General features: G+C 47.9%; 37 protein-coding genes, 1 tRNA gene and 3 rRNA genes (2 of these 41 only partly in view). 6 read left to right on the plus strand and 35 right to left on the minus strand.

The features are described from left to right. The 8 genes from MKZ12_RS26615 to MKZ12_RS26650 all read right to left on the minus strand — a co-directional run. On the minus strand, nucleotides 1-941 hold the 5' portion of the coding sequence (locus MKZ12_RS26615) for a protein arginine kinase (RefSeq protein WP_339238034.1). It extends 130 nt beyond the left edge of the window; only the first 941 of its 1,071 coding nucleotides appear in the window; the start codon lies at nucleotides 939-941; its stop codon lies beyond the left edge, outside the window. 28 nt (nucleotides 942-969) lie between these two features. Next, nucleotides 970-1,494: a UvrB/UvrC motif-containing protein gene (locus MKZ12_RS26620; protein ID WP_339238036.1), complete on the minus strand. Its 525-nt coding sequence runs from the start codon at nucleotides 1,492-1,494 to the stop codon at nucleotides 970-972. A gap of 31 nt (nucleotides 1,495-1,525) precedes the next feature. Then, a complete protein-coding gene (locus tag MKZ12_RS26625) occupies nucleotides 1,526-1,987 on the minus strand; it encodes a CtsR family transcriptional regulator (RefSeq protein WP_062836165.1) in 462 nt (153 codons plus the stop codon). A 460-nt stretch (nucleotides 1,988-2,447) separates the two neighbouring features. Further along, on the minus strand, nucleotides 2,448-3,623 hold the full coding sequence (locus tag MKZ12_RS26630) for a GNAT family N-acetyltransferase (RefSeq protein ID WP_339257581.1): 1,176 nt from the start codon (nucleotides 3,621-3,623) through the stop codon (nucleotides 2,448-2,450). Between the two features lie 177 nt (nucleotides 3,624-3,800). Then, nucleotides 3,801-3,917, minus strand: a 5S ribosomal RNA gene (gene rrf, locus MKZ12_RS26635). A gap of 143 nt (nucleotides 3,918-4,060) precedes the next feature. Further along, a 23S ribosomal RNA gene (locus tag MKZ12_RS26640) occupies nucleotides 4,061-6,986 on the minus strand. Between the two features lie 214 nt (nucleotides 6,987-7,200). After that, nucleotides 7,201-7,276 (minus strand) — tRNA-Ala (locus tag MKZ12_RS26645). Between the two features lie 107 nt (nucleotides 7,277-7,383). Next, nucleotides 7,384-8,935, minus strand: a 16S ribosomal RNA gene (locus MKZ12_RS26650). Together the 16S, 23S and 5S rRNA genes with 1 tRNA gene alongside form the textbook arrangement of a ribosomal RNA operon. Before the next feature lie 722 nt (nucleotides 8,936-9,657). Here MKZ12_RS26650 and MKZ12_RS26655 point away from each other — a divergent pair. Further along, the gene (locus tag MKZ12_RS26655) at nucleotides 9,658-11,031 is read left to right on the plus strand and encodes a molybdopterin-dependent oxidoreductase (RefSeq protein WP_339257583.1); all 1,374 of its coding nucleotides are present in this window, start codon (nucleotides 9,658-9,660) and stop codon (nucleotides 11,029-11,031) included. A gap of 128 nt (nucleotides 11,032-11,159) precedes the next feature. Here the strand turns inward: MKZ12_RS26655 and ligA are convergent, their stop codons facing one another. From ligA to uvrB, 15 genes are all read right to left on the minus strand, one after another. Then, nucleotides 11,160-13,181: an NAD-dependent DNA ligase LigA gene (gene ligA, locus MKZ12_RS26660; protein WP_339257584.1), complete on the minus strand. Its 2,022-nt coding sequence runs from the start codon at nucleotides 13,179-13,181 to the stop codon at nucleotides 11,160-11,162. A gap of 426 nt (nucleotides 13,182-13,607) precedes the next feature. Then, complete coding sequence (gene pcrA, locus MKZ12_RS26665) at nucleotides 13,608-15,962, minus strand: DNA helicase PcrA (protein WP_339257585.1); 2,355 nt, start codon at nucleotides 15,960-15,962, stop codon at nucleotides 13,608-13,610. A 392-nt stretch (nucleotides 15,963-16,354) separates the two neighbouring features. Further along, nucleotides 16,355-17,050: a heptaprenylglyceryl phosphate synthase gene (locus MKZ12_RS26670; RefSeq protein WP_339257587.1), complete on the minus strand. Its 696-nt coding sequence runs from the start codon at nucleotides 17,048-17,050 to the stop codon at nucleotides 16,355-16,357. A 178-nt stretch (nucleotides 17,051-17,228) separates the two neighbouring features. Further along, entirely contained in the window at nucleotides 17,229-18,104 is an 876-nt protein-coding gene (locus MKZ12_RS26675; protein ID WP_091013171.1) for a phosphatidylinositol-specific phospholipase C/glycerophosphodiester phosphodiesterase family protein, read from the minus strand. A gap of 133 nt (nucleotides 18,105-18,237) precedes the next feature. After that, entirely contained in the window at nucleotides 18,238-19,119 is an 882-nt protein-coding gene (gene rfbD / locus MKZ12_RS26680) for a dTDP-4-dehydrorhamnose reductase (RefSeq protein WP_339257589.1), read from the minus strand. Next, nucleotides 19,116-20,141: a dTDP-glucose 4,6-dehydratase gene (gene rfbB, locus MKZ12_RS26685; protein ID WP_339238052.1), complete on the minus strand. Its 1,026-nt coding sequence runs from the start codon at nucleotides 20,139-20,141 to the stop codon at nucleotides 19,116-19,118. The genes rfbD and rfbB overlap by 4 nt, the downstream gene beginning before the upstream one ends. A 54-nt stretch (nucleotides 20,142-20,195) precedes the next feature. Then, entirely contained in the window at nucleotides 20,196-20,744 is a 549-nt protein-coding gene (gene rfbC / locus MKZ12_RS26690; RefSeq protein WP_339257591.1) for a dTDP-4-dehydrorhamnose 3,5-epimerase, read from the minus strand. A gap of 180 nt (nucleotides 20,745-20,924) precedes the next feature. Then, a complete protein-coding gene (galU, locus tag MKZ12_RS26695) occupies nucleotides 20,925-21,803 on the minus strand; it encodes a UTP--glucose-1-phosphate uridylyltransferase GalU (RefSeq protein WP_339257593.1) in 879 nt (292 codons plus the stop codon). Nucleotides 21,804-22,066: 263 nt separating this feature from the next. Then, nucleotides 22,067-25,717, minus strand: a complete 3,651-nt coding sequence (locus MKZ12_RS26700; RefSeq protein ID WP_339257595.1) for a DEAD/DEAH box helicase — start codon at nucleotides 25,715-25,717, stop codon at nucleotides 22,067-22,069. A 105-nt stretch (nucleotides 25,718-25,822) separates the two neighbouring features. Further along, the gene (locus MKZ12_RS26705; protein WP_339257596.1) at nucleotides 25,823-28,336 is read right to left on the minus strand and encodes a DUF3656 domain-containing protein; all 2,514 of its coding nucleotides are present in this window, start codon (nucleotides 28,334-28,336) and stop codon (nucleotides 25,823-25,825) included. 327 nt (nucleotides 28,337-28,663) lie between these two features. After that, nucleotides 28,664-30,559 carry a stalk domain-containing protein gene (locus tag MKZ12_RS26710; RefSeq protein WP_339257598.1) on the minus strand — a complete coding sequence of 632 codons (1,896 nt, stop codon included), beginning with the start codon at nucleotides 30,557-30,559 and terminating at the stop codon, nucleotides 28,664-28,666. A 43-nt stretch (nucleotides 30,560-30,602) separates the two neighbouring features. Continuing rightward, a complete protein-coding gene (locus MKZ12_RS26715) occupies nucleotides 30,603-31,772 on the minus strand; it encodes a trypsin-like peptidase domain-containing protein (RefSeq protein ID WP_339257600.1) in 1,170 nt (389 codons plus the stop codon). Nucleotides 31,773-32,234: 462 nt separating this feature from the next. Next, nucleotides 32,235-32,447, minus strand: coding sequence for a hypothetical protein (locus MKZ12_RS26720; RefSeq protein WP_017692026.1), 213 nt, complete (start codon nucleotides 32,445-32,447; stop codon nucleotides 32,235-32,237). A gap of 335 nt (nucleotides 32,448-32,782) precedes the next feature. Continuing rightward, nucleotides 32,783-35,641, minus strand: coding sequence for an excinuclease ABC subunit UvrA (uvrA, locus tag MKZ12_RS26725; RefSeq protein ID WP_339257602.1), 2,859 nt, complete (start codon nucleotides 35,639-35,641; stop codon nucleotides 32,783-32,785). A gap of 1,165 nt (nucleotides 35,642-36,806) precedes the next feature. After that, nucleotides 36,807-38,798 (minus strand): excinuclease ABC subunit UvrB, encoded by a 1,992-nt coding sequence (gene uvrB, locus MKZ12_RS26730; protein WP_339257604.1) that lies wholly within the window; start codon nucleotides 38,796-38,798, stop codon nucleotides 36,807-36,809. A 169-nt stretch (nucleotides 38,799-38,967) separates the two neighbouring features. Between uvrB and MKZ12_RS26735 the strand changes: the two genes are divergently transcribed. Together MKZ12_RS26735 and MKZ12_RS26740 are read left to right on the plus strand one after the other, a co-directional pair. Then, nucleotides 38,968-39,765, plus strand: coding sequence for a flagellar motor protein (locus MKZ12_RS26735; RefSeq protein ID WP_339238065.1), 798 nt, complete (start codon nucleotides 38,968-38,970; stop codon nucleotides 39,763-39,765). Then, nucleotides 39,749-40,591, plus strand: coding sequence for a flagellar motor protein MotB (locus tag MKZ12_RS26740; RefSeq protein ID WP_339257606.1), 843 nt, complete (start codon nucleotides 39,749-39,751; stop codon nucleotides 40,589-40,591). Before MKZ12_RS26735 ends, MKZ12_RS26740 begins: the two co-directional genes overlap by 17 nt. 181 nt (nucleotides 40,592-40,772) lie before the next feature. Here the strand turns inward: MKZ12_RS26740 and MKZ12_RS26745 are convergent, their stop codons facing one another. Genes MKZ12_RS26745 through MKZ12_RS26755 form a run of 3 tightly spaced genes read right to left on the minus strand, consistent with a single transcriptional unit; the run spans nucleotide 40,773 to nucleotide 44,088 of the window. Beyond that, nucleotides 40,773-41,951, minus strand: coding sequence for an ABC transporter permease (locus MKZ12_RS26745; RefSeq protein WP_339257608.1), 1,179 nt, complete (start codon nucleotides 41,949-41,951; stop codon nucleotides 40,773-40,775). Then, on the minus strand, nucleotides 41,944-43,140 hold the full coding sequence (locus MKZ12_RS26750) for an ABC transporter permease (protein ID WP_339257610.1): 1,197 nt from the start codon (nucleotides 43,138-43,140) through the stop codon (nucleotides 41,944-41,946). The genes MKZ12_RS26745 and MKZ12_RS26750 overlap by 8 nt, the downstream gene beginning before the upstream one ends. Nucleotides 43,141-43,152: 12 nt before the next feature. Continuing rightward, the gene (locus tag MKZ12_RS26755) at nucleotides 43,153-44,088 is read right to left on the minus strand and encodes an ABC transporter ATP-binding protein (protein WP_339257612.1); all 936 of its coding nucleotides are present in this window, start codon (nucleotides 44,086-44,088) and stop codon (nucleotides 43,153-43,155) included. A 211-nt stretch (nucleotides 44,089-44,299) separates the two neighbouring features. Here MKZ12_RS26755 and MKZ12_RS26760 point away from each other — a divergent pair, with 211 nt between their 5' ends. Both MKZ12_RS26760 and MKZ12_RS26765 read left to right on the plus strand, forming a co-directional pair. Further along, the gene (locus MKZ12_RS26760) at nucleotides 44,300-45,511 is read left to right on the plus strand and encodes a sensor histidine kinase (protein WP_339257613.1); all 1,212 of its coding nucleotides are present in this window, start codon (nucleotides 44,300-44,302) and stop codon (nucleotides 45,509-45,511) included. A gap of 21 nt (nucleotides 45,512-45,532) precedes the next feature. Continuing rightward, the gene (locus tag MKZ12_RS26765; protein WP_339257615.1) at nucleotides 45,533-46,222 is read left to right on the plus strand and encodes a response regulator transcription factor; all 690 of its coding nucleotides are present in this window, start codon (nucleotides 45,533-45,535) and stop codon (nucleotides 46,220-46,222) included. Between the two features lie 89 nt (nucleotides 46,223-46,311). On the opposite strand, the gene MKZ12_RS26770 is transcribed toward MKZ12_RS26765, so the two are convergent. The 5 genes from MKZ12_RS26770 to ftsE all read right to left on the minus strand — a co-directional run bounded on the left by MKZ12_RS26770 (nucleotide 46,312) and on the right by ftsE (nucleotide 52,375). After that, nucleotides 46,312-47,640, minus strand: coding sequence for a PDZ domain-containing protein (locus MKZ12_RS26770; protein ID WP_339257616.1), 1,329 nt, complete (start codon nucleotides 47,638-47,640; stop codon nucleotides 46,312-46,314). A 64-nt stretch (nucleotides 47,641-47,704) separates the two neighbouring features. Next, nucleotides 47,705-49,177, minus strand: a complete 1,473-nt coding sequence (locus MKZ12_RS26775; protein ID WP_339238080.1) for a S41 family peptidase — start codon at nucleotides 49,175-49,177, stop codon at nucleotides 47,705-47,707. Nucleotides 49,178-49,312: 135 nt separating this feature from the next. Then, nucleotides 49,313-50,593, minus strand: a complete 1,281-nt coding sequence (locus MKZ12_RS26780; RefSeq protein ID WP_339238082.1) for a peptidoglycan DD-metalloendopeptidase family protein — start codon at nucleotides 50,591-50,593, stop codon at nucleotides 49,313-49,315. Between the two features lie 188 nt (nucleotides 50,594-50,781). Further along, a complete protein-coding gene (gene ftsX / locus MKZ12_RS26785) occupies nucleotides 50,782-51,699 on the minus strand; it encodes a permease-like cell division protein FtsX (RefSeq protein ID WP_339238084.1) in 918 nt (305 codons plus the stop codon). Then, the gene (gene ftsE / locus MKZ12_RS26790; protein ID WP_024631580.1) at nucleotides 51,689-52,375 is read right to left on the minus strand and encodes a cell division ATP-binding protein FtsE; all 687 of its coding nucleotides are present in this window, start codon (nucleotides 52,373-52,375) and stop codon (nucleotides 51,689-51,691) included. The genes ftsX and ftsE overlap by 11 nt, the downstream gene beginning before the upstream one ends. 254 nt (nucleotides 52,376-52,629) lie before the next feature. Here ftsE and MKZ12_RS26795 point away from each other — a divergent pair, with 254 nt between their 5' ends. Continuing rightward, nucleotides 52,630-54,060: a VanW family protein gene (locus MKZ12_RS26795; RefSeq protein WP_339257618.1), complete on the plus strand. Its 1,431-nt coding sequence runs from the start codon at nucleotides 52,630-52,632 to the stop codon at nucleotides 54,058-54,060. A gap of 151 nt (nucleotides 54,061-54,211) precedes the next feature. Here MKZ12_RS26795 and MKZ12_RS26800 read toward each other — a convergent pair whose 3' ends face one another. The 4 genes from MKZ12_RS26800 to MKZ12_RS26815 all read right to left on the minus strand — a co-directional run. Then, nucleotides 54,212-55,765: an MDR family MFS transporter gene (locus MKZ12_RS26800; RefSeq protein WP_339238090.1), complete on the minus strand. Its 1,554-nt coding sequence runs from the start codon at nucleotides 55,763-55,765 to the stop codon at nucleotides 54,212-54,214. 72 nt (nucleotides 55,766-55,837) lie between these two features. Continuing rightward, nucleotides 55,838-56,521 carry a hypothetical protein gene (locus MKZ12_RS26805; protein ID WP_339257620.1) on the minus strand — a complete coding sequence of 228 codons (684 nt, stop codon included), beginning with the start codon at nucleotides 56,519-56,521 and terminating at the stop codon, nucleotides 55,838-55,840. A gap of 34 nt (nucleotides 56,522-56,555) precedes the next feature. Continuing rightward, nucleotides 56,556-57,284 carry a polymer-forming cytoskeletal protein gene (locus MKZ12_RS26810; RefSeq protein ID WP_339257622.1) on the minus strand — a complete coding sequence of 243 codons (729 nt, stop codon included), beginning with the start codon at nucleotides 57,282-57,284 and terminating at the stop codon, nucleotides 56,556-56,558. A 13-nt stretch (nucleotides 57,285-57,297) separates the two neighbouring features. Further along, nucleotides 57,298-57,671: the 3' portion of a YhbD family protein gene (locus tag MKZ12_RS26815; protein WP_339257623.1), read on the minus strand. The gene runs 250 nt beyond the window's last position; the window shows 374 of its 624 coding nt (coding positions 251-624); the start codon falls outside the window, past its right edge; its stop codon occupies nucleotides 57,298-57,300.

A 57,671-nucleotide genomic window follows, 5' to 3' on the forward strand; every position in this document is an offset into this window, starting at 1 on the left:
TTCATGACCGTGATCGACAGTCCATCCAACAAGCCGAGATCCACGCCAAGGCGTACATCCGATAAGCGCTGTGCTGCTTCCTTGGAATCAACAATAGCTGCATGAGACAATATGCCGTAAGAACGCATGACACGATCCGTAATTCGAAGTCTGGAGTCGGTAATTAACCGCTCTCTGGCTGTACGTTCATGACCAATCATCTGTAACACAACACCATGCAGGTTCTCGATGACTTCCTGTTCGGTCTGTCCCAGTGTAATCTGATTCGAGATCTGGAACAGGTTACCCATAGCTTCGCTGCCTTCACCGTATATGCCTCTTACAGTCAATCCCACTTGGGAAACTGCGGTTAAAATACGGCCAATCTGCTGCGTCATCACCAGGGCAGGCAGGTGCATCATGACAGATGCTCTGACACCTGTACCTACATTCGTAGGACAACTGGTTAAGTATCCTCTGCGATCATCAAAAGCATAATCCACGTGCGCTTCAAAAGCATCATCTATTGCGGAAGCTTTCTCCCAGGCTTCTTTCACCTGGAACCCCGGATAGAGGCACTGGATACGAAGATGATCCTCTTCATTAATCATAATACTGACAGACTCATCCTCACTGAGAATAACCGCACCATGTCTGGATTCATTCGCAAGACTTGGACTGATGAGATGTTTCTCCACCAGCACCCGTTTGTCGAGTTCGTCAATATCGATTAGATCCAAAGTATGAAAATCCCCAAAGGCATGAACATCGTCGTATTGAAGTACTTCGCTCAGCTTATTCAGTACCTCTTCCGATTGCTCATTGGAAGCCAGCATCGGAAACGGAACATGCTGAAGGTTGCGCGCAATCCGGACACGGCTGCTTATGACAATTTCGGAATCAGCCGCATCACTGCGCATCCAGTCGCTGAGCGCCTTCTCTGTAAAGCGCAGATTAGGCATTACGCATCCCTCCTACTCATGACAAACTTTACTCCTGAGCTATTCCTTTTTCAAGTTCTCGAATCTGGTCACGGATCTGAGCCGCCTCTTCAAATTCCTCTTGGGCGATGCTCTCTTGGAGCTCACGCTTCAAATCAGCAATTTGACGTTTCACCTTGATGCGACCACCAGCTCGTGCAGGTACTTTACCTACATGGGACGTACTACCATGAACCCGCTTGAACAAAGGGTCCAGACGGCTGTCAAAATATTTATAACATGAACTGCAGCCAAATCGGCCTATCTTACTGAATTGTGCGTACGTCATACCGCACTCTTCACACTGAAGTGCCTTTGCAGGTGGTGTTCCTGCCGATCCACTTTTGCCGGCTGGATCAAAATCAAGTAACCCGGACAACAAGTTGTGAATGGAAAATCCACCTGCTGTTCCAGGAATCATTTCCCCTTTTTCACGGGCACATGACTCACAAATATGGAATTCCGTCTTCTCTCCATTTACGATCTTCGTAAAATGCAGTGTCGCCGGACGTTTATTGCATTCTTGGCACAGCATAATGATGTACCTCCTTTGACCCCGATAGTTTTCATTTACCGAGCAAAGATATTAGCATCGCCTTTAACATTCTGGCACGAATTTGATCCCGGTAAGGAAGTTTGACCAATATAACCTCTCTAGATACAGCAGCTCGCATCAACCCAGCTTCACGCTTGCTCAAGAAACGTGCTTCTTCCAATTGATAAATCAAACCTTCGGCAGCTGTCTGCCCGATCTCATCACCAATACTATGGTGCAAATGGTTATGCAGAGCTGATTGGGCTGGTAATTCAATGCGCTGTATGCGAACATAACCACCACCGCCGCGTTTACTCTCTACCAGGTATCCCTTCTCGAGTGTAAAACGTGTGCTGATGACATAATTGATCTGGGAAGGTACACATGAGAATTGATCTGCCAGATCATTACGCTGAATTTCAACCATTCCTTCGGGACTTTCATGCAAAATACTCTTCAGATATCGTTCGATAATATCAGAGATATTACGCATCCAATCATCCTCCACTGTCTGAAACGTTAAGTCAATAAGGACCCACACGCCCCCACAGAGTACACCTTCTCTACCCATTTAACCAATCAGGGAAACAGCGAATCTTGCTTCCACAGGAGTCAACAGGAGAGCGAAGGAAGCACGAAGGTCCTTTAATATTCCCTTGATCCTCCGATGAGATGAATCACGTATAGTGGCGATCATGCATCAGATTGTAGAAAGAAAGCTACTTAAGTATTAAACCTTTAGTTGACTTTGACTTTCTTTGACTTTATATACATTATAGCATATTTTGTGGTTTTGCCAAGTGGGATCACTATTCATTTTTTACGATTTTACACGAAATATTCCCCAGACACAAAAAAACCTCTCCAAAATTGCTGGAGAAGTCCTTTTGTCTTTCAATCACTCCGTATTTCTATCTAAGCTAATCAAGATAAAGGAACAGTGGGAAGAGTAATCAGAAGAAATCGAGTAAATAAGTTTCCCGTTCAGGAATTGCTTGTTCCAAAGCCTTGATTGCTGTGTTCGGTCCGTGAATTCTTCCCATTCGTGCCATTTCCGTTGGTCTGCGATATCCCATCAGCACCGCAGTAAGGGCTTGAATATCTACCTTAATAGTCTGATCATCAGTAACTGGCTCCGAAGTTTTCCATATGGATGCTGTTCCATTCTTTGCTACGTTCAATTGCCATACTCCTTCATTCCACGGAGCGTGGGAATCCTCTACCTGTAGAACAATCTGAACTGGTGAGTCCTGACTTGCAAATGGATATTGAGATATAAACTGTTCCACACTAACGATACGCGCCATAAAATAAGGTACGATCTCCTGCTGAATCCGTGGATTATCCAACTGGAAAGCAAGCGTATCACTGGCAGGTGCCTGTAACGTAACTTCCTGGATCATGGAATCATGGTTAGCAATAAAGGTCCATAGTCCTTGCCTAGCCTCTTCATTTAGATAGATAATCTCTTTAATGGTAAACTTATTTTCCTTAACCTCATATAAAAGATAACCTTGTGCTGCATTAGCTTCATCGTAATATACAGCCTTTTGGCTGCTTCCATTAACCAGAACTGAATTCTCCCACCTTGCATCGTCCCGTACCAGCGTTCCGTTATAGCGTTCAGCATAAGCACTGTATACTTCCTTTAATACACTGAGGCCCGGATCCCCACGCCGAATTGTTCCAGGTGTCGCTTTTTTCGAAGGCAAATGAGCAGTTGGCACTTTATACCGTTTAAATTCAACATATGTCTCCCATCCATACTTTCGATAGAAACCAAAAGAGAATGGATGCAAGAACGATATACTTTGTTTGTTTCGATTCATTTCTTCCAACGCATGCTTGAGCAGACCCGCTACCCAGCCTTTGCGTCTATACTCTGGCCAGGTGGCTACACCCGCAATACCGCCCATCTCGAACGATCTACCATGAATATAGGTTTGAAAAGGAATAATGTGAAGTTTGGCTCCTAACTGCCCGTCCTCATATACACCCCATATATCCTGTGACGAAAATTGACTCCGCCGTTTTTCTTTTTGTTCTTCACTCATTACTACTTGAAAAGCGTATTCGGAGAGTGCCATCGCCGGTTCAAAATCATCTACCGTCAATTTTTGAATTTCCATGTCTTCCTACACCTCATTCACTAGAGTTGTTATCAATCCATGATGGCCTGATATCTGATATATGTACCCCTTTGAGTGTGTCAGAGGATTCCTATAAAGTCAAATAAGAGATGCTTGCGCATCCCTTAAAATAAACAAATAAAAACCACCACCGAATAACATCGGCAGTGGTTCTTCGCTTGGCGGCGTCCTACTCTCCCAGGACCCTGCGGTCCAAGTACCATCGGCGCTAGAGGGCTTAACGGTCGTGTTCGGGATGGGTACGTGTGGAACCCCTCCGCCATCGCCACCAAACGCGATTTGTCGAAGCAAAGCTTCTTGAAATCAGATATGGAACTGAAAATCATACACACGTTCTGTGATGTACCAATTTTCATTTCAGAGATCATTCTCTGAAAACTAGATTCGAAACGAAACATGCGAATTACAACTTGCTATTGGATAAGCCCTCGACCGATTAGTACTGGTCAGCTCCATGCATTGCTGCACTTCCACCCCCAGCCTATCTACCTCGTCGTCTTCAAGGGGTCTTACATACTGGGAAATCTCATCTTGAGGGGGGCTTCACGCTTAGATGCTTTCAGCGTTTATCCCGTCCGTACATAGCTACCCAGCGGTGCTCCTGGCGGAACAACTGGTACACCAGCGGTACGTCCATCCCGGTCCTCTCGTACTAAGGACAGCTCCTCTCAAATTTCCTACGCCCACGACAGATAGGGACCGAACTGTCTCACGACGTTCTGAACCCAGCTCGCGTACCGCTTTAATGGGCGAACAGCCCAACCCTTGGGACCTACTTCAGCCCCAGGATGCGATGAGCCGACATCGAGGTGCCAAACCTCCCCGTCGATGTGGACTCTTGGGGGAGATAAGCCTGTTATCCCCAGGGTAGCTTTTATCCGTTGAGCGATGGCCCTTCCATGCGGTACCACCGGATCACTAAGCCCGACTTTCGTCCCTGCTCGACTTGTAGGTCTCGCAGTCAAGCTCCCTTATGCCTTTGCACTCTTCGAATGATTTCCAACCATTCTGAGGGAACCTTTGGGCGCCTCCGTTACTCTTTAGGAGGCGACCGCCCCAGTCAAACTGCCCACCTGACACTGTCCCCGCACCGGATTACGGTACCAGGTTAGAACCTAGATACGATCAGGGTGGTATCCCAACGTTGCCTCCACGGAAGCTTGCGCTCCCGTTTCAAAGGCTCCCACCTATCCTGTACAGATCGTACCCAAATTCAATATCAAGCTGCAGTAAAGCTCCATGGGGTCTTTCCGTCTTGTCGCGGGTAACCTGCATCTTCACAGGTATTAAAATTTCACCGGATCTCTCGTTGAGACAGCGCCCAAGTCGTTACGCCATTCGTGCGGGTCAGAATTTACCTGACAAGGAATTTCGCTACCTTAGGACCGTTATAGTTACGGCCGCCGTTTACTGGGGCTTCGGTTCACAGCTTCGGATTGCTCCTAACCACTCCCCTTAACCTTCCAGCACCGGGCAGGCGTCAGCCCGTATACTTCGCCTTACGGCTTCGCACAGACCTGTGTTTTTGCTAAACAGTCGCTTGGGCCTTTTCACTGCGGCCCCCTCGTGCTATTCACACTACCGGGGCACCCCTTCTCCCGAAGTTACGGGGTCATTTTGCCGAGTTCCTTAACGAGAGTTCTTCCGCGCGCCTTAGAATACTCTTCTCGCCTACCTGTGTCGGTTTGCGGTACGGGCACCTTCACCTGGCTAGAGGCTTTTCTTGGCAGTGTGAGATCATGACCTTCGCTACTACAATTTTCGCTCCCCATCACAGCTCAGCCTTAATGATGTGCGGATTTGCCTACACATCAGCCTTACTGCTTAGACGGACATCCATCAGTCCGCGTCACTACCCTACTGCGTCCCCCCATTGCTCATAACGGCTTACGGTGGTACAGGAATTTCGACCTGTTGTCCTTCGACTACGCCTTTCGGCCTCGCCTTAGGTCCCGACTTACCCTGAGCGGACGAGCCTTCCTCAGGAACCCTTAGGCTTTCGGCGGATCAGATTCTCACTGATCTTTTCGTTACTCATACCGGCATTCTCACTTGTATAATGTCCAGCGCTCCTTACGGTACACCTTCAACCCTTATACAACGCTCCCCTACCCCTGATGCAAGCATCAAGCCATAGCTTCGGTGGTGTGTTTAGCCCCGTTACATTTTCGGCGCAGAGTCACTCGACCAGTGAGCTATTACGCACTCTTTCAATGGTGGCTGCTTCTAAGCCAACATCCTGGTTGTCTGTGCAACTCCACATCCTTTCCCACTTAACACACACTTGGGGACCTTAGCTGATGGTCTGGGCTGTTTCCCTTTTGACAATGGATCTTAGCACTCACTGTCTGACTCCCGGAAGTAAGTCTATGGCATTCGGAGTTTGACTGAGCTTGGTAACCCTTGCGGGCCCCGCACCCAATCAGTGCTCTACCTCCACGACTCTGTTTTCCGAGGCTAGCCCTAAAGCTATTTCGGGGAGAACCAGCTATCTCCGAGTTCGATTGGAATTTCTCCGCTACCCCCACCTCATCCCCGCACTTTTCAACGTGCGTGGGTTCGGGCCTCCAGTGCGTGTTACCGCACCTTCACCCTGGACAGGGGTAGATCACCCGGTTTCGGGTCTACGTCCACGTACTACATCGCCCTATTCAGACTCGCTTTCGCTGCGGCTCCGGCTCTTCACCTTAACCTTGCACGGGAACGTAACTCGCCGGTTCATTCTACAAAAGGCACGCCATCACCCCTAAAACGGGCTCTGACTTTTTGTAAGCACACGGTTTCAGGTTCTATTTCACTCCCCTTCCGGGGTGCTTTTCACCTTTCCCTCACGGTACTGCTTCACTATCGGTCGCTAGGAAGTATTTAGCCTTGGCAGATGGTCCTGCCGGATTCATACGGGGTTTCACGTGCCCCGCACTACTCGGGATCCGTCTCGGAGGGAACAGACTTTCAATTACAGGGCTTTTACCTTCTTTGGCGGGCCTTTCCAGACCTCTTCGCTTAACCGGTTCCTTTGTAACTCCATGTGAGACGTCCCACAACCCCAAAGAGCAAGCTCTCTGGTTTGGGCTTCTCCGCGTTCGCTCGCCGCTACTGACGGAATCACTATTGTTTTCTCTTCCTCAGGGTACTTAGATGTTTCAGTTCCCCTGGTATGCCTCTACACAACCTATGTATTCAGTTGTGAGTAACTGGAAATTACCCCAGCTGGGTTTCCCCATTCGGACACCCCCGGATCAAAGCTTGCTTACAGCTCCCCGAGGCAGTTTCGTTGTTCGCCACGTCCTTCATCGGCTCCTAGCGCCTAGGCATCCTCCGTGTGCTCTTAGTAGCTTAACCAAATTGCTCCGGTTTCGATCGCTCGCTTCCCTTGTTTTGGACTGCGTCCAAAGCCAAAAGTCGCTCCCACTCGATACCATCGCAACAGCAATTAACTACCGTTTTTATTGAAACTTGTTTACACAAGTTCAGCTAAAAAGGAATGTTCTAATTCGCATTTACTTTCGTTTCGATATCTAGTTTTCAAAGAACAATCCAAATAGATGAAATTGTTTGGTGGAGCCAAGCGGGATCGAACCGCTGACCTCCTGCTTGCAAGGCAGGCGCTCTCCCAGCTGAGCTATGGCCCCTCAAATTCCATCAAAACTGAACAAATGGATAAGTAACTGTGTTGCTGTTGCAGGTTCTAAGAACCTGCATATTTGAATGTTTCCGCTCGGGAAACGATTCTCCATAGAAAGGAGGTGATCCAGCCGCACCTTCCGATACGGCTACCTTGTTACGACTTCACCCCAATCATCTATCCCACCTTCGGCGGCTGGCTCCTTGCGGTTACCCCACCGACTTCGGGTGTTATAAACTCTCGTGGTGTGACGGGCGGTGTGTACAAGACCCGGGAACGTATTCACCGCGGCATGCTGATCCGCGATTACTAGCAATTCCGACTTCATGCAGGCGAGTTGCAGCCTGCAATCCGAACTGAGACCGGCTTTTTAGGATTCGTTCCACCTCGCGGCTTCACAGCCCGTTGTACCGGCCATTGTAGTACGTGTGTAGCCCAGGTCATAAGGGGCATGATGATTTGACGTCATCCCCACCTTCCTCCGGTTTGTCACCGGCAGTCACCTTAGAGTGCCCATCCGAAATGCTGGCAACTAAGATCAAGGGTTGCGCTCGTTGCGGGACTTAACCCAACATCTCACGACACGAGCTGACGACAACCATGCACCACCTGTCTCCTCTGTCCCGAAGGAAAGATACATCTCTGTACCGATCAGAGGGATGTCAAGACCTGGTAAGGTTCTTCGCGTTGCTTCGAATTAAACCACATACTCCACTGCTTGTGCGGGTCCCCGTCAATTCCTTTGAGTTTCAGTCTTGCGACCGTACTCCCCAGGCGGAGTGCTTAATGTGTTAACTTCGGCACCAAGGGTATCGAAACCCCTAACACCTAGCACTCATCGTTTACGGCGTGGACTACCAGGGTATCTAATCCTGTTTGCTCCCCACGCTTTCGCGCCTCAGCGTCAGTTACAGCCCAGAGAGTCGCCTTCGCCACTGGTGTTCCTCCACATATCTACGCATTTCACCGCTACACGTGGAATTCCACTCTCCTCTTCTGCACTCAAGTCACCCAGTTTCCAGTGCGATCCGGGGTTGAGCCCCGGGATTAAACACCAGACTTAAATGACCGCCTGCGCGCGCTTTACGCCCAATAATTCCGGACAACGCTTGCCCCCTACGTATTACCGCGGCTGCTGGCACGTAGTTAGCCGGGGCTTTCTTCTCAGGTACCGTCACCTTGAGAGCAGTTACTCTCCCAAGCGTTCTTCCCTGGCAACAGAGCTTTACGATCCGAAAACCTTCATCACTCACGCGGCATTGCTCCGTCAGGCTTTCGCCCATTGCGGAAGATTCCCTACTGCTGCCTCCCGTAGGAGTCTGGGCCGTGTCTCAGTCCCAGTGTGGCCGATCACCCTCTCAGGTCGGCTACGCATCGTCGCCTTGGTGAGCCGTTACCCCACCAACTAGCTAATGCGCCGCAGGCCCATCCCCAAGTGACAGATTGCTCCGTCTTTCCAGTTTCCTTCAGGCGAAGGAAACAACTATTCGGTATTAGCTACCGTTTCCGGTAGTTGTCCCAAACTTGAGGGCAGGTTGCCTACGTGTTACTCACCCGTCCGCCGCTAAGCATCAAAGAAGCAAGCTTCTTATCAACTCCGCTCGACTTGCATGTATTAGGCATGCCGCCAGCGTTCGTCCTGAGCCAGGATCAAACTCTCCAATAAAGTATTGAAAAGAGCGATAAGCTCATTTTGAATCTGACGATTCATTGTGAATCAAAAGTTACTATCCATTTGTTCAGTTTTCAAGGAACTTGTATGTCCGTTTTTGTTGATGTTTGTCAACCGGACAGGAATCTTATCATATCATGTTAACTAACTTACTGTCAACACTTTGTTTTTGTCACCTTTCAAGTGATTATGACAATCATTCGTTTGAAGCGACAAGAAATAATATATCATGTCATGATTTATTTAGCAAGCATTTTTTATCAACCATCTATTATCATAAAATCTTCTTAAACGGCACCGTGCTTCCAACCTATATGCGACACATTAACACAATATCTGAAACAAAGATGGAATTTTAGAAAGGCTGCTCTATATCTAATGAAACGATCATTTCTATATACATTGTATACATCTATAACCATGAATAATAAGGATCTAAATAAAGATTAGCTAGAGCCCCGATCGGTATAACACCCTTGCCCTCCTGTTGGTTTGAAGAAAGTGATCCAAAAACTCTATAATAAGGTATATAGATATAGGGATAGGATAGGTAAGCAATTAAATGTAACTCTTCATGTGGTGTGGTTAATTCATGAACATACGTTAACTGTCTCATACGAACTTTTAACTCAGATATCGCACTCCATTCACAACCGGCTACTACATAACCAATTTCTGAATAAACTCATTACTAAATCTATATGGGGTGATCACACTTGAAACAATGGCTGAAGAATAGACGCAAAGGTTACGGCAAAAAGTTGGTTTCCATTCATGCTTGGAATGCCTGGATTGTTGTAATCCTTGCTATATCAGGTCTTATATTAGTTGGAGGCTTTTGGCGTGAGATCCTTGGAATCGGGCGTGTATGGTTAAAATGGCTGCATATCATCGTTGGGCTGGCTATGCTAGCACCCGTCGTATATTACTTGATTTTGGCCGGAAAGCACTGGAAACAGCTTCGTAATAGACCTTGGCAAAGGGTGAACACCGTCTTTGTTCTTGCGCTGCTGGTAGGATGGCTACTCTCAGGTATAGTATTATGGCAGTTCAAGCTGGCTGGACCCCGATGGTCGAATGCTGCACTCTTGATCCATGACCTGCTGACTTGGGTGGGCTTACCTTATATTATCTATCACTCAATAACTCGGACCAAATGGTTAAAGGACCCTGCACGTCGTGCGGTTAAAACCACTACAACTTCAACACGAGCTCAAAATGCAGCTGATCCAGCTGATTCAATATTAGATGAAAAAGAAACTCCGGCTGCTATATATTCTTCCCAGTTTGATCGTAATCCCGAGAGAGATTCTCTCAAACCAGAGCAGCGACCTCAACCTGTGTATACACGCCGAGCTTTCATCCGTTCTGCCGTGGGGATTGGTCTTGCTGTCACACTCGGACCTACTTTTATATCCTGGGTAGGACGCAATCTCAAAATTGATAACAGTATCGACAGTATGCTGGAGAACGATCCTAACCGTATGGTTCCTTTGCCACAACCGTTGTCTGCATCTTCACCTCCCATTGGAGGCGGAGCTGAAGGTCATTTCCGCGTATATACGGTTACGCCCATCCCGTCCTTCTCCAATGCTAACTGGTCTTTCCGTATTGATGGATTGGTTGAACGGGCACAGGTCTGGAACTGGGAACAGTTCGTGAAGCTCGCGCGTACCGTACAGGTTAGTGATTTCCACTGTGTAACAGGATGGTCTGTGTATAAAAATACCTGGGAAGGGATTTCACTTGCACAGCTTTTGAAGCAAGCCGGGGTCAAACCCGAGGCTCATAGTGTGAAGTTTTATTCCGGTGATGGTGTGTATACAGATGCGATTACAATGGATCAAGCACAAATGGAGGATATTATGGTGGCTGTTATGCATGATGGCAAACCCATCCCAGCTGATCTTGGCGGTCCGGTACGGCTCGTCATCCCTCAAATGTATGCATACAAATCAGTAAAATGGTTGAATCGCATTGAACTCATCGACAGTGAACATATTGGTTACTGGGAAGAGCGAGGATATGACAAGGATGCATGGCTTACAGGCGCATCTCAGCGCATCCCTAATAATATAACTGGATCATGATCGGTTCAGTTAAAATTGATTGATTGTTCATTCGTTGTATTAATAATTTCAATAACAGCAAAAGCCCCCGACCACGTATCCGTGTCTTCGGGGGCTTTCTTATAGAAACTCTTTTGTTCGTTTATCCTCTAACCCTGTGGGTTCAAAAGGCGTACAAGTTCGTCCTCATCCTCTATCGTTGGAATACCGAGATCATGGGCTTTGGTTAGTTTACTACCTGCCTTCCCTCCGGCAATAACCAGATCTGTCTTTTTCGATACACTGCCAGTCACCTTCGCTCCGAGCGCTTCCAGTCTCTGCGTCGCCTCTTCCCGCGTCAATTGGTGCAGCGTTCCGGTCAGGACGACCGTTTTACCACTGAAGAAGGAATCTTCCACAACAACAACTTCTGACACCTCAGGTGCCTGGACTTTCACACCCAAGTTGAGCATCTTCTCAATCGCAGCCTGTGTAAACGGATCTGCAAAGAAAGTTACGATACTCTCCGCCACAATACCACCAACGTCAGGTAGTTCAACCAATTCTTCTACAGTTGCATTCATAATGGCGTGCAGATCTCGGTAATGATCCGCAAGCATACGTGTGGTAGATTTACCTGTGTTCGGAATACCCAGTGAGTATAGGAACGAAGCCAGATCACGATCCTTACTGAGCTCTAGCGCAGCGAGAAGGTTGTTCGCTTTCTTTTCGCCAAACCGTTCCAGCTTCACCAGATCATCAAACTGTAATGTATACAGGTCAGCAGGCTCACGCACGTTCAATTCATCGTACAGCTGAATCGCTGTTTTCTCACTGAATGTCTCAATATCCATGGCATCACGGGAAGCAAAATGGGAAATACGCGCCACCGTCTGTGGTTTACATGCCAGTCTGTTGTTACAGAACAGGTGCGCTCCACGTTGCTCGAGCGGGAATCCACATGCTGGGCACTGCTCAGGGAAGACGATCTCCTCGCCATCACTTTCCTCAGTCACTTTACCCAAAATTTCTGGAATGACATCATTGGAGCGGCGAATAAAGACCCGAGTGCCCAGAGCGAACTTCAGATTTTTGCGCTCAATATCGCCAACATTGTTCAGGGTACAGTTCTGTACCGTTACCCCGGCAAGTTCAACCGGTTCTACGCGTGCCAGCGGAGTTACTTTGCCAGTACGTCCCACATTCCATACCACAGCATTAAGAACTGTCGTGGTCTCTTCTGCCTCGAATTTATATGCCACTGCCCAGCGAGGGAATTTATCGGTATAACCCAATACCTCGCGGGTACGCATGTCTGTAATTTTGATAACAGCTCCATCGATCAGATAGTCTAACTGACCCCGGTTCTCCTGAATCGCAGCCAATTGTTCCATCACATCATCAAACTCATGGAAATAAGTAATCGATGGATTCACCTTGAAACGGTTCTCACGCAAAAAGTCCATCATCTGCTGATGATTGGCGAACTGAATGTCATCCGAATAACCTACGTTATAGAAATAAGCATTCAGTCTACGCTCAGCCGTCGCCTTTGGATTCAGGTTACGCAGTGCTCCCGCTGCTGCATTCCGCGCATTCTTGAGCGGTTCTGCCGCTGTCTCGTTGTATCGCTCCAGGACAGAAAGGTTCATGATACCTTCACCCTGTACTTCAATTGTGCCGCTTGTGTAAGGGATTTTGAGCGGTACCGATCTGATTGTTCTCACCTGGGCCAAAATACCTTCGCCTACAGTACCGTTCCCTCGTGTAGAGGCTTGCACCAACTCACCGTTGGTGTACGTCAGGTTCAGCGTCAATCCGTCAAACTTCAACTCAATGACATAACCTGGTTCCGGTAAAGGCGTATCGGGATTTTTACTGTTATAATCATTAATCAGTTTCAGTACACGGGTATTCCAGCTGCGCAGCTGCTCAATATTTTGCGCTTTGTCCAGACTCCATAATGGGGATAAATGGCGATGTGGGGTAAATCCCTTGAGCAGTTCACCACCCACACGCTGGGTTGGAGAATCAGGCAGAACCATGCCGCTTTCCTGTTCCAGCGTAACCAGTTCGTCGTACAGAAGATCATACTCCTTATCGCTGATCTGTGGCTGATCCATCGTGTAGTACTGATAATTATGCTGGTTCAGCTCGGTAACGAGTTGCTCCATCCGGTGCATCGGGTCCATACAGGGCCATCCCTCCGTTAATTTGATCTATATATGTAGAACGAACACTCCTATTGCACTTGAACAACGATAACAGAATAACTTTTCAATCACTGGTGTCACTATATAATTTCAATTAATGATTATCCACACTGACACTCCGATAACAGAACAACTTTCCGATCGCTGTTATCCCCAGATTTCTTTTAATTCATGTTAAAAGGTAGAAATCAGGGGATAAAGGCGAACGCGTAGCTTCTACAAGTTATTTCTGTTCTCTCCGTTACCGTGCCGATGTTACATTGAATTTATACAGATTTCTAATCATATCAGTCAAGTCAAGCTTAGAAATGACATGACAAAAACGATGAAGATGCTTAAGAAGCAGTTTTCCTTAGAAAAGTTATTTCTGTTCTCTCCGTTTTAGTGCAAAAGGAGGTTTCGTTCTTATTCTACTTTGGTAATCGGGGCAAAACCGGCAAGCAAACGTTTCACGCCAACCGGAGCCGGGAATGCAATCTGCAGTTCGGTGTCATTCCCTGTCCCTTTGACTGCAACGATTGTGCCTGTCCCCCATTTGCCATGCTGCACTTTGTCTCCTGCCTTAAACCCTGCTTCACCATTCGAAGCTGCCGGCTTGGAAGCCGATGATGGCGTAGAGTATGTCGGGCGGGAAGTACTTGTAGTCACACGCGAAGTTGGCGTGGATGAGGTAGCAGATGAACCGCTCTTGCTTTGATGATCAAAGAGCTTGGTGCCACCACCGAAGTTACTTCCTCCACTGGAACCTAGTCCCCGTCCACCATATGAGCCGCCTCCGCTACTGCCACGGCGGTAACGATCACGAGCCATGGAAGTGTCTTCCTTCAGCTCATCCGGAATTTCGTCCAGGAAGCGGGAAGGTGGATTCGCTGTGGTGCGTCCAAACAAGGTACGCATCTGGGCACACGACAGGAAGAGTTGCTCTTCTGCACGAGTAATCCCCACATAAGCAAGTCGGCGCTCTTCTTCCAGCTCTTCATTATCCATAAAAGCACGGCTGTGCGGGAAGACTCCTTCCTCCATACCCACGATAAAGACAACCGGAAACTCCAGACCTTTGGCACTGTGCATGGTCATCAGGGTAACCGCATCACTCTGATCCTCTTCATCATCGTTCATGCTGTCGATGTCCGCAATCAATGCAAGATCGGTGAGGAACGATACAAGTGTTTTGTCTTCATTATTTTTCTCAAATTCCATGGTTACAGACAGGAACTCATCAATGTTCTCCAGTCGTGCACGAGATTCGAGTGTATTTTCATTTTGCAACTCAAGACGATATTGACTCATCTCCAGGATCTTCTCGGTTAATTCAGTTACAGACAGATATTCTACCATCTGATGCAACGCAGCAATCATGTCATAGAACTCCACCAGCGCATTACGCGTACGACCAGCAAAACCAAGATCATCCACAACCTGAAGTACTCGGAAAATGGAAATTCCACGCTCTCCTGCCGCAGCCGCCAGCTTCGCTACTGTTGTATCCCCGATGCTACGCTTCGGTACATTAATAATCCGGGTAAGACTGATATCATCGTCGGGGTTGGATAACAGGCGCAGATACGCCAGAATGTCCTTGATCTCTTTGCGATCATAGAACTTGATGCCGCCGACAATCTGATATGGAATATCAGACTTGATCAGAATTTCCTCTATAACCCGGGACTGGGCATTGGTACGGTATAAAATCGCATGGTTCTGATAGGATTTGCCGTTCTTCACATTTTTACTAATCTCGGAGGTTACAAAGTACCCCTCATCATGTTCGGAATCCGCACGGTACACCTTGATCTTCGAACCGCCCTCTTTGTCCGTCCACAGTTTCTTCGGTTTACGCCCTGTATTCAGGCCGATCACTTCATTCGCTGCATTCAGGATATTGGACGTAGAACGATAGTTCTGTTCCAGCAAAATCGTATTTGCTTCTGGATAGTCTTTCTCAAAGTTCAGGATATTGCTGATATCGGCCCCGCGCCAGCGATAGATCGACTGGTCACTATCCCCTACAACACAGATGCGGTGGTGACTGTCAGCAAGCATGCGGCACAGCATGTACTGTGCACGGTTCGTATCCTGATACTCGTCCACGTGAATATACTGGAATTTCTTTTGATAAAAGTCGAGGACTTCCGGTACTTCCTTGAACAGTTGAATCGTCTGCATAATAAGATCATCGAAATCGAGTGAGTTGTTGGCTCTTAACCGTTTCTGATACATCTTATATATTTTGGCTACAATACCCTCGAAATAGTCTCCTGCCTGCTTCTCATATTGCTCCGGACTGATCAGTTCATTCTTGGCCGTACTCATCATCGATTGAACTGCTTTGGGTTCAAATTTCTTGGTATCAATATTCTGGTCTTTCATACAGCTGCGAATAACAGATAATTGGTCCGATGAGTCCAGAATACTGAAGTTGGAGGTGAAGCCAATACGTTCAATATCTCGGCGCAAAATACGCACGCACATGGAGTGGAACGTGGATACCCAAATGTCGCGGCCCTGGGAGCCACCTACGAGTTGGGAAACCCGATCCTGCATCTCACGAGCGGCTTTGTTCGTAAAGGTAATCGCTAAAATGCCCCACGGAGGTGCTTTCCGTGTTGCAATGAGATAGGCAATCCGGTGTGTCAGCACCCGGGTCTTGCCGGAACCCGCTCCGGCCATAATCAGCAGCGGGCCATCCGTCGCCTCGACGGCTTGCCGTTGAGGGGTGTTAAGCCGTGCAACGGCATCATGTATATTTACAGGTTGCATGCATGCATGCTCCTTTCGTTGGTTGGTCTATAAAGCAAAATTAATAGGTTACACTCGCCACTCCGATGACAGAATAATCTTCCGATCGCTGTTATTCCCGGATTTTTCGATCTACTTTTTCAAAGGTGAAAATCCGGTAATAAAGGCGAACGCTCCGCTTCTCCAGCTTATTTCTGTCCTCTTCGTTCTCGTGTAAAAATTAGTTTAGCTTATATTTAAGGGTAGTAAAAAAAAAGAGAAAACTTCGTTTTTGTGTAAACATAGTTCCTTTATACGAATTTCCTACTCGTGTAAACGACATTACGCTCATATAACTTCTTAAACTTAGTAAGGGCAAAGTTCTATTTTAACAGATCATAAGGGGAAAATGGGGGAATGGTAAACTAAACCGATTAAATGGTTCCTTTTACAGCCAACACCGTCTCAAGTGCTTTGTTCAGATCACTATACAATATGTTACCTACAACGATGGTATCTGCAACCTGAGCAGCTTGCGCGGCTTTCTCTGGATCATCAATTCCGCCGCCGTAGATGAGATGTGCCCGCTCCAATTGTCTGTGTGTCTCACCAACAAGCTCCATATCTCCGAACGTTCCGCTATACTCCATGTATATAATGGGAAGATTGAGCAGACGTTCCGCAGCCTGGGCATATGCCACCGCAGCTCCTGTCGTCAAATCCGTATCCGCACCCGTCAACCGCGCTACCGTGGAGTTTGCATTAAGCACAATATAACCCTCGGCAATCAGCAGATCCCATGGGATCAGATAACCGTAACGCTCTATAGCCTTCTGGTGGTGCCCAATCATCCATTTGCTGTCCGTTGCATTCAGGACCATCGGGATGAGATATCCATCAAACCCGGGAACAACAGCCTCCAGATCGGATACTTCAAGCACACAGGGCAGCTCATAGCGACGCACACGGGACATCAGGTCTACCGTGTTATCATAAGTAATTCCTGAAGATCCACCGACGATAATTGCATCGGTCCCCGACATGCAGACCTGATCAAGTTCTTCGTCCGTAATCTCCCGGTCCGGGTCAAGCTTAAATACATGTCTCCACTGCTTAATCATGTCTATCAACGAACATTCCTCCAGAGGTTCTTCTGCATCCTAGAAAGCTTGTAAACTAAGTCTAAGTCAGCAGACAGTGAGTGTCAATGTTCGTATAAAAAGGGGAACAGAAAATCACAGACATTTCCCTGTTCTGGTATGGAAAAGCCTGTGATTTGGATTTTGTAATGATTGTAATTACGACATTTTACGGTTTCCAGGCAAACCGTGTATTCATCTCATCCAGTTCCTGCTCCGTCAGCACGTCCGAGTACACCCCATACACACCCCACTTCTCATAGTTAGCCACCTGTTCAGTGTCATTGATGGTGTGCACGTAAGTAACTGAGCCTGCACTATTAAGCTTGGCGACGAAATTCTGGTTTACTTTATATTCCGGCATGGTCACGGCATCAATATCATTTTTTTGCACAAAATCAACAACCTGATCTTCTGTATCCTGTGTGGCGTATAACGTATAGATAATGGAAGGGAATGCATAGACTTCTTTCACCGTTTCAAGCATGGGTTCGTTGTAGATCTGTACAACCACGCGATCGAGCACGGAGGGATCATGTTCTTTGGCTGCATCCACGAGGGACCTTAACACCTGCTGTATATCTTCATCCTTCTGTTCCTTGGTATCGGTTACGATATACATATCCGGGTATTTAGCCAGTACATCTATAATGCCGTCGGCATCCATGGGTTGGTACATACCCAGAATAGGCGTATTCATGAACTCATCATGTGTTAGCGCCCCGGCCTGTTTATCCTCCGAAAGTTCTTCGTCTTGTCCTAGCATTTTGCTCATATTCGCGGTCCACTCATGTCTGGCTACGGCTTTGCGATCTGAGGTCAACATAAAGTCGATCTCAAAAACACGTGTGCCTTTCTCGTAATTGGCAATCATCGCTTCATAGGCGTTGGTATATGGTTGATCCCGAATGCTGCCCATCGCATGGGCAATTAATCTATAAGCGGTAAATCCGTCCCGTTGTTCCTCACTCTCGCTTTCATAGGCGAAAAAGAGTGTGCCCACGGTAACGATCAGTAGTATTAACACGGCGGCAATGCGTTTCATATCACATTCACATCCTCAGTACCTTTTTGTTAGCTAACTACCCGAATTGAGGAGATGTAAAACAAAATAGCCGCTTGAAGGCGGCTGTTAAATAGAGGATATATTTTAGATAAATCGCGGACCATCAACATGCTCAGTCCTTTTGCTGTACACTCAACTCATTCAAAAATGCAATCAGCGCCTCACGCCAGTGTCTCAGAGGTTGCAGACCGTTCGTTCGAATCGCCAAATGATCCATGACCGAGTATGCAGGACGAGGGGCAGGACGCGGAAACTGTTCAGTTGTGCATGGTGTAAGTTCGGCTGTAGGCTCGAATACACTCTGCTTACTGGCTTCTTCTCTTATTACCTTTGCAAACTCGTACCATGTGCAAGTTCCTGAATTGGAAGCATGATAGATGCCATACTTTTCACTTACGGAAAGGAGATGGATGAATCGGGCAAGATCCACCGTATAGGTAGGTGAACCTTGTTGGTCATGAACCACTTGAAGTTGTGGACGCTTCACCATAAGTTCCAGCATGGTTTTGACAAAATTATTGCCATGCACGCCAAACACCCATGATGTTCGAATGATAAACCATTGCGTACACAAACTTTGAACCAGCCGTTCCCCGGCAAGCTTCGACTTGCCATAAACACTCTGTGGATTCGTTACATCGTACTCCTGGTATGGTGTGCTCCCGCTCCCATCGAATACATAATCGGTACTGATATATACCAGCTTTGCTTTCATACTCTCGGCGGCAACTGCAATATTTCTAGTACCTGATGCATTGATTGCGAATGCTGTATCCTCATCTGCCTCAGCCTGATCGACAGCCGTAAAAGCAGCGCAATGAATAATGATGTGCGGTCGGAACGTTGTAATTATATCTGTGCACTGCTGTTGATCCGTAATATCCATCTGGTTCTTGTCACAGGCCAATACCTGATGACCCTCTGCTTCGAAGGTCTTCACCACATCATAACCCAGCTGTCCCGCCGCGCCAGTCACCATAACTCTATAATTCATTTGGATGAATCACCCATCCGTTTACCGTACTGAAGCTGAACATAGTCCTGATATGTGCCTGATTGAATTCTCGTCCACCAGTCTTGATGCTTCAGATACCATTGGATCGTCTCCTTGATCCCTGTCTCAAAATTGTGGGCGGGTTGCCAGCCAAGCTCTGTACGTATCTTGGTAGGATCTATACCGTAACGTCGGTCATGTCCCAACCGATCTTGTACATATTGTATCAAACTCGCTGGCTTACCCAGTTGCTCCAATACGCTCTCCACAATATATATATTAGTACGTTCATTATTACCACCAATGTTGTACACTTCTCCAGATTGTCCATTATGAATTACCAGATCAATCGCGCTACAGTGATCCTCGACATAAAGCCAGTCACGAATATTGAGCCCGTCACCATATACCGGAATGGCTTCATCATTCAATGCCCGGGATATAATCAGCGGAATCAGTTTCTCCGGGAATTGAAAAGGCCCATAGTTATTGGAGCAACGTGTAATATTTACGGGAAGTCCAAATGTTTCATGATAGGCTCTTACAAGCAGGTCCCCGCCAGCTTTACTTGCAGAGTAAGGACTGTTTGGCATCAAAGGTGTATTTTCAGTAAATAAACCTGTTGGACCTAGTGATCCATATACCTCATCCGTCGATACCTGAACAAATTTGGTGACTTGATATTTCTTTGCCGCATCCAGCAAAACCTGAGTACCCATCACATTGGTACGTACAAAGATATCCGGGGACAGAATACTTCGATCCACATGAGACTCGGCAGCGAAATTCACAACCACATCGATGCCTTGGGAAAAAACAGTTTCCATCTGCTGTACATCTGCAATATCTGCTTGGATGAAGGTATATCGGGGATTGGACTCTACCGTATGCAAGTTCTCCAAGTTCCCCGCATATGTTAATGCATCCACATTGATAATCTCATAACTCGGATGTTCACGAAGCATATATAGCACAAAGTTGCTGCCGATAAATCCGGCCCCACCCGTAACCAGTAGTTTCATGCTGTCACTCTCCCTCTGCCTCCAGATACAGAAGTATCTGAATAGTCTGATTAATTAGTCGAAATTCAGTTCAGCATCTTTCAGTAAAGGATGCTTCTGATCCTTCTCCGATAATATAGGTTGCGTCACAGGCCAATCAATGGCGAGTGCCGGATCGTTCCACAGAATTCCACGGTCATGTTCAGGAGAATAATAGGCGTCTACCTTATAAGTTACCTGGGAATGAGGCACCAAGGTACAGAATCCATGAGCAAAGCCTTGAGGAACAAGCAGCTGCCGCTGGTTGTACTCACTTAGAATGACACTTTTCCATTGGCCAAAAGTGGGGGATGAAGTGCGGACATCCACGATCACATCATATATAGCCCCAGATATAACCCTCACCAATTTAGTTTGCGCTTTGGGCTGAAGCTGGTAATGAAGCCCACGTAAAACACCTGCTTCAGCCGACAAGGATTGATTGTCCTGAATAAAGACGTGCTGTATTCCCTGTTCATGCAGAACCTGCTCATTATAACTCTCCATAAAATATCCACGGTGATCACCATAAATCTTGGGTTCCAAGATGGCAGCGCCATCCATAAACAGCGGAAGTACCTTCATGACATCCCTCCGTTTTGCTGTTGACATCATTTCTTCATATTGACTATGTATATGTAAAGTGTCAGGTAAGTGTTTGTTCATTGGCCTGTATAATTCTCATATTTACCCTTCCATAAAATAAATTAAAGCCCAGCCGCGATATCATTCTTCGGCTGGACTTCAAGGACATGCAGTAACCAATTATTGACCCTTTACAACCTGTTCCAAATACTTCAAAAGATCTTTCCGCAGATCCGGGCGCTGCAATGCGTAGTGAATCGACGTTTCGATAAAACCCAACTTCTCACCAACATCATGACGCAGTCCATCAAAATGATACGCGATAATCTGCCGCTGTTCATTCAATCGGGACAAGGCATCCGTGAGCTGAATTTCGCCCCCAACGCCAGCAGATTGTTGACCTAGTATTTCAAAAATATCCGGTGTAAGAATGTAACGTCCCATAATAGCCAGGTTGGATGGAGAATCTTCAGTTTTTGGTTTCTCAATTAGGCGGCGAGCACGAAAGACACGATCATCGGTAGGGGTCAACAACTCTCCGTCCACAATCCCGTAGCGAGATACCTCATTCCAATCAACTGGCTGTACACCAACAATCGGAGATTGCAATTCATCGTAGACCTCGATCATCTGCTTCAGACAGGGATGGTCCGATTCCACGATGTCGTCCCCTAGCAGGACGGCAAAAGGCTCGTTGCCGATAAACTTGCGGGCGCACCAGATGGCGTGACCAAGTCCCTTCGGTTCCTTTTGACGGATATAATGGATATCTGCCATCTCGGAGGGTTTACGTACTTCGTTCAGCAAGTCCCACTTCTGTTTGTCCGCCAGGTTCTGCTCCAGCTCAAACGAATAGTCGAAGTGATCTTCGATGGCCCGCTTCCCTTTACCTGTCACAATAATGATATCTTCAATACCTGAAGCAACGGCTTCTTCAATAATGTACTGGATCGTTGGCTTGTCCACGATGGGCAGCATTTCCTTAGGCATCGCCTTGGTGGCAGGCAGAAACCGGGTACCCAGCCCTGCGGCTGGAATAATCGCTTTGCGAATACGCACACGAACCCACTCCTTTTGCTAAACAAGTTGAACTAAAAGTTATTTACACTGACACTACGATAACAGAACAACCTTCCGATGCAGCTTTCTTTCAGAAAGCTTTTAGGCGAAGTCTACGCTTTCGAAGTAGCTTTCTTGCAGAAAGCTTGTAGCTCCGCTTCTCCAGTTTTTTCTGTCCTCTACGTTTCTCGTGTAAATCATTAGTTCATCTTGTATAGTTTCATATATTTAATGATTCTCATTGCTACGATGCTCGGACTTCATTATACCATCAACAATTCGCGGATATCCTGTTCGGATAAGGTCGTTGAGCCCCCGTCTCCCGGCTCGATCACTTCGGCAATCAAGTCCTTCTTCCGCTGCTGGAGTTCCAGAATCTTCTCTTCGATTGTACCTTCGGTAACCAAGCGGATGACTTGCACCACCTGTTTTTGTCCCATACGATGGGCACGGCCAATCGCCTGCTCTTCCACCGCGGGATTCCACCACAGATCATATAATATAACGGTATCTGCACCTGTTAAGTTTAATCCGGTACCGCCAGCTTTCAGGGAGATTAAGAACAGTTCAGCTTCACCCTCATTAAATCTGTGACACATCTCGACACGGCTCTGCGCAGGGGTCTGACCATCGAGGTAAAACAGGTTTTTTCCCTGTGCCGCGAGTGTCTGACGAATCAGGTTCAACATGCTCGCGAATTGGGAGAAAATAAGAATACGTTTGCCTGCGGCCAAACAATCCTCGACCATTTCAAGCAACTGCTCCATTTTCCCAGAATCGCCTTGATAGCCTTCGACAAAGAGGGCCGGATGGCAGCACAACTGACGCAAACGGGTGATGCCTGCTAGAATTTTGATACGATTCTTCTGGAATCCATTATCCTCCATGTCCTTCGATGCTTCATCCTGAAGCTGGGAAAGGTATGCGGCGTACAGTTTCTTCTGTTCAACCGTAAGCTCTGACCGCTGTACCGTTTCAATTCGATCAGGCAATTCTTCCAGCACATCCTTTTTCAGGCGGCGCAGAATAAACGGACGTACCATCCGCGAGATCCGTTCCGGAGGAAGGTCGCGGAATCTTCTGTAGCTTGGAAACAGTCCAGGGAATACCGCTTCGAAAATGGACCACAATTCATCCAGCGAGTTCTCCACAGGTGTGCCTGTGAGTGCAAAACGGCGCGGTGCCTGAATTTGTTTCACTGCCTGCGCAGTCTGGGAGGAAGCATTTTTAATTGCCTGAGCTTCATCCAGAATGAGCGTATGGAAGGTTCGGCCCAGGTACGTGTCCAAATCCCGTCGCAACAAAGGATACGATGTCACAATCACATCTGCCTCATCCATACCTGAAAGCATATTGGCTCGCTCTTCTTTTTGCCCAGCTGCAATCAGGACGTTCAAATGCGGGGCAAACCTCGCAAACTCATTCGCCCAGTTATAGGTCAGCGAAGCAGGGGCCACGACAAGTACCGGAGGATGAATAACCTTCGTTCGGACCGTCAATCCATCCTGCTGCATCGTGGACCATGAGCCATCCGTATTCTCTGAAGTCATCTTATCCAAAGGGAGCCCAGTTTCGGGATCAATGTCGGTAGTCGCCAACGTTTCACCATCCCATAATGATCCGCTCTCTCGGTACTTATCACTACCCGTATGGTCAGCGTTGTACTCAGGCTTCTCCTGAAGTACCGCTGTGATATAGGCGATACTTTGCAACGTTTTGCCAAGTCCCATATCATCCGCCAGAATGCCGCCAAACCGATAATAAGCGAGGGTACTCAGCCACTGGTATCCGCTGTTCTGATAATCCCGTAGGATGGGGGTTAATGCTTTTGGTAACGCAAAATCCATCCGCTCGGGATCTCGGAGATCATCGAGGAAACGTTTCAGGGAGCCTCCCCACTTCACATGACCAGAAACCTCATCCCTGCCTGGCAATTGCAACGCCCGAACAGCTGGCAGCCGGATATGGCTGCTCTTGATGTCATCTGCTCCAAGTCCAAGCGAATCAGCCATGTGAGCGAAGCTGTCTGCACCTTCATTTTCAAGCGAGAGAAAGACACCGCTCTTGAGACGGAAATATGGTTTCTTTTCCACAATGCGGCGCATGAGTTCCTGAAGTTCCTCTTCGTCCACACCTTCCATCTCGAATGAAATCTCCAGCCAGTCCAATCCTCTTCCCAAATCTGCTCGTACTTTCGGCGGTGTTGGATAGGATTGCACCATCGCCTTCACGGCGTTTGGCATATAGATTTCGACCTGTTTCTCAAGCTCAGGCAACAGATGATACATGACATCATAGATGGCATCTTCGCGTTCGCTCGCCCAGACACTACCCTCCCTTTCGAGAAAAGATCGATCAAGCCGTTCAATCAAGTTTCGCTCTTTGTATCGATCACGCACCAAAATAACCTTTTTCTCTTCTTCATCTATCAAATACTCTGCCAGCGGATTAATAACCATGACCTCGTAGTCGAATTCCAGACGTGCTGTAATGCGTTCACGATAGAAGTCGATGTATAACTTCGGTCTAAGTTCCGGTTCCGCGATCTGTTCACGCACCTGCGAATCAATGGACAGATGTCCAAGCGTACGCAGTTCAGGCACAACATGCTGCACAAATTCATCCACCTGTTGGGTCGAAATATCAATGCTCTCCTTAATCCCATATGAAGTGAGTGCCGCACTCAAGTCCTCCAGACTTCGCATCTGCATCGGCTCCAACATGTGCAACTGTCCTTCCACCACAGCAGCATCATAAGCAGGGAGAAGAATCAGCTCACGTAGTCCGGAAATCTCAAGCTGATACCCTTCATTCGTTCCCTGGGCGATCCGGTAAAACAAAGGTAATACTCCCTCACCGAGCGTGAGTGGTCCATTGGCAAATCCTGTACCCTCCATCCGACTGTCGGCCTGTAGTAGCAATTCCAGCAGCGGCTTCCATACGAGTGGCGCAATCAGTATGTTCCGTCCGTCCGAAGCCCCCAGATATCCGGAGATGGATTGGCGATAGGCCTCCTCACTCTGTCTCATTCGAATAAGCATCGAGAGAATGGCCTGATCCTGCGGAGTGAACACATGCATCAATGGATCATAGTGGAACAGCTTGGTAAATGACATTGGCTCGCCCTTTTCGATGCAATTCAGGAATTGCTTCACTTTTTGCACCACATACAGACGTTTGTTTCCCACTTTCAGTTCAAGAGCAAGTTTCCCCCCACCCTTATGAACCTGTGTCAGCTTGCATATAAACTGGACCTGCAATTCTTCCCGCAGGGAGGAACGGCTGACAGGAGCCGTGTACTTACGATCATTTCCATGCAGTGGTCTCCGATCCTTGGCAAACATGGACAGAATCTGATCTGCCGTACGGTACGAAGGTTTATCTGCCGAGCGGCCCCACCCCGAAGCTGAACTTGGACGACCTGCTTGGGCAAAGTGAACGGGCGGATGCTCTGAAGGATCATCCAGTTGCTCTCGTTGTGAATAAGACTGGGGGCGCTCCCACTTGCTCTCTTCGACCAGCGTCCCAACCCTGGACTTGGAACCTATGCTAGAACTGGTATTGACGCCTTGACCTGTAGCAGATTGAGCAGGCTTCCCAGATTCAATTGTGACATTACGCTCCTGTTGCTCACCCCATTCGTGAATAGCCAACAGGACAGCAGCCACATGTTTACAATAGTCATAATGCCTGCCGTCACCCGGACAACTGCAGCCTGCCACAACCTCTCCCATTTCATCTATATCCACCGTCACCTGATAGCGCTCCGATCCACGTACCTGTGCTTCATAATGAAGCTGATCCTTACTGACCACCAGATTGGTCACCCTGCCAGATTGGTTATAATCTTCTCCGCGCTTGAATGCCGTGACCCCGCACAGCAATTTGATATCCATAATTGTGAATGGCGCCACGCTTCTTCGCCTCCTGTGTCATGATGTAAAAAAACCCCAAGAGCTCCTTGAAGCAGAGATTGGGGTTCCTTCATGCTGTAACTGTTGTTGTACCATACAATCTAATTATTTCACCAATTGACCACGTGTAACGCCCAGTTGGTTCGTTGCTTTGAGTGTTTTCCACACTTGTGTACCACTGATCTCACCGCGCAATGCACGGTTGTACAGATCAATGACTTCGCGCACCTGATCCGGTGTCTCTTCTAGGAACTCCACACGGTAACGAGATACACCCAGATCCATAAAGTTAGTCAAATACTCTGCACCTGACTGCTCCACTGCATTGTATACCGTATTGCGGCAACCTTCATCCACACGTACCGGGTGGGACATACCAATTCGGTCTTGCAGGGATGCACGTTGTTCCTCACAAGGACGACCACAGTTCGTATAGTCCGTTCCTTCACTCATAAACGTACAATACACACAGTGCTCGGTATGGAACATCGGTAGATGCTGATGGATAACCACTTCGGTCTGACTTGTACGGGAGTGGCCCAGCAAATCAACCATTTGTTGAATGTTCAGGTCATAGGATGGCGTAATCCAGTCACATCCGGCTTCCAGGAACAATTCAACGGCTTTGTGATTGGCGATGTTCAATGAGAAGTCGCCGATCAGTTCCGGGTGCGTTGCATCCGGGTTTTCCATACGGTGGCGCAGGTAGAAGTACAGTGCACCTGTATTACGTACCAATACCGCATCCGGCTTCAGACGCAAGATATTGTTGTGATAACCGTTCTCCCCAGGCATGTGAATACGCGGTGTTGCCAGCGCGATCTTGCGACCAGCGGCATGCACAGCTTCCACAGCTGCCGGGAACTGCTTGATAAACTCGAAGTCGGCATAGATCATGCCGATTCCTGCTTCAATCGCTGCCTCCACTTGTGGCAGGCTGCGACAGAGCGCGGTCAGCTCTGCTTGACCGCGAGCGACTGGCGATGCCGGTTTAACCGAATCGCCGTACACATCGACCGCCCGTTTCACGTAGACAGGTGGTTTAGGACGTTCGCCCGCAAGTTGTTCTACAGCCTGACGGCGAATGTTATTCAACTCGCGCATCGGGATGATAACATCACCGTGCAAGTTGACGTCCATTCCTTCCAACTGGAACACGGTGCCTCCCAGACGTCCGAACTGCTCTTCGAGCAATTCATGTGTCATTGGACGCTTCTGTGCAATGTCCAGTTCCATCTCGGAATCAATCCGGACAGTCGTACCTTTCTGCACGTCTGTCCACCAGGTGCTAAGCCGCTGGCCTGGGCTGCCGATGACCTTCACCTTCACGGGGAATACACGGAACGGTTTCTCGGTCTCAAAGCTTTGACGCAGACGTTTGTCCAGCGCCGGGTCATTCGTTTTCCACACTTTGTCGCCAACTTTCACGCGGCGCAGATCCACGTCACTGCGGCCTGGCACAACGTCAACGATCCAGCCCTCTTCGGCTTCGCCTTCGAGTTTTACACCTTTGCGACGCACATCGTATACCCGTCCGCCTTCTTCCTTCTTCGTTGGGTCTCCAGCGTCAAATACGATCCCGTCTCCACGTTTCACGGGTGCATCCAGCTTCAGGACCACACCATCGCGCAACACTTGATCTACACGACCAAGGTAGACACCACGGCTTTTCGGAAACGTTCCATCCACCAGTTCTTTGTTGTTTGTACCGCTCAGGAAACCATGCGTGAATCCACGGGAGAAGCTTTGCTGCAATTCGCGTACTTCTTCCTTGCTTGGCGGTGTGTTATCTCCATCAAAATAACGGTCAATCGCTTTACGATATTTGCTTACTACGTTCGCTACGTATTCCGGCGTTTTGAGACGTCCTTCAATTTTGAAAGAAGTCACTCCTGCTTCGATCAGTTCCGGCATCAGGTCAATCGCTGCCAGATCCTTCGGAGACAACAGATAGGCTACATCACCCATCGGCTTGTGCACTCCATCCACCATTAGATCGTATGGAAGACGACAAGCTTGTGCGCACTCCCCGCGGTTCGCCGAACGTCCTCCCCACATTTCGGAAGTCAGACATTGCCCCGAGTATGAGACACACAGCGCACCGTGAACAAATACTTCCATGGGAAGCTTCGCCTGTTCGCCGATTTTCTGAATCTGCTTCAGATTGTTCTCCCGTCCCAGAACGACACGTTCCATATCAAACGGCTTCGTAAACTCGACCGCTTCCGGTGACGTAATCGTCATCTGTGTTGAACCGTGAATCGGGAAATCCGGCGAGATCTCGCGGATCATCTTCACCAGACCCAAATCCTGAACAATTACAGCGTCTACACCTGCATCGACACATGCATCAATCAGTTCTTTGGCATCCGTCAATTCATTTTCAAAAATCAATATATTAAAGGTCAAGAAACCTTTTACGCCATAACTGTGCAAAAACGCCATAATCTCCGGCAGCTCGTCCATGCGGAAATTGTTCGCCCGTGCCCGTGCATTAAACTTTTCGACTCCGAAGAAAATTGCATCTGCGCCATTGGCTACCGCCGAACGCATACAATCCCAGTCACCAGCAGGTGCCAGAAGTTCAACGTCTTCTCTTCGTATTGTTGCTGTTTTCATGTAGATCCTCCCCATAGCCGGCTATCCGCCGGATTTCATCCCTATATCCTTAAGCGCCTGAACATACTAATCTTGAGACTGCACCTTATCGGGTACACCTGCATTGTCAAAGTATTACCATATCTATCTATTATGTCTGTATTGCCTGAACTCCAAGCTTACAGTCATTCATATTTACCAGATCAGCAGTCATAACTCCTGAACTAGTATAGTGTACCACTTCTGCACCGACTCTTCTACGTTTTCCTGAAAAAACCGTTTACCATTTTCATTTCCAGCACGACGAAAAACCGAAAGGTCATTAGACCCTCCGGCTTCACTACAATTTTATTTAATAAAAGTAAATGAGTTCACTGCTTTTTCCAAGGCTGCCGCCTGAACTTCTGTCTTGTTGGCATCATTCAGACCACTTGTGATCGTATAGGTCGTTCCGTCCTTTTCAAACACGATCTGGCGACCCGCATATGGCACGCCTTTGTCTAGCTCATGATACGTGAAGGAAAATGCAGGCACACCCGCAAACGTCAGTTCCTCACTACGAAGCAGCTGAAAGTTTTTCCGCGTTTTGGTGGCTTCAGCGTAAGCTTCTCTCAGTTGACTGACCGTCATCTCGATCGACTTGTCCTCGCTCGCCGCAATGGAGAATTCTCCGCCCGTGAAGGTGTATACCACAGGTGAATACTCGAATCGATCACTGTAAGGCGTCCAGTAACGGGGGATATCCACACTGTATTTATAACGTTTGGACGTACGTGTAAGTGTCTTCGTTTTGTCTGTCAAATACGGATCTTCATCCAGCTGACCGAAATTATCGGCAACCGTATCAAAATCAATCTCGACACTCTTCATAATCCGTTCAAACCATGCCCGATCTGCACTTTGCTCTTCCGGGAATGTATACTCTGCATAATATCGATACCCATTCTTCTGCAAAAGAACATCGAATTCGGTCTGCCAGCCGCCGCCAAAGTTATAACGGAATTCGTTCACCTCGGCAGTCTCTCCCGAGATATCCATCGTATATGAGCCAATTGGCTCATAACTCTCTAGTGTAAATGTCTCGCGCATCCACTTATCCAGTTGGCCGCTCCAGTCTTTGACCGTTGTACCTGCCTTCGCCGAAGTGACACGCCATTGCAGATATGCACCATCTTTGGCTTCATAGGTCATCTGATTGTTGTCCATCGACCAGCCGGCAGGAATCTTCAATTCAATACCATAGTCATCATTCCATGCGGAGCGCATGCCGTTATCTACAGTGGAGAGATCCTTGATCGTTCGATCCGATTCGGCATAGGTTGGCTGGAATGAATTGAGCAGCGCCGCACGCTTGCCCAGATCTTTATAATTCAGGGCTTCGTAATCTGCGAGGTACACATCATATTGACGACCTTCGCTCAGATACTGACGCATCTCCCACAACATGCCATCTACATCTTTCACGATAATGCGTGCATAAGGCGTTTTGCCTTTCGACACCGCTTCACGATCCAGCACCGTATCTCCCGATTGTTTGGCCTCCTGGATAAGTTGCTGCAACAAATCATCCGCATCCAGAGCCACGTCCTGATCGCTGACGTACACCTCAAGATAATAACTGTTGTCCGCAGCGCCAAAAGTCATCATGCGCTCCTGCTCACCGGTCTGGAAAACCATAAGGTCTGCCGGATAGTTAATGGACCAGCCGTAAAAGCTGTTGCCAATTCTAGTTTTGCCTTCATCGGGATGAAGGCCGTCCTCATCGTCTACCGAATCATCGGTTTGTAACAGACGAATCACCATTTCTCCGGAACTGTTCGGAGCTAGCGTTGCTCCAATCCCGGCGGCAACCGGACGAAGTGGAACCATAAGTACGCCATTCACCATCTTCGGAGCGGCACCCATCTCATGCTTTACACCATCTACCCAGGCAATTGAACTGCCAATCGTTAGGGTAACCGTGTGCGGACCTTCCTTGATTTTGACAATATCATTTTTCTCCAGCCGGATTTCACTGCCAAAAGCTTTCTTGAACACACCAACAGGCACCATCGTAACACCCTTGACCTTGTAAGGTTTGGCTATGGCCTGCTTATCGCCGTTAATATAAGCGCTTGTGCTGCCCGCTTTGACCCGTAGTTCACTTGTCGTCAGATCAGATGCCCATACAGGTAATGCCGCTCCAATGGTCAGCATCCCGGTTAATACACCTGTGCTTAGCACACGTATCCATGACTTTTTCATTCCGTTCTTTCGTCCTCTCTCCATCCGGGCTGATCGCCGGGCTTTATTGTTCTTCATCTGCAAGGAACGCTTCATCTTCCTCGTCTACGATGTCTGCGCGATCAGCAAGTACCAACGTGCGGGTGACGATATCGCCATCCGATTGCATCAATAACTTTACCTTTTGCCCAGGCAGATACGTTTTGAGCAGCTCATTGATATCTACTACAGAGGAGACACGTGTACCTGCCACACTATAGATGAAGTCGCCCTCTTTGATTTTGGCTTTCTTCGCTTCAGGAGACAGTACACCCGTGATCGTTAAAGGATCATCTGTAGGAAGGCCCACAATCGCAGACCAGCTTTCTTCCAGCTGTAGTCCCAGACTTGCACGTTTTATTTTGCCATATTTAAAAAACTGATCGATGATGTATTGAACGGTATCCACCGGAATCGAAAATCCCAAACTCTCTACGCCGACCGCAGAAAATTTCATGGAATTGATACCGACGACTTCACCCTTCATGTTGACCAGCGGTCCTCCGCTATTTCCTGGGTTAATGGCCGTGTCGGTCTGAATTAACCGATAGGTCGCCTCAACACCACGATTCAAGCCGCTAATGACCCCTACCGTTGCCGAGTTGCGCAAGGAAAAGGAAATCGGCGTACCCAAGGCGATCACCGTTTCACCAACAGAGGTTTGTGAAGCTTTGGCGAAGCTCGCCGATTGGAGTGATTGGGCATTGATTTTGATTAGCGCCAGATCACTGAGTGCATCACTGTATGTTTTCGTAATTTTGTATGTATTGCCATCCGTCGTTACGACCACAGGGTTTGTTAATCCATCCACCACATGGGCATTCGTTACGATCCATCCGTTGGATCGGATAATGACACCTGTACCATGGGCAAGATTATAGCGGTTGTCTGATGATGCACCTTCTTGCACTTCGGTAGATTTCCCAATAATGCCTACAACCGAAGGAGATACCTTTTCGATCACTTTGGGGATGGCTTCACTTCCCTTGTACGTGTACGTTCCTGATTTGGCATCATATTGTCCACTTCCACCAACTGCCTTGAGCAGATCTTTGGTATTCACATAGACTTGACCGTCCACCACTTTCGCTTGCATTGCCGCTTTGGATTCAGCCGCACCGGCCGTTGCCGCTACACTAATCGAGAGTACAGCAGCCATCAGTATGGCTATTCCCTTTTTACCCAACACGCTCATATTCTCACCTGACCCTCTCTATACATCCTTCTTGCGCGACTCGACATCGGATTCATCGCTGAATCTATTCTCTCTTTCTCTCATCTGCAATTCCGGTATCCTTCAATGTATCATACAAAATCTGGATATACAATTGTTTTAAGTCCTATTTTAGTAGAGAAGATAGAATCTTAATCAATCGCTCGATATAAACGAAAAAAAAACACCCTCCATGTCTCCCGTGGAAAGTGTTCCTTCATACCTCTTTTAGAGGTTGTTCAATAAGTTCGCTTTTGATTACGAAGGATGCCTAGTGGCATCATCAGCATCGAAGTTGAAATTCAGCCGAAATGTCCGTTGCTCACGTAGTTTGCCTACGCTCCGCTACTCCATTTCTAGCTTCATTCCATCTTCTCGGCACTGAAAACCGATCTTTTTGAACATGCACTAATCGCTTATAGATCCTTCACTTCAGTGGCCTTTCTACTGAGCAAACCAACCGGTTATCATCGCATAATCCGTCATCAAAAATACAAGTAGACTGACTACTGCAAATCCGATCGCAAACAGATTCTTCTTCGGTGCCCGAAGAAGCCGAACGACTCCGATGAAAATCAGGATCGTAAATAAGATGACAAAAATATCAAATGCATTAAAATTCGATGTACTCGCCGTGGCAGCTTCTGCAAACAGCATGGATAGACAGACCTCCTTACCATAGTTGAACAGCTAACGCATACCCTAATATCTTCCTCTATGTTATCTGTACCCTGCTTGTAATGCAAGCCCTATCATCCATAAAAATGAAAAAAATCCAAATTGGCCGAATATTCCTGTAACGCTCGTCATAATGCATATGTAAACACTTTCACGCGATAACCGTAGACCGATCAAAACTGTGCATCATTCCAATTTAAAAAGCCCTTCTTCCCGAAGCAGAGCACGTTAGATCGTAATCCAACGTCTCAACCATTTCGAAAAGAAGGGCCAATACTGTCATTCATATGGTTCTAACTACTGGTTAGAGAATCTTAGTCCACCAATTGCAGTGCTTTGCTCCGCTCGGTATCCCGTTCCAGAACTGGCTTCAAATACTTGCCCGTATACGAAGCCTCCACTTTGATGATGTCCTCAGGGGTTCCCGTTGCAACAATGGTTCCTCCACCGCTACCGCCTTCCGGACCCAGATCAACAACATAGTCTGCTGTTTTGATTACATCCAGGTTATGCTCAATCACCAAGACTGATTCACCTGAATCAACGAGACGGTGCAATACGTTGAGCAAACGGTCGATATCATCGACATGCAAACCGGTCGTCGGTTCATCGAGGATGTAGATGGTTTTCCCTGTACTGCGGCGATACAGCTCGGAAGCGAGCTTCACCCGCTGGGCTTCACCACCAGACAAGGTCGTTGCAGGTTGTCCCAGGTTGATATAACCGAGGCCCACATCCATCAGAGTCTGCATTTTACGATGGATCTTCGGAATGTTCTCGAAGAATTGGGTTGCATCTTCCACCGTCATTTCCAGCACATCGGAAATATTTCTGTTTTTGTATTTCACTTCAAGCGTTTCCCGATTGTATCGTTTGCCCTTGCAGACTTCACAAGGCACATAAACGTCCGGCAAGAAGTGCATCTCGATTTTGATAATACCGTCTCCACGGCAGGCTTCACAACGTCCACCTTTGATATTAAAGCTGAATCGGCCTTTCTTGTATCCACGTACCTTGGCTTCGTTCGTCTGGGCAAACAGATCCCGGATATCATCAAAGACACCTGTATACGTAGCCGGGTTGGAACGTGGTGTCCGCCCGATTGGCGACTGGTCAATATCGATAACTTTATCAATATGTTCGAGACCACGAATTTCTTTATGCTGACCCGGACGTACCCGGGCACGGTTCAGATCACGTGCCAGCGTTTTGTACAAAATTTCATTAATTAATGTGGATTTACCTGAGCCAGACACACCTGTTACCGCCGTAAATACACCTACCGGAATCTTCACGTTCAGATTCTTGAGGTTATTCTCTTTGGCTCCGCGCACTTCCAACCAACGGTCTCCTACACTACGGCGCTCTGTACGTACAGGAATGAACTTGCGACCACTCAGATATTGACCGGTTAAGGAGTTCTCATCGTTCATGATCTCCTCCGGTGTACCCTGTGACATAATGGTGCCTCCGTGGATACCTGCACCCGGCCCAATATCAATAATATAGTCCGCAGCCATCATCGTATCCTCATCATGTTCAACCACGATCAACGTGTTACCAATATCACGCATATGCGCAAGCGTTGAGATCAGACGGTCATTATCCCGTTGATGCAGACCAATACTCGGCTCATCCAGAATATACAGTACACCCATCAGGCTGGAACCGATCTGTGTAGCCAGTCTGATCCGCTGGGCTTCTCCACCAGACAAGGTTCCGGCAGCACGACTCAGTGTAAGGTAATCCAGACCAACATTCACCAGGAAGCCGAGACGGCTGTTGATTTCTTTTAAAATAAGCTTGGCAATCGTCCGCTCCTTCTCCGTCAAATCCAATGTTTCGAAGAATCGGCCGGCTTCACCAATGGACAAACTAGTCACATAGGCCATGTTGTGATCATTGATTGTAACTGCAAGGCTCTCGCGTTTCAGACGCTGACCTTTACACGTACCACAAGGCTTTGCACTCATGTAACCCTCAATGAATTCACGGATACCTTCCGATGCTGTATCACGGTAACGACGCTCCAGATTGTTCACGATACCTTCAAAGGTAACCAGTGCTTCCTTGCGTTGTCCAAAATCGTTCTCATATCGGAAACGGATTTTCTCCGAACCCGTACCCTGCAGCAACTTGTTCATCTGCTCAGCGGGTAGATCTTCGACAGGTACATTTTGCGGAATGTTAAAGTGCTCACATACCGACTTCAAAAACTGCGGATAATAAGTAGATGTGCCACCTGTCCAGGCATCAAAAGCACCGTCTTCAATCGTCTTGCTGCGATCCGGTACGAGCAGATCAGGGTCAACGATCATTTTGACACCTAACCCATCACAATCCGGGCAAGCGCCGAAGGGACTGTTAAATGAGAACATCCGTGGTGCAAGCTCTTCAATACTGAATCCACACACCGGGCAGGCAAAGTTGGAACTGAAGCGCAACTCTTCTTCACCCATAATGTCCACCAGGAGTTGTCCACCGGACAAATTAAGTGCTGTTTCAATAGAGTCGGCCAGACGCGCCTGTACATCATCCTTAACAACGATCCGGTCAACAACGACTTCAATCGTATGCTTTTTATTTTTCTCCAATTGGATATCTTCTGACAGGTCACGAAGTTCCCCGTTCACCCGTACACGGACAAAGCCCTGCTTGGACACATCAGCAAACACACTCTTGTGCTCACCCTTACGACCCGAGATAATGGGTGCCAAAATCTGCAACCGAGTACGCTCTGGATATTGCATAATACGGTCAACCATTTGTTCTACAGTCTGGGAACTGATCTCTACGCCGTGGTCTGGACAATGTGGATGACCCACACGTGCAAATAACAGACGCAGGTAATCATAAATTTCCGTCACGGTTCCTACCGTGGAACGCGGGTTACGACTTGTTGTTTTCTGATCTATTGAAATGGCAGGAGACAATCCTTCGATGGAATCCACATCCGGTTTCTCCATCTGTCCCAGAAACTGCCGTGCGTAAGCTGACAATGATTCGACATACCGTCGCTGTCCTTCTGCGTATATGGTGTCAAAAGCCAGCGAGGACTTGCCTGAGCCACTCAGGCCGGTCAATACAACAAAGCGGTCACGCGGGATGGTAATGTCGATATTTTTCAGGTTATGCGCTCGTGCGCCTTTAATGACAATGTTATCGCTCGCCAATAGTATTCATCCTCTCAAATTTACTATCCAAACCTTTTAAAAGGCTTTTCGATCCCTCCCAAACCCTCCCTTCCAAGGGAGGGCCCCAGAGGGCGCAGCCCTCTGGACACCCGAAACAAGCGGTGCAACGGTGAGGGGTCGGGTCTTGCTATGTGAAGGGTTGCCGTGTGCCCGCGGTTTCTGATAAGGTTCCGGCCTATTGCCGGAACCTTATCAGACCGCTCTACTGCGAGGGGACGCTCTCGGCTTCGCCTTGGTCGCGACAGGTCGCCATTGCCTCTGGCTCGGCTCCAAGGTCAAGAGCGGGACGCTCTCGGCTCCGCCTTGGTCGCGACAGGTCGCCATTGCCTTTGGCTCGGCTCCAAGGTCAAGAGCGGGACGCTCTTGGCTTCGCCTTGGTCGCGACAGGTCGCCATTGCCTTCGGCTCGGCTCCAAGGTCAAGAACGGGACGCTCTTGGCTTCGCCTTGGTCGCGACAGGTCGCCATTGCCTTCGGCTCGGCTCCAAGGTCAAGAGCCGGACGCTCTCGGCTTCGCCTTGATCGCGTCAGGTCGCCATTGCCTTCGGCTCGGCTCCAAGGTCAAGAGCGGGACGCTCTTGGCTTCGCCTTGGTCGCGACAGGTCGCCATTGCCTTCGGCTCGGCTCCAAGGTCAAGAACGGGACGCTCTTGGCTTCGCCTTGGTCGCGACAGGTCGCCATTGCCTTCGGCTCGGCTCCAAGGTCAAGAGCCGGACGCTCTCGGCTTCGCCTTGATCGCGTCAGGTCGCCATTGCCTTTGGCTCGGCTCCAAGGTCAAGAGCGGGACGCTCTCGGCTTCGCCTTGGTCGCGTCAGGTCGCCATTGCCTTCGGCTCGGCTCCAAGGTCAAGAGCGAGACGCTCTCGGCTTCGCCTCGTTCGCGCCAGGTCGCCATTGCGTTCGGCTCGGCTCCAAGGTCAATAACATCGTACCTCTTGGCTATCAGGGGGACACGACTCCCAATTGCTTTCCTATAAACCTTTTAACCAATTTCAACATTTCTATCAGTATAGACCCGAATTCAAGATTTCAACATCTCTTATTATCGGTACATATCAACGATTTCCTTACTCAACAAGAGAACGGCCAATTGGCCGTTCTCTTGTTACAGATCCATCTTTACTGGAGCATATGAATGAGCTGTATCTTATTCAGCGCGAAGTTCCAGCAACGCATCACGAAGCTCGGCAGCACGCTCAAACTGCAAGTTTTTGGCTGCATCTTTCATCTCTACCTCTAGGCGCTGAATAAGCGTCTGACGGTCTTTCTTCGACATCTTCTCGGCAGCGCCGGTGAGATAGTCTTTCTTGGATTCGGCAACTTTGGTTGCCTCAATCACATCACGCACTTTTTTGCGAATCGTCTGTGGTGTGATTCCATGCTTCTCGTTGTACTCGATCTGGATTGCACGACGACGTTCGGTCTCCTTTATCGCCTTATCCATCGAATCGGTTACTTTATCACCGTATAGAATAACGCGACCGTCGCTGTTCCGCGCCGCACGACCAATCGTTTGGATCAGTGAGCGTTCAGAACGCAAGAATCCTTCCTTATCAGCATCCAAAATGGCTACCAAGGATACTTCGGGCAGATCGAGACCTTCCCGTAACAAGTTGATCCCGATCAGGACATGGAAAACACCCAACCTTAAATCACGTAAAATGGCCATCCGTTCCAACGTCTTAATCTCGGAGTGCAAGTAACGTACCTTAATTCCAATTTCCTTCAGATAATCCGTCAGGTCCTCAGACATCTTCTTCGTTAATGTTGTAATCAACACACGCTCGTCTTTGGCAATCCGGTCATTAATCTCACCAATCAAATCATCAATCTGTCCCTTTGTTGGACGCAGTTCAATAATTGGATCAAGCAATCCGGTTGGACGGATAATCTGTTGCACCATCGTATCGGTATGCTCAATCTCATACGGGCCTGGTGTTGCTGATACATAGATAATCTGATCCATTTTGCCTTCAAACTCTTCGAATTTGAGCGGACGATTATCCAGCGCTGACGGCAGGCGGAAACCATGTTCAACCAGTACTGTCTTCCGCGCTTGGTCACCATTGTACATCGCACGGATCTGTGGCAGAGTCACGTGAGACTCATCGACCACGATCAACATGTCATCCGGGAAATAGTCCATCAATGTATATGGAGTATCGCCGCGTTCGCGGAAAGTCAGGGGACCGGAATAGTTCTCAATCCCCGAACAGAATCCGACTTCCTTCATCATCTCGATATCATACCGTGTGCGCTGCTCCAGTCGCTGAGCCTCCAACAGTTTCCCCTGTTCACGCAACACTTCAAGACGCTCCTCCAGTTCACGCTCAATGTTCACCAGCGCAACCTTCATCGTCTCTTCTTGCGTTACGAAGTGAGACGCCGGGAAGATGGCAATATGTTCACGTTCGCCAATCAGTTCTCCGGTCAACACATCAATCTCCGTAATCTTCTCGATCTCATCACCAAACAATTCAACACGAATTGCATGTTCACCCTTGGAAGCAGGGAAAATCTCAACAACATCCCCACGAACACGGAACGTACCCCGTACAAAGTTAATATCGTTCCGCTGATACTGAATCTCTACCAGACGGGACAAAATCTGATTGCGCGGTTTCTCCATGCCTACCCGAAGTGACAGCAACATGCTTGAATACGAGTGCGGTGAACCCAAACCATAGATGCAAGAAACACTCGCTACAATGATGACGTCCCTACGCTCAAACAACGAACTTGTCGCTGCATGCCGCAGTTTGTCGATCTCTTCATTAATACTTGAATCCTTCTCGATATACGTATCGGAGGACGGAATATATGCTTCTGGCTGAAAATAATCGTAATAACTGACAAAATACTCAACCATGTTATTAGGAAAAAAGTCTTTGAACTCACTTGCAAGCTGCGCTGCCAACGTCTTGTTGTGTGCAATAATCAGCGTAGGACGTTGCAGTTGGGCTATCGTCTGGGCGATCGTAAACGTCTTACCCGTACCGGTTGCACCCAGCAGTGTCTGGTATCTCTTCCCCTCCTGAACACCCTTCACCAATTCTTTAATGGCAGCAGGTTGATCACCTTGGGGAGAAAACTCTGACTCGATTTCGAACGTTTTGTCGCTCATTATAATATCGCTCATTGCCGTATCTCACCCTATCGTCTAAAATAATAGTCACTATATATTGTCGAAGTTCCCCGAATTTTCATATGGGAAAACTTATAGTAATAGGAATATTTGTTCCCTTTTAATTATACCTCGTTCGTTTTAGTGATGCAAACGTGAAATGAAGATAGGAGTGGGTTAATTTATGGATATTGCGACACTTATCGGTATTATTGCCGGAATTGCCGCAGTCATTAGCGGTTTTTTGTGGGAAGGCGGCCAGTTGTCCGGTCTCCTGCAAAAAACGGCTGCTTTAATTGTATTCGGTGGAACGATTGCTGCTGTGGTTGCCAGTTTCCCAGCGCATCGTCTTCGTACGATTCCAGCTGCCCTGCGTATGGCTTTTGGACGTCACAATAATGATTCAGGCTTGTGGGTTGAAGAATTGGTCGAGATGTCTTCGATCGCACGCCGCTCAGGTGTGCTTGCATTGGAACGCAAGGTTATGGATCATCCGCATCCATTTTTGCAAGACGGTATTCAGATGGTTGTCGATGGTACGGATCAGGATGTGGTTCGCCAGATCCTTGAGATGGAGATTGACTCTATTGAACAAAAACATGAGGGCTACGCCAAAATTTTCGAATCTGCTGGCGGTTATGCCCCAACCATGGGGATCATCGGAACCGTGATGGGACTTATTCAGGTCCTTGGCAGTTTGACCGATCCCACCGGACTCGGACCTGCTATTGCTGTTGCCTTTACCGCAACCCTGTATGGGGTCGCCAGTGCCAATCTTATCTTTTTGCCCATTGCATCCAAAATCAAATCCAGAGGTGCTGACGAAGTGCAGACCATGGAAATGCTTCTTGAGGGTGTACTTGCCATTCAGAACGGTGAGAATCCCCAGCTTGTACGCAAAAGACTGGAGTCTTTCACCCTTACGCACCGTCAGCCTATACGCCCCCTAGCAAAGGAGGGATTGGATGAGTCGGCGCAGTAAACGGCGCGGAAAACGTGAAACAGTTGATCATCGGGATCGCTGGATGATAACTTATGCCGATCTCATAACCTTGCTTCTGATCTTTTTTGTCATCATGTACGCCATGAGCAATCTGGATTCCGGTAAATATGACGTCGTTACTCAGTCGTTACAAAATACATTCAATGCGTCCGACTCGATCCTTGAACTTGGTGAAGGACTCGGCGAGAAACCCGGACAGACGATTACAGAGACTCCACCATCCGGAATTCAAGGGGAAGATTCTTCAAAAGGTGAAGGAAACCCTTCCGATTCCGGAACGGCAACTCCAGATGATGATGACAAGCCCCTCACAGAACGGGAAGAACAATTCAGATCACAGGAGCAGGAACTGCAAAATCTGTTCAATGTGATTACCCAATATATCGAGGATAATAAACTGGAAAATCAGATTTTTGTTGCGGACAAGCCACAGGGCCTATCCATTACACTTAGTGACCGCTTCCTGTTTGATCAGGGACAAGCCGCTCTGAAGGACGGTGCAGCACCAACGCTCAGTAAGCTTGCCAGCCTGTTCCGGGATCTAAATACCGTTGTCAGCATTGAAGGTCATACCGATAACGTTCCTGTCGGAGCAAACTCCGCTTATACCGATAACTGGCAGCTTTCCGGGGAACGCGCACTGTCTGTATTACGCTTTTTTCTGGATACAGAGAAACTTAACCCGGACGGATTCCAGTATGCCGGATATGCGGATACTCGCCCAACGGGTGACAACACCACAGCGGCCGGAAGACAAAAGAACCGTCGGGTCGAAATCACTGTCTTGCGTCAACTCCAACCTTAATCATCTATATCTCGTTTAATGCATCATTAACATTCTTCAATCTTCATTCTTATTTAAAACAAAAAACAAAAAGCACGTTCTGCTGAATCAAGTTCAGGCAGAACGTGCTTTTTGTTTGATATCTTTTTCGGTTGACATTAGCTCTCCAAAACTCGTCTTGATCTTGATCTACACCTTATGCCTATGCCTCTACTCCTGGCTGGCTAGGACGCAGAATAGCCGAGCCTACAGTCAGCAAAATGGCAGCCATGCCAAACAAAATCAATAGTGGCAGTGTAATATCCGACAGTGTACCACCAGCAGAGATCGTCTCCACCGCCTGAATCGCCCATTTCTGCGGAACAAAGTTGGCGAGCTTTTGCATATAGTCAGGCATGAACGAGATGGGCCAGAAACAACCGCCTATCATACAGGTAGGCATAATGACAAGTGAATTCAGCATATTCGCATTTTTGGGATTACGGATTAATCCTGCCACGGTACTTGCGAGCCCCATGGAGACCAACATGAATGCTGCCAAGATCAGGAAATGAATGCCAAAAGGAATACCGGCATCATAATGAATCAGCCACCTGCTGACTCCCAAAACGATTACAATCTGAATCATACCAATGACAAAGCTACCCAGGAAATTGCCAAGCGCAATCTCATATGCACGAACGGGTGCCGTATATACTCTCGCCATCGTACGTTTCCTGCGATCTTCCATGATCACAGCCACTGCACTGGTCAGCAGCCCCATCATAAACATGATTGTAAATCCAGTCACATTGTTCAGGCCTGGCTTGGGATAGATCTGCAGAGCGGTAACTTCACCAGCAACCTGATGCTTTCCTATCTCCTGTAAAAGCTGTTCAAATCGCTTCTGTATACTCGATAGTTTATCAGTCTCACTTGAGACAGGACCTGCGGCCAACGTAATAGCTGAAGCAGATTGTTGCAATCCACTCGCCAAACCTTCAACAGCTGCTCGCAGTGTGTAGGAAGCTTCGCTTATCCGCAGCTCCACCAGTTGAATTTCAGTTGCCTTGCCTTGTAAGAGATCTTCCGTATATCGCTTTGGAATAATGATGCCAGAACTTCCTTTTTGCTGAGCCATGGCTTCCTTCACTTCTGCTTCGTTAGTCATCGGCTTGAGCAGGTACTCCTCTTTGCCAGCAAGTTCTTGAATCATCCACGCTCCTGCTGCCCCTCCATCCTCATTGACATAGGGGATAACAGTACGTGCACTCTGCTCGTTTCCAAAAAGAGCAACCGCCCCTGTAACCACCAGGCAAGGCAGAAGTAGAAACGTAATGAAGCCCATTTTACGACCTAGTGTACGTCTAATCATCAACCAGGCGATGTGCAGACTATTCATATCGGTATCCTGCCTTTCTATAGATTAATCCTGAGATCAACAGTAATACAGCGCATACCACGCCTAACATCCGAATGCTATATACAATCTCGCCTACTGGTGCATCCAGCATCATTCTCAGAAAACTCTGGAGCGCCCAGTGGTTAACCGTGAATTCGCTAAGCCGTTGTACAAAATCAATCGGAATGGGTCTAAACCCGCCACTAATAAATGTCATAGCAATGATGATACCTTGGATGGTTGCGCTGGCCGATGCCGTGGTTTTGCATATTAATGCCACGATCACGCCAAGGGTCATGGACGCCAATGTGATTCCTACACAAGTCAGCACAATATACCAGGGATGGGTTCCCCAATCTACACCGTAGAACCAAGACGTCATAAGGATAATCGTCGTTGCCTGCAAGAAAGCGAGCAGACTATTGCCTGCAATTTTGCCAGCGAAAATAACTCCGTTACCAATCGGCGCAGCCTGAAGGCGAATCAACGTTCGGTTATCCCGCTCTCCAAAGAGGCTGGTACTTGTCGTCATACCCGAGTACAACATGAACATGGCCAGCATGGATGCGGCATAGTATTGAGAAGCGCTGTAGGCTGTGCCTGTTTTTCCGGGATTAACCACAGCAATGGAGGTGGAACTCGCCGCACCAGACTTCGAAGAAGAGGACATGGCAGCAATCACTTCAGGACCTAACACTCTGGTCATCGCCATCTGTCGGTTCCATTCATCCGTAAATCGCGTGAACAAAGTTTCACCCAATGTGTTAAGCGTGTTGTCCTTTCCTCGTATCCACTGTAACCTGGCCTCTTTCCCCCTCATCACGTTTTCCTCAAGCTCCGAAGGAATCATTACAGCAAAGTCCAGCTTGCCGGTACGCAGCGAATGGACAGCCTCTTCTTCTGTCTTAAAGTTCTGCACCTTGACCATCTCAGCCACTCCCGGGGATGCAACGAATGTATCCAGCGCTTGATTAAGCGTATCTGATCCTCCACCAGATTCAGTACTCAAATGGATAATTCCCACACGTACACTATCTGGAATAACATCATCCGCCGTACCCATCGTACTGGAAAGAGCCGTGCCCAATATAAAAATCAGTAACAACGGCAGGATGAACAGGTTCAATACCACAGATCGAATCTTAAGAATACGTCTTAACTCAAAGATGCAAATATGCCATATATTCATCTCTTGCTCCCCCTAGTCCCGAAGCGTACGCCCGGTCAGATTGAGGAACAATGTTTCCAGATCCGGTTCTTCAACCTTAAGTGATTGAATGGATATTTCATGTTTGCTGCAAATGAAGAGCAGATCCTGGAGATCCTGCTGTGCCGAAGGCAGCGTAATGGTCAGTGTATTCTCTGAAACGTCTACCGATCGCACGCGAGGGTGGAGTTTCAATTCTTCCACGACGCCCGGACCGATACCGGAAGTGGAGAGCACTACTTTTTCCTCCGATGCCACCCGTTCTCTCAGCTCTGCTTCCGTGCCACAGGCAATGATTCGCCCTTGATCCATAATCGCAACCCGGTGACTAATCGCCGCCACTTCCTCCATGTAATGACTTGTATATATAATCGTTGAACCCATCTTGTTGAGTGTGCGCACCGATTCAAGGATATGGTTTCGCGATTGCGGATCAATGCCTACTGTTGGTTCATCCATAATAATGAGATCCGGGCGATGGGTAATCGCACATGCGATGTTTAACCTGCGTTTCATACCGCCAGAGAAGGTCGAGGGAGCATCCTTTGCTTTGTCCTGTAACCCTACAAATTCAAGGGACTCCTGCACTCTTTCCTTAAGCAATTTGCCACGTAATCCATACAGCCGGGCAAAAAAAGTCACATTCTCCGTAGCCGTCATCGTTTCGTATAAAGCCAAATCTTGCGGAACCAGTCCAATTTTGCGTTTCACTTCAAGTGGCCGCTCCTTGACCGATATCCCATCTAATCTGATCTCCCCCTGATCCATGTTCAGGAGCCCGGCTATCATGCTGATGGTGGTACTTTTTCCTGCTCCATTGGGACCGAGTAATCCAAAAATTTCGCCTTTGCCAACACTAAGGTTCAAATGATCCACGGACAACCTGCTGCCGTATCGTTTCACAACATGATGTACTTCAAGTATACCCATCCCTTTTACGCCCCTCTTCCGTTTCGGCCTCTGCCGCTGGATTTCATATTTGTATTGTAACGGATCGCACTCTTTAGCGAAGGTACGAAAAGTCATGAATCGAAGGTGACTTAAGTCATCTCCTGCTTCGAATGCTGCTTATGGTATAATCAAGGGCGCATTACCGAGAGATTTTCTACTCCACTTTTTATATAAAGGATGTCACAACCCTATGCCGATGCGGTTTCTGCAATACGGATTAATTATCATTCCAGCCGTACTATACATGTTGATGCTGCCCTTGGAAAACGAAGCTGTCTACACCCTATATATCATCATCGCGCTCGGACTCTCCGTGTGGAAAGATTTCAACCGTTCAAGTACACAGCAGTGGCTGTTACTTTTGGCCGAAATACTCTGGAGCTGTTGGCTGATTGCTTCGTATGGACCCATCCTGCTATTCCTCTCTCTATCCGTGCTCTACGTGTATATATACAGACTCGAGGGAAACCGGAGATGGTTGATGTTTGCCATTCAGCTTGCCGCAAGCAATGTCGCTTTGGGATGGTATTATTCTGTGCCACAGGTAACGCAGCCAGGGTTAACCACACTAAATACAATCACCACCACATTATTCTCCGCAGAGGCAACAACGATGGTCCTTGGCAACCTGCTTCTGCTCATCACAGCGGCTCTCTCCTGGCAGGGATCAAGAACAGCGAGCAGCCGCGGACAACTGGAACAAGTCTATGACGAGCTCCGCAGTAAACATTACGAGCTTCAAGAAGCACGTGCACAGCTCCTGTTATTTACAAAGCAACTTGAAGGAGTAGCTCAGGCAGAGGAACGCACACGTATCTCCAGACAGCTTCATGATGATATCGGACATCGACTGATTCGCACCAAAATGATGTCGGAAGCCGCTCTGATGACTCTCCCCCGAGATCGGGAAAAAGGAACGGAAATGGTGAGACAGATTCGTGATCAATTGGCCACCAGTATGGATGATATGCGAAGTACACTTCACAAACTGCGACCGGATTCCTATGGTTCCAATGCCTATGCACTGGATCGTCTTCTGGAGGAAGTGGGCAGAGATACCGGGGTGAAGACACATTTTGAAGTTCAAGGCGCATCCCATGTGCTGTACCCCAGCATACAAATCGTTTTATACAAAAATGCCAAAGAAGCCGTAACGAATGCACTACGACACGGAAATGCCTCTTCTATCACATTGGAGCTGGTATTCGCGGATCAGGAAATCTGTATGAGCGTAAGTAATGATGGCAAAATTAATCCGCATTCGTCTAAATCAAGTGGCATAGGACAGGAAAGCATGCGTCTACGTACACAAATGGTGGGAGGAACCTTGGAGATTCAATCAGCTTATCCGTATACCGTGATTACACGCATTCCAATAACGAACCAGATGGATCTACTTTGAAAAAAGGAAGTGAATGTGCTCATGTCCGAACGGAATGATATGAACAACAAAAAGGATTCAGCCCAGCACCCACTTATTCGGCTGCTTCTCGCCGATGATGACTACTTCATCCGTGAGAGCCTGAAAGTGCTGCTTGGACTCGACTCTGGCATTCGCGTTACAGGTACGGCCTCAAATGGACAGGAAGCGTTGGAATTGCTTGAAGCAGGCACACCTGCGGATGTGGTGTTGATGGATATTCGGATGCCGGAATGTGACGGAGTTGAAGGTACTGGGCTGATCAAGGCACGCTTTCCTGAAATTCAGGTGCTCATGCTGACTACGTTTGACGACGATGAGTATATCATTCAGGCATTACAGAATGGAGCAAGCGGTTATTTGCTTAAAAATGTGCCGCCTGAACGGATTATTCAAGGCATCAAGACCGTACATAATGGCGATATGTTAATCCATCCGGATATTGCCCGCAAGCTAACAGGCCTTCTTCGTCCTTCTCCAACTTCCCAGACTCATCACCCAATCGAAGCCTATGGACTGACCCGTATGGAGCTGGCGGTTGCCGAGGCCATATCGGAGGGGCTATCCAACAAGGAAATTGCCGCCAAACTGTTCCTCAGTGAAGGCACGGTCAAGAACTACGTAACCGATATTCTGGGCAAGCTGAACTTGCGTGATCGGACCCAAATCGCTATCTTCATGTTAAAAAAATAACAAAAAGGTATTTCCCTTGCCTGCGACGGCGCTCGGAAATACCTTTTTCATTGCTTGATGTATGCAACATACTTCATCACGTATGTTAGTTACATCTCTACGGACCCTTTATCACTGGCCACAGGAGCTGGCGGTAATGCCAAGGGAGCTTCGTCCCTGTGTGGTTTTTTCAGACGGGCAAGCAACTTGAGGTTGATGATATGGAACAGCGTCAGTGGACGCAACCGAATCGCCCAGACCTCGTGATTGTCCGGTGCCATAATGACCCCAAGCTGATGATGTTCCCCTTCATAGATTGCTCGCTGCATGAATTTGCTTTCTCCCTGGTGATTTCGTACCTCAAGCTTGCAAAAAGCCGGGTTCATACGCAGGGCGCGATGCAACTCTTCCGGTGAATGAACCAACTTGCCATTCACCTTGTACAATGTCTCTCCTGCTTCGATCCCCAAATCTGCAGCAGGACTCTCCGGTATAACAGCCAATACCTTCAACCCATGCTGCGGATGGACAAATACCGGGCTGCGGTTTTGCTCTTCAAATGCGCTATACCATACCAGAAATTCATGTCCAATAAATGCAATCAGCGCCGCAACCACCATGAGTGGAGACCACCATGCAGCAAGTAAACTGAACACGAGCAAAGTTGCTCCATACATCATCAATCGCTTGGATGAGATCTGCACCTTTTGTCCCGGAAGCATACTCTGCGTTATCTCACCAAATCCGAGCATGATGGGCAACGCAAACAGCATATAGCTCTGACCGGCATTCATAAATGGATTCCATGCCAGCTCCGCGCCACCTCCTGTGACTGGTACAAGTATCAGTAAGGGAATGGCCCAGAACTGTTGCAGTTGATATCCCCCAACCAGTTTCCCGCGTTTTCCCTCGAAGAGAAGCGGTGATGCCATGGATACTCCCTGCATGCGTACCAACAGGGCTTCACCCATATGTAGAAGGGCCGCCAGGACAAGCAGTGCAGGCATATCCAAGGTACGTAACGTTTCCGTTATACTCCCTATCCAACCTGAAGGTTGCCAGCCTGAAGCCAGATTCAAACCAAATTGCAGCACACCCAGTAACCCGGCCGCGTAGGCAAAACACAGATACCGGATACGAAACAAGGATAGAATTAACGTTGCAGCCCATATGCATATCAGGCTTCCCAGTGTAAGATGTGCACCGAGGAATAGGGATACAATCGAGACGATGGTACCAATGAGTATGCCTCCCAGTACGGCACGAATCGTCTGTGTAATTGAGCTTTGCAAACGAACATGAAACAATTTACGCTCCTGCAGTAATTGACGATGATAGATGAGCGCAATCAGGATCACCGCAATATAATAAAACGGCTGAATAAACAACTGCAACACTGCTTCGCCTAATGTAGTTAACCACGGCCATACCCATTCCATCGTGGTTCTTCACCCCTCTCTTTCAGCCGGTTCAGAAAAAAAGAAGGCTGAAAATCAGCCTTCTTTATGGCTTCGACACAGCGGACGAAATATCCTTTGAGACATTTTCGATCGCGCGTTTCAGCTGTGCATCATATTGAGGATTGGCAATACGTTCAATCAGAGCCGCTTCCAGTGATTCAGCGGTTTTCTCGTCAATCTGGCCTGTGGCCTGAATGCCTTTTTGCTTCTGGAATGCCTTGACCGCTTCTTCCGTCTTCTGGTCGTAGTATCCATCCACACGATCTGGTTTGAAATCGAGTCCTCTCAGCATCGTCTGCGCACTTTTCACATCCGTGCTATTGCTGTCATATTTCAGTGGTAACTTCTCTTTATTAATCGGTGCCACCGAGAAATAATCCGGCTGGTCTACCGCAATATCTGGTTTGATTCCTTTTTCATGAATCCAGTCCCCGTTCGGCGTGAGCCATTTGGCAATGGTAATCTTCAGCAAGCTGCCGTCACCCATTTGCTTGTCATAACTCGTCTGCACGGTTCCTTTACCAAAGGAATTTTCACCAATCAACTTCGCACCTGCTGACTGTTGTAATGCACCGGCCAAAATCTCCGACGCACTGGCACTGCCTTTGTTCATCAGGACTGTGACTGGATAAGCTTTGGCTGATCCATTGGATTTGCTTTGTTCCTTTTTGCCGTTCTTGTCTTCGACTTGCACAATAACCTTGCCTTTAGGAACAAACTGTTCAGCAATATCAATCACGACTTGCAATACACCGCCTGGGTCATTCCGTACGTCGATGACCAGACCTTTCATGTTCTGCTTCTCAAGCTTCGCCAACTCTTCCTTGAAGCGATCGCCTGTATTCAAAGAGAATTGAGTAATGGCAATGACGCCAATTCCGCCATCCTCCATGTGAGCATATACGGTCTCCAGATCAATGTCATCCCGCACAATAACAAACTCAATCAGTTCGGTAGATCCGGCACGTTTGACCTGTACCTTCGCTTCACTACCCTTAGGACCTCTGATTTTGTTGACAGCCTTGTTCAGTTCCAACCCTTGCAGGGATTCGCCGTTGACTGACATAATCATGTCTTTCGCACGAATACCCGCTTTTTCGGCAGGTGATCCTTTGATTGGGGAAACAACCACGACATTTCCATCCTGTGAGGATACCTCTGCACCAATACCGGTAAATGAACCTTCGATCGACTCTTCAAACTGAGCAGCCGTTTCCTGCCCCATATAGTTGGAGTACGGATCACCAAGGGATTCCATCATGCCGTTGATCGCACCGTCAATCAATTTGGTCTGATCCACGTCTTTATAATAGTTGCTTGAGATCAAATCCATCGCGGTTTCAATCTTCTTCAAATCGTTCTTCTGCTGCGTACTGCCGGTTACACTGGCTAGCAAACCCTCGCCAGCTGTGGTCTGGTTCGCTATTCCCGGGTAAGTCATTAGTACCAGGGTTAGCAAACTACCACCCAGAAGACCCAAAATGACAAGCAGTAGCGCCGATCTTTTTTTCATCATCCGTTTGTCACCGCCTTTCGTTTTAAAGCGTGTCCGATTCCATTGTTGCTTGGACCCATTCCCTGAACATGCCAGCTTAGTATATGTCTAGCTTGTACGGAATATGTTTTTTCCATTCGGTCAATGGAGCAATAATTACAAATAGTTCATCGGATTTACCGCGGTACCGTTATCTCTTACTTCAAAGTGCAAGTGAGGTCCCGTGGAATTTCCTGTATTACCTGACTCAGCAATGGTATCACCTTTGCTTACAGTGTCTCCCTTGCTGACTTTAAATCCACCTTCGCGCAAGTGACCATATAACGTCCAAAGACCACCGCCATGGTCCACAATAACGGTATAACCATAACCGCTATACCATTCAGCCATGATCACGATTCCGCCAGAGGCCGCATGAACTGAAGTTCCCTGAGGAACAGCAAAATCGACACCCGCATGCATTTTACCCACTACACCCGTAATTGGATGGGTACGGGGACCGAATCCAGAAGAAATACGTCCTCCAGATACCGGTTTTGAGAAGATACCATTACCGGATGAATAGGTAACCTCACTGCTGCTATCCGCGCTGACTCTGGTTGGTGCCTTGGCAGCAGCTTTCGCCCGGGCAGCAGCTGCTGCTTTGGCTTTGGCCGCTGCGGCTGCTTGCTGTTCACGCAATTTATTTTTCTCTTGAAGAAGGGCCGAACGTTTGCTGGCAATCTGCATCAATACGTCTTCCTGCTCTTGTGTCAACTCTTCTGACTCTTCGATTTTAGCATCATATGAAGCGAGAAGCACTTGCTTTTCCGCTTCTTTTTCATTCAATTGGGACTTGCGCTGTTTCTTCTGTGCATACAGGCTCTTGGCTTCCGCATATTGCACATCCAATTCTGCCTTTTTGTCCACGACAAGTTGCTTGTCCGCTTTGTGCTCATCCAGCAGATGCTGATCCTGATCCACGATCGTTTTGAGTGAATCCGCACGGGTCAGAAAGTCAGTGAAGCTGGTGGAGGACAACAATACATCCAGATAGGATACAGCACCGTCTGTATACATCAGGCGTACACGTGACTCCAACAATTTCTCCCTTGCAACGATGCGTTCTTCTGCCGCTTGCAGATCTTTCTTCGTTGTACGGAGATCTTCCTCCGTGTTCTCGATTTGCAAGGATACACTAGCCAGTTCATCACTAACGACATTAATCTGTTCCATGACAACCTTCAGATAAGCGTTGGTTTTGTTCTTGTAATGCTGCGCTTCCTTTTTGTTGGAAGCCGCTTTTTTTTGCTCCTGCTTGGCAGAAGCTGCCTTGCTCTCCAGTTGCTGAATCTGTTGGTCAATATCGCTGATGCTGCTCTTGGCATATCCGTCAGAAGGTTGAAGCGTCAAACTGGCCAATAACGTAAAGGCCAGCAGCGAAGCAGTTTTTTTCAAAATGATGATCCCCCATCCTATGATTTCACAAGAAAGCAACCTGCACAGGTGGCGAACAGCATGTTCTTTGCTTTCTTCCATCTTAAAGACTCCGTCATTCCTACATATCGTCAAACAGCGCCCATTAATGAACCTGCTTTACCATTCTTTTCGACATATTCTGCAATTTGATCGTTTCAAAACAAAATTTAAACGTTAAGTGATTTTCGAATGGACAGTGTACTTCCCAAAATACCTACCAGCACACCGAGTCCGATCAACAGGGTTCCAAACAGCAGCCAGATATCGCTGAGCGGAATCAAGTTAAGCATCTGCATGAAGACATCCTGACCAATCGTGGACATCAACTGGCTGTATCCGACGAACAGTACCGCAACCGTAATCACAGAGCCAATAAATCCAATGAGTGCACCTTCAATAAAGAAAGGCCAACGGATAAAGGTGTTGGTTGCACCAACCAGCTTCATAATACCAATCTCCCGGCGACGGGCCAGAATCGTTACGCGAATCGTATTCGAGATCAGGAACATGGACATGAGACCCAGTCCCCCAACAAAAATAAATCCGATGTTACGAACAAGCTTCGTAAATTTGAACAACACTTCCACCGTTTCCTTGCCGTAATTCACTTTCATGATTGGCTTCTCCGGGTGTTTTTCGTTCAAAGCTTCGATTTTTTGCGCCACAAAAGTGACGGTTTCCGGTTCAATGACCTCAACTTCAATGGTCTCCGGCAGTGGGTTGTTGTCCACATCGAAACCGCTAAGCACATTATCTGCACTCTCTCCAAGACGATCACGGAATTCCTTGAGTCCTTCTTCCTTGGAAACAAAACGAATCTCACTTACTTCCGGCATCGCGCTGATTTCTTGTTCCAATGTGTTACGCAGGTTCTCGTCCACATTCAGTTCGAGAAACGTGCTGATCTCCACCTGACTATCCACTTGATTCGCCATGGAGTTCACATTAAGCACCAGCAGCATAAACACACCAAGAATCAATAGCGACACAATGATGGACATGATGGAGGCCACAGACATCCAGCCGTTGCGGAATACGTTTTTGAATCCCTCCCGCAGATGGCGCAAGAGAGTACTAAAATTCATAACCGTATTCCCCTCTCATCTGATCCCGTACAATCTGTCCACGTTCAATGGCGATAACCCGTTTACGCATCGTATTCACGATATCTTTGTTGTGGGTTGCCATAACAATGGTTGTTCCCCGGAAATTAATCTCATCCAGCAGCTGCATAATGCCCCACGACGTCTCCGGATCGAGGTTACCTGTAGGCTCATCCGCGATAATAACCGATGGGTTATTGACGATAGCCCGCGCAATGGCAATACGTTGCTGTTCCCCGCCTGAGAGCTGAGAAGGTTCACGATTCGCTTTGCTGCGCAATCCCACCAAGTCGAGTACTTCCATGACCCGTTTCTTGATGTGCCGCTTGGGCGCCTCAATGACTTCCATGGCAAATGCCACATTCTCAAAAGCCGTCATTCTCGGCAATAGACGGAAGTCTTGGAACACAACGCCGATGTTACGGCGCACATAAGGAATCTTTCTTGGCTTCAACTTACCAATATTAAATCCGTTAATGGATATTTGTCCTTTTGTCGGAACTTCTTCTCTGTACATCAATTTCATAAATGTCGATTTGCCTGCGCCGGACGGACCGACGATATAGACAAATTCATTGCGGTCGATCTTCACCGACACCCCTTGTAATGCGTGGGTCCCATTGGCGTAGGTCTTCCACACGTCCTGCATTTCTATCACATCATCACTTCCTGCTCGCATAGTTAGCCATTATCATTTCGACACAATCCCGGCATTTCCTTTAAAAAGACCTGAATTTCATCAGGAAAAAATCCACTTCGTTCCTGTTTCGATGGTGAAGCATGGATTCATATGAAGTTTATTGTAACAAATTTGTTACCTATTGAGTACCCGAAAGTTTTCCTGCATTGGATCATATATATAGAAAGTGTTACAAAATCGGGAACAACAGAAGTATAAAGGAGCGTACGGTTATGAAAAAAATACATTTAACGGTCATTGTTCTATTCTCCATCCTCTTGATCGGCTCCGCGTCATATGGATTGCTGTATATGTATGTGAACCAGCCTGCGCTGCCCAAGAATGTGCATGTTGGCGGCATGCTGGTGGAAGGCAATCGTAAGAACGTATTGCATGAATTGAACGAACAGATTCAAAAGCTGGAGGACTGGCCTGTCACCTTTGAAGTGGTTGAACCCGATCCCCAGATGATGACGTATACCGCAAATCAGGTGGGGGTGAGCTACAACGTTAAAAGCGTGGAATCCGCCATACAGCAGCTGGAGGAAGGTAACCTGTGGGAACGCGCATATGCACGTTATCATTTTCCGAAAGAGTTCTCCCTTCATATGAGTTACAACTTAGAACCACTTAAAGAACATCTAAGCCCTGCTTGGGAAAAAGAAACCTTCGGTACACCTGCGAACGCTGTTCGGCGCATTACCGCAAGTGACAAAGTGCAGTATATCCCGGAAAAGGGTGTCCGCCGGATTGATTGGGAAACACTCGCAAGTCTCATTCAGACGAAGCTGCACAGGGATTTCAGTGTACTGAGCCCGGATGAGAAACCCACCCCATTGCTGATCCAGGTACCACTGTATACGCTGAAACCTGAAGTAACCCTTGATTCGCTACGTCAGGAAGGCATTGACCGAAAGATCATCCAGTTCTCCACAGGTCTGGGCAATAGTAGTGAAGGCCGGATACATAATGTCAGCGCAGCGGCGGAAGCGATTAACGGCATGATTCTGCCACCGAATGCCACATTCGATTATGAGAAGGTCATCCGAAAAGCGGAGAAGGATTATGGGTTTCGTGAGGCCCCGGTCATTGTCAATGGAAGACTAACCCCCGGGATTGGCGGGGGAATCTGCCAGGTATCAAGTACGGTGTATAACGCAGCGCTATTGACGGGTCTTGATATTATTGAGCGTCGCAACCACTCCCTGCCGGTCAAATATTTGCCGAAAGGACTGGATGCCACCTTTGCCTCCGGAGCCATTAACTTTCGCTTCAAGAACAATACTGGAAAATCCCTACTCATTCATGCAGAAGTGAAGAACCACCAATTGATAGTGAAATTTTTCGGCACATTCCCGGAGAATGTCAGCTATGCACTTGAATCTCGCACCATTGAAACATTAAGTGTTCCGGTGAAATATGTGTCCAGTGCGGTACTGCCTGATGGCGCTCAGCAGGTGCTGCAAGACGGACAGCCTGGTTATATTGTCGAGACGGTAAGAACCAAGAGGCTGGACGGCAAAGTGGTCGAATCCAAAACGATTACACGAGATACGTACAAAGCCCAGAATCGTCTGATTGCCCGTTCAGGTCATAGCAGCCTGCCCGATCCACAAGAACCTTCTGTGGTTGAAGATGGAATCAGCGATACGAAACGGCCATAAAAGGATGTGTTCGAAACAAACCCAAACGAAAAGACACACTTCCCGTCCCTTTTTAGGATACGCCAGAAGTGTGTCTTTTCATTTGTTTAGGATATTGGAGTCTTAATAAACTAGGGTTACTTCTTTAATCAGAGGTTTACTGCATTACGGTTTAGTGACCGCCTGTGTATTCGCCTTGCTCTTCGCCTACGACCATCTTCTCTTTTCCCATGAAGAAAGAAGCAACCAACGCGAGTGCAGCTGGAATCACGGCCCAAGCAAACAACTGCACGATGGAAGAAGATAGAGCATGTGTGATGCTATCCAGCACCTGAGGCGGAATCGCCTGTCTGAGTTCTGGTGAGAGCAACGCATGTGGATCGGTCAGATCCATTCCCTGAGGCATACCACCCGCGGAAGCACCACCTGTCTCCGCAGCTGCTCCTGCGAGAGCATCATTCATTTTACGCGTAAATACCTGGCTCTGCACGATACCAAAGATCGTAATACCCATCGTCATGCCGAGGGACCGCAAAAAGTTAAGCGTGGAGCTTGCTGCTCCGCGTCTTCGCGGTTCAAATGCGTTCATGGCTGCATTGCTGAGTACCGAGAACGAAGCCCCGACACCCAGACCAACCATCACCATGTAAATACGTATCGTCCAGAGGGAAGAACTCTCATCCAACGTAGTCAGCAATCCGAGTCCAATGACAAGTAAGGCCAACGTAGGAATCATGATATTGCGATATTTGATTTTGGTCATGAGCACCCCGCCCAGGGATGCCGTCACAACGGACCCCAGCATCATCGGTAAAAGTACGAGACCGGAGTTGGTCGCTTTACCACCGAGTACGCCCTGTATGAAGATCGGAATGTACACGGATGCTGTAATGAACGCCGCACCACTGAACATCCCAATAACGTTACTGGACCAGTAGACCCGGTTGCGGAACATGCCGAAAGAGATGATAGGTTCCTTCGCTTTTGTTTCTGCAAACAGGAACAGCAGCGCTAGTGCTACGAATCCGGCAAACAAGCCAAGAATCTGCCACGAACCCCAGGCAAACGTCTTGCCGCCCAGTTCCAGACCAAAGATCAGGCACACAACAGCACCGATCAGCGTTACTGCACCCAGCCAGTCGATCTGTTGGGACTGATGCTGATGAGATTCCTTATAGAAGAACGCAATAAACACAAATGCAATCAAGCCGAGTGGCAGGTTGATATAGAATACCCATTCCCATGTCGCATACTGAGTAATGTAAGCACCCAGCAGTGGTCCAAAGACGCTGGACAGACCGAAGACCGCTCCAAACAATCCTCCCAATTTACCACGAGATTCTGGTGCTACGACATCAAACATGATCGTAAAGGCAATCGGTACCAGAGCACCTGCACCAATACCTTGAATTGCTCTGTACATCGTCAATTCCACAATAGACGTTGCCGTTCCGCACAGTGCTGAGCCAAGCATAAATACAATAATACCAAAGACAAAAAACTTCTTCCGTCCATACATATCGGATAACTTACCGAAGATTGGCATCCCCGCCATCTCAGCCACCATGTACGCGGAGGTCACCCAGACGAACTTGTCGAGCCCACCCAGCTTCCCGACAATATCCCCCATAGCTGTTGCCACGATGGTATTATCCATCGAAGCCATTAGTATGCTGAGCAGTAACCCTGCCAGCACCAATCCAATACTGTTTTTACGTGCAACCATTGTACTCAATCTCTCCATTCACGCTCTATTCATATGACTGCATTAGTATATCCGAAAAGAAGTTTTCGTTAATCAGTCCAAGGACCGATTGCTTTGCAGTAAAACTTCCGATTGCGGATGAATTTGCAGAGATGAACGGTATTCCACTTTACCGATCCGGCAGCCAGGACCGATTTTTATTTTATCGCCACGCACAATCTCGGCCTCGGTATTTTCTAATTCAATATCGTCACCTTCGATAATCTGTGCCTTGAGAATTGACTTATTCCCCGTGAACAAGTCATTCAACCGGCCACTCTTCACCGAGATGATGGAACCGCCCATTTCCTTGACCTCGGATGGACCCATGATTTTGAGTGTCATATGTTCGGCGCTAAGCATCCCCGCTATCGTCAACCGTCCGTTCAGCTTGATGTTTTCCACCTGACAATCACCGGGCAGATGAAGCTCACCGACCACTTTGATATGCTCAGCTTTGGCGTGCAGGGCAGAAGCCTGGATGCCATCCTCACCTTCGTTGTTGGCCGCGCGCTCTGTCAAAGTAAGGGTTCCCGTGATTTTAATATCTGTTGATTCAAGCGATCCGTATATGACTGATGTACCCGTACATTTGAATTGATCACAATATAGATTGTCGTTGAAGGATGCGTCCCCTATGACCTTAACCTTGCCATACACGCCCCCAGCAGAACTGCCATCACCAACGATGCTGATATCCATTTTTTTGTCCAATGAACGCCCAGGATTGTTATTCATGTCGATCCCATCCCTTTCTCTCCATATCCAAAATTTAAATTCGCTGACTGCTGCCCACCTTGGCATCCTGATCTACCTCAAGTTCACCTGAATATTCGACCAGCCGGATGTTACAGCCGCGACCGATGAAAATGTTACTCCCCCGAACAATATCAGCTTCGGTATCTTCCAGCACAATCTCATCGCCCTCAATCAAGGATGTCTTAAATGATGGAGTTCCGCCCAGACCAATACTTTTCCAGAACCCGTTTTGTTGTTCCTTGCGACGAATATCAATACGCTCTCCGCCAATCTCTTTAGCCGAAGAAGAGGTGTGAAGCCTGATCTCCACTGTTCCCGCATTCAGGAAGCCGCTGATCTTGATATTTCCCTGTACGTTCAGGGACTCACATTGCACATCACCTTCAATATCAATCACACCGCCAATATCAATTCGTTCCGCATCCACTCGTCCCCGTACGGTGCATTTCCCGTTCACTTCAAGCTCAGGGCTATGAAGATCTCCGTTAATTGTTGTCATGCCATCCACACGAACACGCGAACTGGTTAAAGGGCCGTTCAACGTACACATGCCGTTAATCGTCGCACTCTCGGAGCTTAAAGCGCCGTGCATCTTCAATGTTCCATTCACTTCCATAGAGGTACAGTCCAGATTACCATTCACCTTAGCCATGCCATCAATCGATACACGGTGAAACTCCCCACCTGCCGTTTGACTCATACCCGATACATTCAGATCATTCCGCTTATTCCGTTCTTCCATGCAATCCCTCTCCTTATCCCAATTTGAGTTTTAATTCTTCCATAAATGTTCCCATCGGCTGCCTAACAACCACCTTCACACCATTGTCAAAATAAAACTCCGTTCCTGCTGTTACCAGCATGAATGAAGGAACACCCATCTTACGAATAAGCACCAGTTCGCTAGGTTTGCCTGTAAAACGATAATAATGTTCGGACATCACATCGATTAGCAACACACCCTCTTGCCGAGTAATATCTCCGCTCATTAACAGCTTATCAAGGACGTAGAGCATCATGATCTGCTCCAAAGCATATAGCGATTGTTCCCGACCTGCTTCTTTCAACAAATCCAGCGAGATTTGCGAAACAATGTTTCTCTCTAACAACTGTTGTGCGGACATCTCCA

Origin of the sequence: Paenibacillus sp. FSL R5-0713 (assembly GCF_037973325.1) — a bacterium.
In the GTDB taxonomy this organism is placed as follows: domain Bacteria; phylum Bacillota; class Bacilli; order Paenibacillales; family Paenibacillaceae; genus Paenibacillus.

Bases quoted from the DNA above. Each gene is read 5' to 3' on its own strand.
- MKZ12_RS26765 (WP_339257615.1), top strand. From the start codon at position 45,533: ATGTCCGAACGGAATGATATGAACAACAAAAAGGATTCAGCCCAGCAC.
- ligA (WP_339257584.1), bottom strand. From the start codon at position 13,181: ATGGACCCGATGCACCGGATGGAGCAACTCGTTACCGAGCTGAACCAG.
- MKZ12_RS26795 (WP_339257618.1), top strand. From the start codon at position 52,630: ATGAAAAAAATACATTTAACGGTCATTGTTCTATTCTCCATCCTCTTG.
- MKZ12_RS26625 (WP_062836165.1), bottom strand. From the start codon at position 1,987: ATGCGTAATATCTCTGATATTATCGAACGATATCTGAAGAGTATTTTG.
- MKZ12_RS26750 (WP_339257610.1), bottom strand. From the start codon at position 43,140: ATGAATATATGGCATATTTGCATCTTTGAGTTAAGACGTATTCTTAAG.
- MKZ12_RS26675 (WP_091013171.1), bottom strand. From the start codon at position 18,104: ATGAAACGCATTGCCGCCGTGTTAATACTACTGATCGTTACCGTGGGC.
- MKZ12_RS26740 (WP_339257606.1), top strand. From the start codon at position 39,749: ATGAGTCGGCGCAGTAAACGGCGCGGAAAACGTGAAACAGTTGATCAT.
- MKZ12_RS26770 (WP_339257616.1), bottom strand. From the start codon at position 47,640: ATGGAATGGGTATGGCCGTGGTTAACTACATTAGGCGAAGCAGTGTTG.
- pcrA (WP_339257585.1), bottom strand. From the start codon at position 15,962: ATGCAACCTGTAAATATACATGATGCCGTTGCACGGCTTAACACCCCT.
- ftsX (WP_339238084.1), bottom strand. From the start codon at position 51,699: ATGAATTTTAGTACTCTCTTGCGCCATCTGCGGGAGGGATTCAAAAAC.
- MKZ12_RS26705 (WP_339257596.1), bottom strand. From the start codon at position 28,336: ATGAAAACAGCAACAATACGAAGAGAAGACGTTGAACTTCTGGCACCT.
- MKZ12_RS26630 (WP_339257581.1), bottom strand. From the start codon at position 3,623: ATGGAAATTCAAAAATTGACGGTAGATGATTTTGAACCGGCGATGGCA.
- MKZ12_RS26735 (WP_339238065.1), top strand. From the start codon at position 38,968: ATGGATATTGCGACACTTATCGGTATTATTGCCGGAATTGCCGCAGTC.
- MKZ12_RS26710 (WP_339257598.1), bottom strand. From the start codon at position 30,559: ATGAAAAAGTCATGGATACGTGTGCTAAGCACAGGTGTATTAACCGGG.
- MKZ12_RS26805 (WP_339257620.1), bottom strand. From the start codon at position 56,521: ATGAATAACAATCCTGGGCGTTCATTGGACAAAAAAATGGATATCAGC.
- MKZ12_RS26760 (WP_339257613.1), top strand. From the start codon at position 44,300: ATGCCGATGCGGTTTCTGCAATACGGATTAATTATCATTCCAGCCGTA.
- rfbB (WP_339238052.1), bottom strand. From the start codon at position 20,141: ATGAAACTACTGGTTACGGGTGGGGCCGGATTTATCGGCAGCAACTTT.
- MKZ12_RS26755 (WP_339257612.1), bottom strand. From the start codon at position 44,088: ATGGGTATACTTGAAGTACATCATGTTGTGAAACGATACGGCAGCAGG.
- rfbC (WP_339257591.1), bottom strand. From the start codon at position 20,744: ATGAAGGTACTTCCGCTGTTTATGGATGGCGCTGCCATCTTGGAACCC.
- uvrB (WP_339257604.1), bottom strand. From the start codon at position 38,798: ATGAGCGATATTATAATGAGCGACAAAACGTTCGAAATCGAGTCAGAG.
- MKZ12_RS26715 (WP_339257600.1), bottom strand. From the start codon at position 31,772: ATGAGCGTGTTGGGTAAAAAGGGAATAGCCATACTGATGGCTGCTGTA.
- MKZ12_RS26800 (WP_339238090.1), bottom strand. From the start codon at position 55,765: ATGGTTGCACGTAAAAACAGTATTGGATTGGTGCTGGCAGGGTTACTG.
- MKZ12_RS26720 (WP_017692026.1), bottom strand. From the start codon at position 32,447: ATGCTGTTTGCAGAAGCTGCCACGGCGAGTACATCGAATTTTAATGCA.
- MKZ12_RS26810 (WP_339257622.1), bottom strand. From the start codon at position 57,284: ATGGAAGAACGGAATAAGCGGAATGATCTGAATGTATCGGGTATGAGT.
- MKZ12_RS26775 (WP_339238080.1), bottom strand. From the start codon at position 49,177: ATGATGAAAAAAAGATCGGCGCTACTGCTTGTCATTTTGGGTCTTCTG.
- MKZ12_RS26620 (WP_339238036.1), bottom strand. From the start codon at position 1,494: ATGCTGTGCCAAGAATGCAATAAACGTCCGGCGACACTGCATTTTACG.
- MKZ12_RS26745 (WP_339257608.1), bottom strand. From the start codon at position 41,951: ATGAATAGTCTGCACATCGCCTGGTTGATGATTAGACGTACACTAGGT.
- rfbD (WP_339257589.1), bottom strand. From the start codon at position 19,119: ATGAATTATAGAGTTATGGTGACTGGCGCGGCGGGACAGCTGGGTTAT.